Consider the following 57671-nt stretch of genomic DNA (forward strand, 5'->3'; position numbering starts at 1 on the left):
TGTACCGCGCGATTGCTACACAGAACCGAATCGGGCGTATTGGTGAGGAGCTCGCGCTGGATGCGGCGTACAAACTACCCGAGCAAGTGGCAATGGCTTATGGCGTGGTCGTCATCCATCAGTATATGAACCGATATATTGTGGCGGTTAGCGATCCGTTGCCAGAAGAGAGACGCTTGAAGCTGGAGGAAATTCTGGGTATGCCGGTAGAGCAGGTGCTTGCTACGAAGGAAGAGATGGAGCAGCTCTGGGGTAAAATCTACGGTGAAGAAATGATGCAGGAGAGCACGACCGGGCTGTTGGAAAAAGAACCGCACAATTCGGCGCGGACGACTTTTACAAAGGGACAACTTTGGGTGTTCGCAGCTATGGGTATGATTACACTGCTCGGTCTCTTGTGGAACAGTTGGAAAACGGTGTTGATCATCAATATGATGATTCAGCTGTTTTATTTTGTGATGACGCTATTTAAATTTGGCATTATTTACCTCGGTTCCCGGCGTGGGGCGCAGCTTCGTTTTACGAAGGAAGAGGTTGACGCCATGGATGAAAAGAAACTGCCGATCTATACCATTCTTGTACCTATGTATAAGGAGGCGGGCGTGCTTCCGATGTTGTTGCGGAATTTGGAGCAGCTGGATTATCCAAAGTCCAAGCTGGATGTGCGGCTGCTGATTGAAGAGGATGACATTGAGACGATCGAGCTACTTCGGGAAATGAAGCTGCCAGCCTATTACACGACATTGGTCGTTCCAGACGGTTTGCCGAAAACCAAGCCGAAGGCATGTAATTATGGACTTATTCGGGCACGTGGCGAGTTTGTCGTGATTTACGATGCTGAGGATCGTCCCGACGCTGATCAGCTTAAAAAGGTCATTGCAGCGTTCGATTCACTCCCTGAGCATTATGCATGTATTCAAGCGAAGCTCAACTACTTTAATAGTACACAAAATTTGCTGACCCGCTGGTTCACTCAAGAATACAGTATGTGGTTCGAGCTGCTGCTGCCGGGTATTATGCAGTTAGATACCCCAATTCCTTTAGGCGGCACATCCAATCATTTTCGGGTATCTGTATTGAAAGATATTAATGCGTGGGACCCCTACAATGTAACCGAGGATGCCGATCTGGGCATACGTCTGTATAAAGGCGGCTACAAAACGGCTATTGTCGATTCCCGCACATGGGAGGAAGCTAACAGCCGCGTGGGCAACTGGATTCGTCAGCGGTCACGCTGGATCAAGGGGTATATGCAGACATGGCTGGTTCATATGCGCAATCCGGTTAAGCTGGTGCGCGAAGTGGGCTGGAAGGGCTTTTTCGGCTTTCAGGTGATGATTTTGGCAACTCCGATGTTGCCGTTGCTGAATCCGATTTTTTGGGGTTTGCTTATTTTATGGTTTGGCTGGGAATTGTCCTTTATTCCCAAGCTGTTCCCGGGGTATGTGTATTACCTGGCCAGCGCGGAATTTTATATCGGTAACTTTCTGTTCGTATTCAGTAACGTGGCCGGAATGTACTGGGTCATCGGGGAACTGGAAGAGCGCGGTGAACGAACATTTTCATACGCGATGGTCAAATATGGGCTACTCTCGCCGTTATATTGGGTACTTATGAGTATAGCTGCGGTGAAAGCCGCTTGGCAGCTCATTACCAAGCCGTTCTATTGGGAGAAGACGACACATGGTCTGACCGATATGCACGATTTGGATGATACCCCGGCACAGTCCTCCTGAATATGAAGAAAGAAGGAGCAAGAATGGAGACAAAAACACCTTTTTTATCCGTCGTCATTCCCATGTACAATGAAAGCTCGCATCTCGAGCGTTCACTTAAGGTAATTGATGGGGTATTGTCTGTTGTCACCTCACGCTATGAGCTCATCATAGTAGATGATGGTTCCAAAGACGATACGTGGCTCAAGCTGTCCGAATTGTCCCGTCGTATGCCCTCTTTGCTCGCGCTCCGGCTGAGTCGGAATTTCGGCAAGGAGCTGGCGTTGTGCGCAGGTCTGGAAAATGCCTCTGGCGATGCGATTATTGTCATGGACGGCGATTTGCAGCATCCTCCTGAGATGATTGGGGAAATGGTACGTTTATGGCAAAATGAAGGTTATGATTTGGTCGAATGTGTGAAAGAATTTCGGGGAGAAGAGTCGGTGGGCAAAAAGCTCGGAGCTTCTTTGTTCTACGCGACCTTGAACCGCTTGACGGGCTTTAATCTCAAGGATGCCTCCGATTATAAGCTACTGGATCGACGAGTGGTGGATGCCTGGATGGCGATGCCAGAGCGTATGCCGTTTTTCCGCGGGATGACGGCCTGGCTAGGTTTCCGCAAAACCCAGATTTCATTCCGGGTGGCTCCACGCGAAGAGGGACCAAGCCGCTGGAGTCCGTTAGGGCTGACTCGACTGGCAGCAGAAGCGATCGTTTCGTTTTCGACAGTACCATTGCGGGTAGTGAGTCTGATGGGCCTCATTTTTATGCTGATTTCAGTCGTATTGGGGATTCAGACCTTAATGCGCAAATTAACGGGTGATGCTGTGACCGGTTTTACCACTGTCATTTTGCTGCTCTTGATTATTGGCAGTGTACTCATGCTGTCAATTGGTGTGGTAGGAGAATATATTGCCGCCATATATCACGAAGTCAAAGCTAGGCCTCGCTATCTGATAGCAGATAAACGGGCGAATGCTGACCGATTGTGGGTGGACAGGGAGTTTAATCAACATGATCAGACGTTCATATCTAAAGTATCCAATCATTAAATACGGTATTGTGGGGCTGCTGGGCACAGGTATCCATGTTGGTGTGCTTGTGCTGCTGGTGGAGTTGTTTACGGTACCAGCAGTAATGGCTACTACAATCGGATTTGTGGTTACATTGCTCGTTTCGTATGTGCTGAACCGAAACTGGACGTTCGAGCCTACCGGCGAGGGAAGCCGCACCCAGTTTCTTAAATATTTGTTGGTCTGCACCTGTGGCTTGCTCTTAAATGCCGCTCTGATGTACGTGACCATTCATTGGATCGGTTGGTCGTATCTGATCGGTGAAGTACTAACTACCATCATCGTGCCTGTTCATAATTATATTTGGAACCGCTACTGGATCTTCTCCGTTCCGCAACAGCGTCAGAAAGAGGCTTCATGATTTTAAGAAAACACGGAAAATTGCTATCATTGTTTGCTTGTATTACTGCTCTTGAACTGGCCGTGGGTGTGTATTTTGCATGGCATCTTGGCTATATGCATACCGATGCGCTCAGTCGAGTGGCTAATGCATTTTATGTGCTATACAGTCGTGACCCACACTTGGGTGCTATCGGGTTTGTATGGAATCCGCTGCCCAGTTTGATGGAACTGATAGTGCTGTTGTTTTATCCTTTATTTCCGGTACTCGCTTCCCACGGGCTGGCGGCAGTGATTGTGAGCAGCCTGTTTGCAGGGGCGAGCGCGGCATTATTGTATGCGACGGGCAAACAGTTGGGGCTTCACGGTGCAACCAGTTTGCTCATTGCGCTATTATTTTCACTGAATCCATTTATGTTTCTGTTTGGCTTCAACGGCTTAAGTGACTCGCCATATATCTTTTTCATCTTGTTGACAGTGAGTCGATTTTGTATGTGGTTGAAGGATCGCAAGGCGGCGAATTTGATCGTATCCGGTTTTGCGCTTGCATTGGCATTTTGGGTACGCTATGAAGCGGTCCCGCTTGGCGTTGCGATGGCTTTGGGTGTATTGCTGACGATCTTTTTTCTGCATCGGTGGCGTACAAACAGAGAGAGGGTTAGAACGGAATTGTCTTTAAAAGAGCGCCTGTACAAGGTGGAAGCGACATGGCTTCTATTGTTGTTGCCACTTGTCTTTTCCGGTCTGCTGTGGCTCTTTTTTAACTGGATTATCATGGGCGATCCGCTTTACTTTTTACGCTCGCAATATTCCAATTCCACACAATCAGCAGCTTTGTTGGAGGATCAACGGTTCGTGGCCATGTTTGCCCACCCTGTGCTGATGCTAAAGTTTATCGGGCAACGAACCTTATGGTATGCTGCTCCGTTGATTGCCATTTTGCTCATACGACTATTGGACAAACGTCTGTTGAGTTGGAGCACGTTAACGCTACTGGCCATTTTTTTATCGGTGCCAGGACTTCAGCTTTTGCTGATGCTCAAGCAGTCTTCTTTTGGTTGGTTCCGATATTTTATGTATGTATTCCCGATTACGGTTGCCTGGTTGCCGTATGAGCTAAGTTTATTGAAGGGGAAAATGAGGGGGATCGGAATTTCACTAGTAACAGCAGGAATGTTGGTAACAGCAGGCTTGTTATCCTACGCACTGACGAACCCCGCGATTGCGGCAGATGAACACAGCTATTTGACGCATAGTGGTAATGAAAGCTACGAACGTCAAATTATTGAGCGGAAAATAGCGCCGTGGCTGGATGAGCATTATGGTTCATCTCTCATTTTGACAGATTCTTATGCCGCCTATCCGATCATTTTGAGCAGCAAAATCCCGAAGAAGTTTATGATTACGAGTGATTTTGACTTTGGGGAATCTTTAATGGATCTGCCTGCTTCCAAGGTGGATTATGTCTTGGTTACGCGCTTGGTGGATGGGGTACCGCTGGATCAGGTGAACCGGAACTATCCTGATTTGTTCGAAAAGGGAGCGCAGTGGGCCTCGTTGGTACATGACTTTGACGGGCAGTGGCGACTGTACAAAATAGAGCATGGAGAATCAAAATAATTATGATATTTTAGTGCATCGTAGCGGAGGGAAGCATACAGCTGTAGGGTGTGAGTAGGGTACAGCTGTATCACCGCAAGAAGTTTGAGGGGGAACGAGAGGAATGTCCTTTCGCAAATGGTCTGCAAGCAGATGGATGGCTATAGGTCTGTTTGTATTTATACTTGCATTGGAACTGTCTGCGGGCATCTATTTCAGCTATGTTCTGGGATATATGCACACAGACGCGCTCAGTCGCGTAGCTAATGCATTTTATGTGTTGTACAGCCGTGACCCGCATCTGGGCGCAATCGGATTTATCTGGAATCCACTACCCAGTCTTCTGGAAATGGTGATTCTACTGCTGTATCCAATCTTTCCGGCATTAGCCACCTATGGATTGGCTGCTGTCATTCTTAGTGCTACCTTTGCCGCTTTGACCGCTATGTTGCTGTATCGGGCGGGGGTCAGAACAGGGCTTAGCTCAGGGATGAGCATCATGCTGGCACTGTTGTATGCACTGAATCCATTTATTTTACTGTTTGGTGCCAATGGGCTGAGCGATTCGCTATACATATACTTCATTATGATGACGGTGATTGAGTTTGCATTGTGGCTCAAGGATCGCATGACGGCAAGTCTGATTGTTTCTGGATTAGCGCTTGCCATGGCGTTCTGGACTCGCTATGAAGCGGTTCCTCTGGGCGTAGCAATGGCGGGTGGAGTGGTATTGGCGATCATGTTTCTTCATCGAAACATGGGCAGACGTGAACTGGCCTTGCGAGAAAAACTGTACAAGGTCGAGGCAACTTGGTTACTGCTTCTGCTCCCCGTGGTCTTTTCCGGACTGTTGTGGATTTTCTTTAACTATCTCATTATGGGGAATGCTTTTTATTTCCTGAATTCGGAGTATTCGAACACGGCCCAATCGGCAGAGCTGCTGAATGATGATAAGTTTGTAGAGATTTTCTCCAATCCGCTGGTGGCCTTGAAATTTATTGCTTCCAAAACACTCTGGTATTCGGTACCGTTGTTTGCTATTCTGTTCATTCGTCTGTTGAGTGGACGCTTGTTCCGATGGGGAACATTGATTATTTTGCTGTTGTTCCTGTCAGTGCCAGGGTTGCAGTTTTTACTCATGATGAAGCAATCTTCGTACGGATGGTTTCGTTATTTTATGTACGTGTTCCCAATTACCGTAGCCTGGTTGCCCTATGAGCTGAGCCAGCTTCAGGGACGATGGCGGAGGGCAGCCTTTGGCCTGGTGTCCGTCAGTCTGTTGCTTACCGCTGGATTACTTTCCTATGCGTTGACTCGCCCGGATATTGCACCGGATGAGAACAGCTTTCTCACACGAACGGGTAATGTGAACTACGTGAGACAGGAGTCAGATCGTAAGATTGCCGTCTGGTTGGATGAGCATCTGCCGAAGTCTACCATTATGACCGATTCGGCTTCAGCCTACACCATGATTGTCTACAGCGAATATCCCAAACGCTTCCTGATTACCAGTGATTATTCGTTCAATAAGGCATTAAGTTATCCGCAGGATAGCCATGTGGATTATATCCTTGTACCTAAGATCATGTCAGGCATGCCACTGAGTAAAATCAATATGGTATATCCGAATTTATATGAGAAAGGCGCTCCTTGGGTCCAGCTTGAACGTGAGTTTAACGGTGAGTGGCGCTTGTACAAGGTGCTACCCAAGTCACTAACTAAAGGATCTCCATCGACGGAGACCACGACAAATCCCTAATGTGCATAATAAAATCCCCAAGCCAATCCCTTCGCCATAGTGCGATGAGGGAAGCTGCGGGGATTTTTTTAACCAGTTTAGTGCTCCTTAAGCGGCAGCCACGCCAGTACATCCTGAATTTTCGCGTCCCAGTATCCCCATTCATGAGCTCCAGGACCTTCTTCGTAGGTCAGCGGAACTCCGGTAGTATTACATGTTTCACGAAAAGCCTGATTTCCCTTATATAGGAAATCCTCCGTGCCGCAGCATTGGTAGAGCCGGGGAAACGAGGTCCCCAAGGTAGCATGACGTTGTAACAGCTCCAGCAAGTCGTGATCCGTTCCACGTATTTCATCTGGACCAAAAATGTTAAGCCATTCGGCTGGACTCATCGCATTTTGCATAGGATCGGTGCGTGATGCGTGTAAATCCATGACTCCCGAAAGGCTGGCAGCGGCTGCAAAACGCTCTGGATGCTGGAGTGCCAGTTTGAAAGCACCATATCCACCCATAGAAAGCCCGGCTACAAAATTATCTTCACGCTTGTCGGACAGAGGAAAGAATGAACGTGCCAAAGCCGGCAATTCTTCACTGATAAAGGTCCAATAAGCCGCGCCTTGCTCCATATTCGTATAGAAACTCCGATGTACTTGGGGCATGACGACAGCTAGGCCCAATGAGGCGACATAGCGTTCAATGGAGGTTCGACGCAACCAGATTGAATCATCGTCCGATAAGCCATGCAGCAAATACAGCGTCGGATGTGGCCCGGTTCCTTGCTTGCCTTCCAGTCCAATTTGCGAACGGGTTGCCTGAGGAAGAATAACATTCATGGATGTGCTCAGACCAAGAACTTCCGAATAAAACTGACATTGAATAAGAGCCATAAGAAGACCTCTTTTCCTAGGGTTTTGTGACCTCATTGCAGTGTTCCAGCATATGACCGAGTACTCATTCAGTATACCTTAGCCTGTCTAAATATACATATCCAAGTGAATAACTAGGCATTAAGTCCCGTTTCTTATTTATCCTACATAAGGAGGGGGTATGGTTATATGGGACGATTTTTTTAATTTGGGGGTTATTTGGGTTTGATTTCTGGTAAAGTGTTTAAAAAAGAATGATGAATCCAATCAGAGGAGGAATTTATAGCATGGGAAAAAAGTTAAGAAACACAGTTACAGGTGTATTGAGTACAGGTCTTATTCTTAGCGCATTCAGCGCAGCGGCAGCTGCTCCCCAAACTACAAGTGGTCATTGGGCAGGAGATCAGGTGCAACGCTGGTCAGCCACAGGACAATTGGACGGCGCGGTGAAACCAGATGCGGCAATCACACGTGCAGAGTTTATTGTTCTCCTGAATCGCAGCTTGGGTACGTTCACGCAGGATACTCCAGCTGTGACAGACGTAACGTATGCGGACAGTGTAAAAGTAAATGGTAATGGAAGTAGAACGTTTACAGATGTACCAGCTTCGCACTGGGCATACAACGAGCTGACAAGTGCCGTGAATGCAGGTTACATAAGCGGCTATGCAGATAACAAGCTCAAACCAAATGGTAAGGTAACACGTCAAGAGGCTGCGGCTATCGTAGGCAAAGCTATTGGACTCACTGCAGGTAACGCAGCAGATGTTACTAAATTCATTGACTCCGACAAAATTGGAGTTTGGGCGAAGAAAAGCGTAGCGGCAGCTGCGGAGCAAAAAATCATCAACGGGTATCCAGATGGTAAATTCCAGCCACTGAAGTCGCTGACTCGTGCAGAGGCAATTGCTATTCTGGACGCTGCTTCCGGTTACAACCTGAGCCCTGTTGATAATCTGACGACGACTCCTGGTGGAACGGTGACGGATTCCACATACAGCAACGTGACAGATTCCACTTATGGTAACACGTCGACTACTTCTGGCAGCGAAACAGAAGATAGCACAAGTACCAGCACAGATAGCACGACTACGGACAACTCTACAACAATAGATACCAACACAACTACGGATACGACTACAGATAGCACTACAGACACAGCTGCAACTACGGAAGCACTGAAAGTCAACAATGTGTATGATGGAGAAGGTACAATTACGGGAACAGCTAAAGCCGGTTCCACAGTAACGGCCTATTCCAACGAACTGCCTATCGGTAGTGCAGTAGCCAAAGATGATGGCACATTTAGTATCAGTGTGCTTACTCAAAAAGCAACGGTTAGGCTGGTAATCAAAGCTAAAGATGCAGACGGTAACGAAAGTGAGCCTGTAGAAATTTCTGTTTTGGGTAAACGCAGCGAGTAATTTATAGCTAAAATCCCCCTTTCACTCTGTCTGGAACAAGTCCAGCTGACAGTGGAAGGGGGATTTTTCGTTTATTCGCTTATACCGTCCTCGACAATAGACTTCTCGGGTTCACGTGTTTGTGGCTCAGACGATGTGCCACCGCCATAACTAGCTATAATGCGTTGCTGCGCTCGGTACGTATCGCGGCTGATTCGGGTGCGATCTACGGTTTTTCCGTCTACCTTTTTTACCCGGAATGTTTCTACCACATACCCTTCCTTGCCCTGCCGAAGTACTTGATAGAAGCCGGGGGAAAGTGAGTCATTACGGAGTCTCTTCTCCGGTATGGGAAGTACGCGAACCGTATGGGATTCCAGTTCATACGAAACATTGGACGGAAATGTACCAAAAAATTTAACAGTAAGCGTTCGGTTTTGGACAGCCGCACGAAGTAGTAAATGCTTGCCTGTATTGTTTCTAAAACGAAAATTAATGGACCCTGTAGCAAAAGTTGCATCCTGACCTTTGGGCAGGTAGCTGACTGGCAAAGAATGGTTGCGGCGCTCAACAATGTCCAAACCGACTCGCAGTGCTGCATTATACACCGTGCTGGATACCTGACAAATCCCGCCGCCTATGCCGGACTCCAACCGACCGTTCACGATCACTGGAGCTTCACGAAAGCCATGAGTGCGCTCAGCCTTGGCAATCAATTGACCGTAGTCGAATATGTCGCCCGGCTTGAGAATTAAACCATCAACGGTGCTTGCCGCTGAATTGACGTTATACACACGTCCTTCCGAGCTGCTGCCAAGACTGGTGGAGAACTGGACGATTTTACGCTCAATCCCTTCGTTACGTAGACTGTCCACCGAAATTTTCGGCTCCAGCTGGCGGAACGGTAATTCCACTCGTATCGGCTCCTCAGAAACGGTAAAATCCTTGGGCAGCGCCTTATCCAGTGCGGCGTCCAGCTTGGGCCAATCCAGACGTCGCGCAGAGCGCCCCGGAATATAACGAACCTGATCATTCCCGTCAATCTGACGCACAGCATTGATAGGCATGCCATATCGTTGCTCCTCCCAATCGGCTCCGAATTGGGCTTTCAATATCTCCTTCTGTCGGAAAGATGCGATAGACCATTCCTTTTCGAAGCTAAAACGTGTCTGCACACGAGTCCATAGATGCTCCGAGCTGAGCGCCTTCACGGCATTCCGAAATGCCTCCGCTTTATAACGAATCCCTGCTTCCCCAAGTGTAATTTTTATATCCTGTGCACTGCTGTCATTGTCCGTCAGAAGCAGTGGGCGTTGCTTCAATGCATCCAGCTTTTTATCCACCAGCCGAAGAGCAGCTGTGTGATCCATGCTTCCTACGTTGACTCCTCCGACCCTAACTCCCTCCGGCAGCGTTTGTCTGTCGGCGTACAGATGAAGTCCCCCCCACAACATGGCCAGCGCCAGAACACTAGACCATATCCAAATGACAGATAAATGAATTTTTTTCATAATGCAGATGTCTCCTGTCTGATAAGCTTGATAGCGTACTCGTGTGCCATAATATTCATATATATGTGCCAAAAGCAGAAAACTTTCGGTACTATTTAGGTAACAAATTTGTTACAATGATAAACGGTATGATGAAATAGAGAAGTTTTTAAAGGAAATGCATGGAATATGTCGAATGGATATTAGGTTATGCGTAATATGATTAAGCAGCGGGAAGTGATCGAGTGATTGAAATGCAGGATGTGTGGAAGACCTATACTAACGGAACCCACGCACTTCAAGGAGTATCGGTCAGAATTGACCGTAATGAATTTGTATACGTAGTCGGCCCGTCTGGAGCGGGGAAATCGACTTTTATGAAGCTTATTTATAGAGAAGAAGTACCTACCAAGGGGCAAATTTCAGTCAATGGTTTTAATATCGGGAAGCTCAAGCAGCGTAAAATTCCCTACGTTCGTCGTAACATCGGAGTCATTTTTCAGGATTTCCGGCTTTTGCCGCGTTTGACGGCTTATGAGAATGTGGCTTTTGCTATGGAAGTTATTGAAGCTCCCAAGAAGCTGATTCGCAAACGGGTACCAGAAGTGCTTGAACTGGTTGGCTTGAAAACAAAAATGAACCGTGAGCCTGCCCAGCTTTCCGGTGGGGAGCAACAGCGTGTAGCGATTGCACGGGCCATCGTAAACAATCCTTCCGTGATCATTGCCGATGAACCTACGGGAAATCTGGACCCCGAGACATCGTGGGAGATCATGCAGTTGCTGGACGAAATTAATTTTCGGGGTACGACCATTGTGATGGCGACACACAATAAGGACATCGTGAACTCCATGCGTAAACGCGTAATTGCCATTGAGAATGGCAACATCGTAAGGGATCAGGTAAGAGGGGAGTACGGATATGACTTTTAATACCTTCTTACGTCATGTGCGGGAAGGTTTCAAAAACATATTCCGCAATGGCTGGATGTCCGTGGCATCCGTCACCTCGATTATTGTGTCATTACTTATATTGGGCGTATTTATCATGCTGGTGCTCAACGTCAATTCCCTGGCTGATCAGGCAGATAGTCAGGTAGAGGTTAACGTATTTCTGGAGCTAAATGTAGAGCAAAACATGCGTGAAACGCTGCAAAAGGAAATCGCGGCGATGCCGGAAATCAGCAAAACGACCTTTGTGACTAAAGCTCAGGGTTTGGAGGAGCTGCGCAAAGATTTGGGAGACAGCGGCAAGGAGCTGCTGGAGGGTTTTGACAAGGACAGCAATCCACTCCCAGACAAAATTGTGGTAGAGGTTATTGAACCAACAACGGTTCCATTTGTAGCCGAAAAGATTGAGAAGCTGAATACGTTGCATCCAGAGAAACCGATTTTAAAGGTTCGTTATGGAAAAGGCACCGTAGAGACACTCTTTACGATTACGAAGCTCATTCGTAATGTAGGCTTTATATTCGTCGCCGGACTGGCGATCATGTCCATGTTCCTCATCTCGAATACGATTCGCGTGACCATATTGGCACGACGCAGAGAGATTGGCATTATGAAGCTGGTCGGTGCGACCAACTTTTTTATACGCTGGCCGTTTTTTATTGAAGGCGCGCTTATTGGTCTTATTGGTTCCCTTATTACCGTAGGTATTTTATTTACTGGCTATCAGCGTTTGCTGACCGCCGTTCAGGGCGATATAGCTCTGAATATGTTGAAGCTTATGCCACTTGAAGGCATTTGGATTCAGTTGAGTGCATTGCTGATTATTTTGGGTATGCTGGTCGGAATTGTTGGCAGTACCCTGTCCATGCGCAAGTTCTTAAAAGTATAAAGAAGCGTTGGCTGGACGTCGTGGTCGATATCAATTAGAACGGGGAAGCCCGGTGTTATTTTGCGATAAAGGATGGGGAGTGCAAGTTGAAAAAAACAGGATCTGTGTTGGCCGCTACCTTGGTAGCCGCATTGCTAATCCAGCCTTCTGACGGATATGCCAAAAGCATGAGTGAAATCAATTCGCAGCTGAACCAATTGGAAAAGCAGGCCCAATCTGCCAAGCAACAACAGGAAAAGGCTGCTCAAGATAAACAGTATGCTCAACATTACAAAAATAAAACCGTGCAAAACCTGAAAATTGTGCTTGCTCAGATTAACAGCGTCAGTGATCAGCTGACTCGTGTTGCGGTTCAGATTGATCAAACGGAAGATAATCTGCGTGCGACCAAAAAAGATTTAGCTGAGGCCATTGATCGTATCCAGTCACGGGAAAAAATGCTGGAAACTCGTGTGCGCTTGATGTATACGGATGGAACCGTCTCATATATGGACGTGCTTATGTCTTCGTCCAGTTTTAGTGACTTTCTCAGCCGGGTAGATTCCCTGAAAACGATCGTGGAGCAGGATCAAATCCTGTTGGACGAGCATAAAAAGGACAAGGCATTGGTCGTAAGCAAGAAGAAACAGCTGGACACGGAATATAAAAATGCCAAGAAGCTCTATGCGCTCAAGCAGGACGCCAAAGCAGAACTGAATTCGAAGGAAAAAGAGAAACAAAGACTGATTTCCAATTACGATCATGATATTGCTGAGTCAGATGAAATTAGTGAAGAGCAAAATGACATGCTGGTAGCACTCGCTAACAAGCGTGTGGGTCTGGTGCAGGAGAAGAACAAGCTTAGAGCGGAGCAGGCTGCCAAAGCAGCACGCGCTAGAGCGGCTGCACGTGCGGCTGAAGCCAAACGATATGCATCTTCATCCTCAGGTGCCGCCTCGAATTCCAGCCATGCGGCAGCCAGTACGTATACAGGCGGAACGGGCACTTTGGCTTCGCCTGTATCCCATTACCGACTTTCATCTACTTTTGGCATGCGGGTACATCCGATTACCGGCAAGCTTAAAGGCCACACAGGTGTTGATATGGCGGCTCCTCAGGGAACCGATATTCATGCAGCCGAAGATGGTGTTGTCATTGTTGCCGAATGGTGGAGTGGCTATGGAAATACGGTTGTGATTGACCATGGAGACGGGCTATGGACCCTATACGGACACATTCGCAATGGCGGTACGGTGGTTCATACCGGGCAGACTGTGAAACGGGGTCAAAAAATTGCAGAAGTTGGTTCGACGGGCAATTCCACAGGACCTCACTGTCATTTTGAGGTGCGCGAAAATAACAAACCTGTAAATCCGATGAACTATTTATAGTAGATAAGGTAAGCCCTATTTATAGCCATTAAGGTTGTAGATAGGGCTTTGCTGTAATGGTTAATATCCGATGAAGAACATGTGCATTGAGACACGGAGTAGGATACAATTAACATATTCCGTACAAGCTAGACGTATACTTCGTGGATGGACATGCGTTGTAAGGCAATAGGATACAAGATAATGAGAAGGCGGTGGACGATTAGATGTTGAAAAAAAGTACAGCGATACTCTTGATGGTGATCGGGCTGCTTGGCGGCAGTCTGCTCACTTTTGCCTATACTGGAACGACTACAGTAGGGAACAGCGCTCTGGGCGAAGGACTGCTGGCGAGTGTGACAGGTAGCAGTTCTACCTCCAGAAGTGATATCCGCAAAATCGAGACGGCGATGGACCTGATTCAGGGACAATATTATCAGGATGTGGACCGTACCAAGCTGGTGGATGGCGCCATCAATGGTATGATGGAGTCGCTTGGCGACCCGTACTCCTCTTATATGGGTAAAGAAACTGCACAACAGTTCGAGCAATCCATTGAAGGTTCTTTTACCGGGATCGGAGCCGAAGTAGCGGCCGAAAACGGGAAAGTAGTTGTAGTCACGCCAATTAAAGGCTCCCCGGCTGAAAAGGCAGGGTTACGCTCTAAGGATATTATTTTGTCTGTTAATGGTGAAACACTGGACGGATTGGATCTAAACAAGGCCGTTTCCAAAATCCGTGGACCTAAAGGCAGTCAGGCAAAAGTCAAAATTCAGCGCAGTGGCTCTCCTGATCCGCTCGAATACACGATTACCCGTGACAACATTGATATGGAAACTGTAACGGCTCATATGGAAAGCGACGGTGTAGGCGTCATCACGATCACCCAGTTCTCTTTGAATACAGCAGAACGTTTCAAGGAAGAGTTGGCGAAGCTCGAAAAGCAAGGGTTAAAAGGGCTCGTCATTGACGTGCGTAATAACCCGGGCGGCGTGCTTTCCGTCGTCATTGATATTGCACAGCAATTTGTACCTTCCGGCAAAACGATTGTACAAGTGGAAGACAAGAATCAGAAGCGTGAAGAAGAGAAATCCAAAGGATCACGTAAGAACTATCCAGTGACTTTGCTAATGAATAAAGGTAGCGCAAGTGCGTCCGAAATTCTGGCAGGTGCTCTCCAGCAATCAGCAGGTGCTGTGTTGATCGGGGAAAATTCCTTTGGTAAAGGTACTGTACAAACCAGCTATGACAAGCAAATGGGTGACGGTAGCCTGCTCAAAATCACGATTGCCAAATGGTTAACGCCAAATGGAACGTGGATTCATAAAAAAGGGATTAAGCCGAATATCGCGGTGGAACAGCCTGAATACTTCACAGCAGCACCGCTGAATAAGGAAAAGTCCTTGAAATACAATATGAATAGCAGTGATGTGAAAAATGCACAAATCATTCTGCAAGGCTTGGGTTACAAACCAGGTCGCGAGGATGGCTATTTTGACAAAGTAACGGAAAGCTCTGTTATTGATTTCCAAAAACAAGCGAAGCTGACGGCTAGCGGCATCATTGATGCGAAGACAGCAGCAGCGATGGAAGCCAAGTTGATTGAGAAAATTCGTGATCCGAAAAATGATAATCAGCTCAAGCAGGGGATTGAAGAGATTCGGAAGGAAATGAAGACAAGCGTAGCGAAATAATAGTGAGGCTACAACAAGGGGGCTGGAAACAGCCTCCTTTTATATTGGGATTTATTTGCAGTCTGTCGGTTTGTCTTCCCTACGTTGGCAATTTCATATAGAATAAATGGATATGAAATGTACGTGATCCGCTATACAGCGGGCCAGGGGCATAAGGAGTGTGAATGGACTTGGAATGGGCATTACAATGGGGATGGAGCGTCTTGAATGCTTGCGTGTACCTGCTTTTGCAGCCTTTTTATTATATCTCGATACTCATTGTCGCACTTGGTTATCGTCGGCAAATGCTGCTGGAGCGCAAGCTATTTCATACCAAAATGCATAGCTGGGCTGCAGAGACCTGGCGTGTCGTATGGAGTGGTTTGCTTGCTGGAATGGCGCTATCTGCTCTGGGAATGTTCGTCAGTGTGCATCTGAACTCGGCTTCCATCGTGTGCCTGTGGGTAGCGACATTACTGCTCATGCTGGTACGCGTCCGTTACCTGTGTCTCGCTTATTCGGTAGGTCTGCTAGGAGTGGTTCAATTTTTCTTAAACGTGGCCAGTGGCTGGCAACCTGAGGGAGCGCTCGGAACATCAGTAGCAGCCATACGCGGATTGGATATTCCAGCACTGTTGGTGTTGGTCGCCGTGCTGCATGTGGCTGAGGCGCTGTTGGTTCGCTGGCAAGGGGGAAAGGCGGCCACTCCGCTGTTTGTCGAGGGCAAACGGGGAAGATTGGTTGGCGGTTATCGTATGGAAGACCTCTGGCCCATTCCGTTGTTGTTGTTGGTACCGACTCAGGGAGGATTCACGCTTCCTTGGACACCTTTGTTCGGTGGCGATGCCGGAACCGGGTATATGCTGGCAGCCTTGCCAGTCCTGATGGGCTTCAGCAGCGTGACGCTAGGCCAGCTACCACGACAGAAGGCGGTACTTACTTCGAACCGTTTGCTCCTGTACAGTGTGGCTTTGCTTCTGCTGAGCTTGCTGGCTGCATGGTGGAGTCCGCTGATATTGTTAGCAGCGTTATTCTCCTTTCTGGCTCATGAGGCGCTGATCTGGTATGGTAATATAGAGGAAAGTCGTCTTAGCCCGATGTTTGTCCATCCTGAGCAAGGGATGCGTGTTCTCGCTGTGCTGCCAGACAGTCCAGCGACAGCCATGGGCATACTGCCGGGCGAGGCCATTTACCGCGTGAATGGGGTTGTTGTGAATACCCGTGCCGAGTTACACCAGGCCTTGCGGATCAACTCTGCTTTTTGCAAGCTGGAGGTACGCAATCTGCAAGGCGAGAGCAAGTTTGTGCAGCGAGGCATGTACGATGGTGATCATCACCAGCTAGGGGTCGTGCTTGCACCGGATGCAGACGCGAGCTGGGCCGTATCCATACAGCCGGCCTCCATCTATCGGATTGTTGCCATGCATATAGGTGCACGACGACGTAAAGCTGGACAGGCATCGCAGGCAGAGGGTGCACATTTGGATACCATGGACAAATAGATGTTACAACAAGAGGGTAGTCATTATTTGATTAGAGTCGAATAAGGCTACGCTCTTTTTATATGCCGACAGTAGCCTGCTTGAAATCAATATTCTGATCGGTATACAATGAATATGTAATAAGAAGCGTTGATGAACCGAATGCCTATCATGTGTGTCAAGCAGGGAGAGGAAAAGATGAACGCTATTCACTTTATTCGAGAGTACATCAGGCATCCACGTAGCGTAGGCGCTGTTATACCCAGCTCAAGACAGTTGGCCAAACAAATTGCCACACCGATTTATTTTGACAAAGCATCGTGCATTATTGAATATGGTGCAGGGACCGGTGTGTTTACGCAAGAGCTGATTTTGAACAAGCGTCCAGAAACGCTACTTTTAGTGATTGAAGCTAATGAATCGTTTTATAAAACATTACAAAGCAAGTATGGACACCTGGAGAAGGTACACATCATTCATGGATCGGCTGAGCATGTAGCTCAGTATATACGACAGTATGAGGTCCCAAAAGTGGATTATGTCGTGTCAGGGCTCCCTTTCACCAGCTTACCCGCTGCGTTATCCAGCCTCATTTTGGGACAAACGGCTGAGGTTTTGGGCCAGGAAGGCAAATTTATTACGTTCCAGTACAGCAAGGTCAAACACAATTTTTTCCGCACCTTTTTTGCTGACATTCAGATTAAAAAGGTAAACTACAATGTCCCTCCCGCTTATGTGTTCACTTGCAGCCTGTAACCTTGCAGCTATGTAGAGGACTAGAATAAATACGAATGTGAATATACGGATAATTATGAGAAGACTTGGTCAGTGTCATTAAAATGCTGAAACAGTCTTTTTTTGTTGTACGCTTTCATGGGTATAGAAGATAAGGGGATATGTTAAAAAGCAAAATTCATTTAAGGAATCATATTTTAAAATGGGGCTTAACCTATATATTACATAAGATGGAACCCGCTAGATTTTTGTAGGATTCATGATAAATCTGAACTTTTGTTAAAGGAGATTTATATATGGTAAAACCGCTGATATTCATGCGTTGGTGTGAGTACTATAAGTTAAGTGACCGTGAGACGGATTTTGTATCTTTTTTTATGATGAATTTCTCGGCTGCCCGCTCAGGTAATCAACCGAAGCTTAGGGAGCAGTTTGTTGAAATTCAGAAAAAAACTTTTCCTGAGTACCCGTTTGATATTACCCCGGAAGAACTGGATTATTCCAAATTCGAAGGCTTGATGAAGCAAGTGCTGAAAATTCATTTTGACACGGCCGAGCTGTTATACTCCTTCTATCTCCAAAAGCTGTGCGCACCTTTGGCAGAATATATTTTATCCACTGGAGAATCAGAGCCTGCACGCATCTATTATAAGCTTATTCAAAAGGATAAAGTGCGGTAGGAGAAATGGATGTGGATGTATCGTAAAAGCATTGGAAGGCAATACAGCATTCTTACACCACTATGATTTAAATGCCGGGGACTCTTCATTCTGTAATTTTACTAGAAATAGTTTGATATGAATCCCCGTTCTCCATACCCTTCGTTTCATTTCTCTCCAGTAAATAGCTGCTACTGATAAAGGAAAATAGGATCCTTCTACACCAATATCGCAATCCATAGATAAATACCGGTTTGTTTTTCCACAGGTAATTCAGATGTGTGGGTTTATTTCTGTTAAACATATATAAATACATAACCTATCGAAGTTTGTCCAGTTTCAAAGAAAGACGATGACATAGCTAGAAATTTTGCGGCGAGTTCATGTTCTACTACATGGCTATTTAGAATAATCTTTGGATATGGACCTTCCGTCCAACAAATGGTTCGATATGCAGGCTTGGTCGGTAGAACGTATAGCAGAGCTGTACTATTACACATTTCTCAACAAGAAGCCGATAATGGTACTACCTTGATGCAAACGGCAAACCCATCATGTGCGGTGTGAATACGGCTGTTGCTACACTTGAAGATCCGGGCCAATTCTGGATTTCGGACGGAGAGGAGAGTGTAGTCAACCGGATACTTAGAGCTTCGAATGGCGAAATTCAAGCGTGTATTAACAAAAACGAGTGGACGAGCTACAATGTGGCAGATGAATACTCCTACGATCCTACAAAAAATTTAATTGGCAGATTAGAGTAAGGTGACGCTGTACCAGAACGATAAACTCGTTTGGAGTCAGGAGCCTTAAAGCCTGACGGAGCGGCACTCGTATGGGTGCCGCTCTTTTCAAACTTAAAGGAGGAAAGCGGCATGAAGGCGAAAAATAGTAGTAGTGTTTGGTCCAAACGTTCCAAATGGCTGCCTGTCGTCATGGCATGCACGATTATAGTAGGGGGTGCTCTACCGGCTCCAACTGTAGTTCACAGTCAAACGGCAAAAACCGTTACCATTAAAGTCGATACATCCAAGGATCGTAAGCCTATTAGCCCTTATATTTACGGTACGAATCAGGAGTTGGCAGGCGATGAGAATCTGACTGCCAGACGACTTGGTGGCAATCGAATGACCGGATATAACTGGGAAAACAATATGTCCAATGCAGGAAGCGATTGGGAGCAATCCAGCGATAACTATTTATGCAACAATGGCGGTCTGACAAAAGCTGAATGTGAAAAGCCGGGGGCGGTGACGACTTCGTTTCATGATCAATCGCTGAAGCTGGGCACTTATTCTTTAGTTACGCTGCCGATGGCCGGTTATGTGGCCAAAGATGGAAATGGAAGTGTGCAGGAAAGTGAAAAAGCCCCTTCTGCTCGTTGGAATCAGGTCGTAAACGCTAAAAATGCGCCGTTCCAACTACAGCCTGATCTGAATGACAATCAGGTTTATGCGGATGAATTCGTCAACTTTTTAGTGAAAAAGTACGGCGTTGCTTCAACAAAAACAGGTGTGAAAGGATACTCGCTCGACAATGAACCCGCTCTCTGGTCGCATACGCATCCGCGCATTCATGGTGAAAAGGTCGGTGCGAAAGAGTTGGTAGAGCGGTCGGTAAGTTTATCCAAAGCCGTTAAGGCGGTTGACGCCGGTGCGGAAATTTTCGGACCCGTTCTTTACGGTTTTGGCGCCTATAAAGATCTTCAAACTGCACCTGATTGGAATTCTGTAAAAGGCAACTACAGCTGGTTCGTGGACTATTACCTCGATCAAATGCGCCTCAGCTCGCAAGCTGAAGGCAAGAGATTGCTGGATGTTTTCGATGTGCACTGGTATCCCGAAGCGATGGGTGGAGGCATACGAATTACGAATGAGGTAGGCAATGACGAAACGAAGAAAGCCAGAATGCAGGCGCCTCGTACTTTGTGGGATCCGACCTACAAGGAAGATAGCTGGATCGCTCAATGGAACAGCGAATTCTTGCCTTTACTGCCTCGATTAAAGCAGTCGGTGGATCAGTATTACCCGGGAACCAAGCTGGCTTTGACTGAGTATAGCTATGGCGGCGAAAATGATATTTCCGGCGGTATCGCTATGACCGATGTGTTGGGCATCTTGGGCAAAAACGACGTTTATATGGCAAACTACTGGAAGTTAAAGGAGGGTGCCAACAACTACGTTAGTGCCGCTTACAAGCTTTATCGCAATTATGACGGAAAAAGCTCAACTTTCGGTGATATCAGCGTTAATGCGCAAACGTCGGATATTGTTAATAGCTCGGTGCATGCTTCCGTAACGGATGCATCCTACAAAGAACTGCACCTCGTCGTCATGAATAAAAGCATGGACAGCGCATTCGACGCCCAATTTGATCTTTCCGGTGAGACGACTTACGGTTCCGGTAAAGTATGGGGCTTCGACAAAAATAGCTCGCAAATTAAGGAAGCAGCGCCAATCACGCAAATTTCAGGCAACCGCTTTACCTATACAGTACCGCCTTTGACGGCTTATCACATCGTGTTGACTGCTGGCAATGATACGTCCTTTGCGCTGAGGGCTGAGGCTGGCGATGGGAAAGTCGATTTATCCTGGGACGCTTCCAGCGAAGTTGTAAGTTACAGTGTACAGCGGGCAACATATGAAAACGGACCTTTTGCTGATGTAGCATCCAACTTGGTCGAAACGTCTTATACGGATACGAACGTAACGAACGGCACTTCTTATTATTATAAAATAACCGCAAAAACAAAGGCGGGAACAAGTGAATCCAATATTTTGAAAGCGGTTCCGCGAACGCCTATAGACGGACAAAATCGCTATGAAGCCGAAGATGGTACGCTGAAGGGAACCATTGTGGAGTCCAGCGGGACCGGCTTCTCAGGTACTGGTTATGTAACCAATTTCCACAATGCAGGGGATTCCCTGACGATGACGATTCAGGCAGAGGCGGCAGGCTTGTACAATCTTACAATCGGCTACCGTTCTCCTCATGATGACAAACGCACGAACTTCTCTTTAAACGGCAAAGCGTCTGGCGAGCTGGTACTTTGGAAAACGGCTGATTTTAAAGAAACGTCCGGTGGTAAGGTTCTGTTGAATGCAGGGGCCAATACGATCGGTTTTGAAACAGGCTGGGGCTGGTATGATATCGACTATGTCAAGCTGGAGCCAGCTACTGACCGTCCACCGCATGCGGTAACCAAAACGCTCATTAATCCGAATGCGACGGTAGAAGCAAAAGCATTGATGAACTACCTGGTTGATCAATACGGGAAGAATATGCTCTCTGGTCAGGAGGAAATAAACGAAATTGATTGGCTTCAAGCCAATGTAGGTAAAAAACCGGCAATTGCAGCGCTTGACCTGATCGACTATTCGCCAAGCAGGGCGGAACACGGTCTTAGTTCCACTGAGACGGAAAAGGCGATTGCATGGGATAAGCAAGGGGGCATTGTTACCTTTGCATGGCATTGGAACGCGCCGAAAGGTCTGATCGATACACAGGGAAAAGAATGGTGGAGAGGCTTTTATGCCGATTCGACCACATTTGATATAGAATATGCGATGAATCATCCAGAGTCTGAAGATTATAAATTACTTATTCGCGATATCGATGTGATTGCAGGGCAATTGAAGAAGTTGCAGGATGCGAAAGTTCCTGTCCTGTTCCGTCCTTTGCACGAAGCGGAAGGCAAATGGTTCTGGTGGGGCGCTAAAGGTCCTGAGCCTGTTAAAAAATTGTATATTTTGATGCACGACCGTTTGACTAATGTGCACAAATTGAACAATCTGATCTGGGTCTGGAACTCTGTTGCTCCCGACTGGTATCCGGGAGATGAGTATGTGGATATTTTGAGCTTCGACTCTTATCCGCAAGCAGGCGACTACAGCCCGCAAATTGCAAAATATGAAGACCTTGTTACATTGGGCAAGGACAAAAAGCTAGTTGCTATGAGCGAAAACGGACCTATCCCGGACCCTGATCTGATGAAAGCGTATCAAGCCCATTGGAGCTGGTTCGCTACATGGTATGGGGATTTCTTGAGAGACGGCAAACAAAACAGTCTTGAGCATCTGAAAAAAGTGTATAATCATCCGAACGTCATTACGCTTGAAAAGCTCCCGACTAACTTGAAAACGTATGGCATTACCGAGCAACCGTCAGTACCGGGCAGCTTCACGCTGAACGCGGCGGGCGAAACGGCGAAAGTAGCGCTGAGCTGGACAGCATCGGCGAATGCGGCAAGCTATGAAGTGAAGCGTTCGACGGCTGAAAACGGCGCGTTCGCCACAGTAGCGAGCGATGTATACGGAAGCAGCTACACCGACACAGCCGTAACAGCAGACACGACGTACTATTACCAAGTCGTAGCGAAGAATGATGCAGGACAAACGGTTTCCAACACGGCTAGCGCAGCGCCGAAAGCGGATACTCAGCAGCCGACAAAGGGACTGTTGGTCCAGTATCGCGTAGCGGATACAAATGTGAATGACAATAACTTGAGGCCGCATTTCCAAATCTTAAATAAAGGTACAACCTCCGTACCGATCAACGAGTTGAAACTTCGCTACTACTACACGATCGACGGTGACCGTGACCAGACATTTAACTGCGACTATGCGGTGGTGAGCTGCTCGAAGCTGAATGGTAAGCTGGTTAAAATGGATAAAGCTGCAACCGGTGCTGATTATTATTTGGAAGTCAGCTTCAACTCGAACGCAGGCGTGTTAGCACCTGGAGGAAGCACGGGCGAAATTCAAACCCGCATTCATAAAACAGACTGGTCGAACTATAATGAAAGTGACGATTACTCGTATAAAGGCACGCAAACTTCATATGCCGATCATACGAAAGCTACGTTGTATCATAATGGCGTACTTGTTTGGGGAACCGAACCGACAGCTAATTAAGATAGACGTCCATCGTTGAAATGAGCAGGGGATTTAGTATCCCACCTGCTCATTTTTTTGTACAAAAACCCTCCAAGAGATATGTTTGATTATTATATCCAGGTTTAAGAAATCACGAACTAAAATTACCTTATAATGTTAGAATATACGAAAAATATAATTCTTCAAGCTAAAGAGGGGGATTAGCATGGAACATACACCTACGATCCGCTCGAAGATAGAGACAGAACTAAAGCAAAGAGGGTATACATTTAGCAGCTTCAGTAAAGTATCTGGAATTAACCGTGGTATATTTAGCACCATGCTTAACAGCAACCCACCCAAGCCGATCTCGGTTCGGCAGATGGACTTGATTACCAAGGCATTGGGATATCCCGAAGGCTGGCTGTATGAGTTATACATAGATGAATGCTTTTACGAGGGAAAAGGACACTGGAAACGGATTAAGCCTTTTTTATTACGTTGTGTAGAGTTAGGGAGGAAAGACTGTATTCAAAAGGTACTGTCAAGACTAACCGAGGACTTGTCCTATGTACCGACGATATTTGAGCTTGCAGAAGAGCTGCATGAGGCAGGCAAGGAAAGGGAGTCTGTCCCCTTTTATGAGTGTGTAATTGAAAATGAAAAATATTACCACTCGGAGCGGTTGGCAATCTGCCAGTATCGTTTATTTTGTTATTCTCTGAATACTGACTTGGATAATAATCGGCAAGCAACTATAAAGTTTGCACCGTTTCAGAGGAATCTTCCCGAGAATTACCAACTAGACGCGTTGTTAAAATTGACTAATGCATAATTTTACGATTATGAGGCGGCTATACACTATGCGAAGGAACTTGAGGTACTAGTCACAAGCATTTATTGGCATCAAGCTCAAGCGAGGGCGAGGAATCGTGAAGTTATACGTTTAAATACAGAAAGACATCTAATCGTTTATTATGGTCAAGCCTATTTAATGCAGGGAAATTCCTTAGAAAAACAAGGACTATATGAAGCAGCTATGAAGTTCATACCTTATTATGAAAATCTAACTGGATTTGAAGGTCTAGATGAGATTGGAATGATAGAGGCACAGAAATTCGAAATATGGGGAATAGCAAACCGTTTGAATTTAGAAATTCTGATGGGGGATAAGGCTAGTTTGCCTGCCTATGTCGAACTTATTAGAAATAATCCTCAGGAAATATTACTCGGGCTATTGACTATTATAGAATCGGCCAATCATTACAGTTACTCAGTAGACGATACTCTGGTTCTTTTTGCTGAGAATATTAATGAATTTAGGGAGCTACGTACAAATATTTCGTATTATCATACAAATAATGATCTGCTGACATATTCTCGTTTTTTTCTTGAGCTTAGTCGATACTATTTCAGTAAAGGAAGCTATACCGAGGCAATAGACAGTATGCTGATTAGTTTAAAGGCCTCCTCAGAGTTAAACGATAAGAATTACTATATCAAGTCCATCACGCTATTGTTTGAGAAATATAAGGATCACTCGACCGAAGAACAACGAACAGAATATAAAAAAGTGATACAAGCAGTGGAAATTAGTATGAGGCAAATGACCTCTTAGAGCAAAAAAAAGGGCTATGTTTCTCTACCTAGAGTAGAAGATCACATAGCTCTTTTAATTTTTCATGCATGTTAATTGAGTGAAATTTACCATTCCTCATGTGTATCAGGGGTGTCGGAGTTACTCTCCAAAAGCTCGCTTTGTGAAGAGGTGAACAGTTCCTTCAATATGCGATAAGCTTTATTTTGCCCTGCTTCATTCTGCTGGGAAAGTATATGAATGCATTCCCAAATCCAGGGCTGGCTTTTGAGTTCTTCATATGGATTATAGTCAAAAAATGCAAATACGTTTGTGTTCAGCGCCTCTGCTATTTTCTCCAGTGTTTTGATCTGCACATTGACCTCACCGCGCTCCAACTTGCCGATATAGGAACCAGTTGAATCGGATGCTTCTGCTAACTGTTCTTGTGTAATACCCCGCAATTTTCGAAATTGACGGATTTTCGTTCCTAATAGTTTCGTTGTTTCCATAGACACCCACACTCCTATAGTATGAGTGTAGACAAAGCTAGATTAAGCGTGGAGGTAATTAAATTGCCTTAATTATTCAATATTTAGTTCTCCTAAGAACTATTTTAATAAACATCAAATTCCATAATATAATAAATCAGTGTAGAAAAGGGGTTGACCGTCATCCAATTTATTCATATAATTTCTAGTATATTGTAATTGATTGTCGAGGAGGGTGATTTTTAAAATCATCTGAATACGCCGGGGGTGTTTTTATTGGAAAATGCAACCACGATTCGTTCGGAAATTGAGAAAGAATTAAAACTTGGTGGCTATACTTTTAATAGCTTTGGACAAGCTACGGGGCTTAACCGGGGCATATTTAGTGCTATGCTTAACGGCAATCCGCCTAAACCTATCTCGGTAAGACAAATGGACCTGATTACCAAAGCGTTTAATTATCCAGAAGGCTGGTTGTATGACCTGTATGTGGATGAATGTTTTTATGATGGAAGACCACATTGGAAAAGAGTCAAGCCGTTCCTGATTCGTTGTGTTGAAGTGGGAAACCTGCGATGTGTTGAGAAAGTGCTCTCACGCTTAATGGAAGATCTTAACCACATTCCGACAATCTTTACTTTGGCAGAGGAGTTATACGAAGGGGGGAAGCTGCAAGAGGCAATTTCATTCTATGAATGTGTCATTGAAAATGAAAAGTATCAGCATTCTGAGAGATTGGCGATAAGCCATTATAAATTGTTTGTTGCTTCTGTGGGTCAAGATCTGGAGAAAAATTTGGAATCTGTTCTGAGATTTATTCCTTATCGCAATCGCCTACCAGAGAGTTATCAGCTAGATGGGCTTTTAAAAATTATCAATATATATTTTTATCTACATAAATGGGACAGCGTAGAGAAGTATGGAGATGAGTTGTGTACTCTCGCCAAAACTGTTTATTTAAATCGATATGAAAATAATAATACTAAAAGACGTGTTAAGGACGAATTTAAAACAGAGAAAAATCTTGTTTTTTATTACGGATACGGATATTTATCTAAATCTACAGCTCTCCAAAAAATGGAGAAATTTGAGGAAGCACAATCTTATATTAAATATTACGCGGATTTAAGTTGGTTCAAAGGACTTAACTCAGAAGGCGAGCAATATGTAAAGATGTTCAGTCTTTGGGCAAAGGCAAATTCTTATACACTTGATATGCTTCTAGGAAAAAGAGATGTTTTAGTAGAATATATTTCTTTTCTCAATCAACATCCGGAAGAGAAATTATCTGGTCTTTTAACTATCTTGGAATCAGCTAACAAATATAACTTCTCGGTAGATTATGTACTTGAAAGTTTTTCAGCAGAGATTGATCAGTTCAAGTTTCTTGATGATGTAAAGAATAGAAACTATTATTGTTGTTTTTTATACCAAAGGGCAATTTATGAGTATAAAAGTAATAGTTTGGAGAAAGGAACAAACTATGTTCTGGACTGTCTTGCACTTTCATTGATTAGTCGGAATGATAGTGACTTTAAACAGTGTGTTGCGTTGTTTGAGGTTTACAGAGAATTTGCTACTTATGAACAAACAAAGAGATACGAAAATATAATTAAGGAGGTGAATATCTATGAAAAAAGGTTATTTGGTGGTACTAGCCTTAGGTATTCTATTTTTTAGTATATTCCCTTTCTATAATCCAAGCAGTGTAGAAAGTTCTAATGAAATTATATTATTTAATCATGGCATGGGTTGAATTTGTATAGATGGTGTAATTCATAGAACAGAATCACCGTTCTCGAAGCCAATTCCTTTGAATTGGCTTTTTTGATTCATCCCGTTAAAGGGATGAATTGGGTTTTATTATATTTTTAACCTGTAGGGAAGGTATCAGCTTGTAAACTAATGTAAATACCACACCGAACAGGAGGTTTATTGATGTGAAATGGAAACAATTGGAGGAATGCATCGAAGAAAAGCGGAAGGAACTAAATGATTTGGCGAATGAGGTGGGATTGAAGGATCGGCGGGTGTTAATCAAGTCCATGGAGTTGGATCGACTCCTTAATAAATACAGCGACTGGAAATATAGCTATCGTAGACAACAGAGCAGACCCCAAAGTTCACAAATACAAGAGAAGCAACACGAGCTTGTCCTATCTTATTAATCTTCAAGAATCATGACAAGATAAAACCTAACTTCACCAGGGCTTCTAATACATAGTGGGATATAGAATAAACAAAATAATCTCTATTGCATCTCGTACGCCGCTCTTATACACGTTGTTCGTACGGTTTATTGTTCTGCGTCTACATCAGAGCGGAAGCCATGTATTAATGATGAATATGTATCAAAAAAACCTCCCGATTCACGTTATTGCGTGACTCAGGAGGTTTTTGGGTTTTACTGTTGAAGCTGGCGTAGTACGGTGATTTCGACACGGCGGTTTTTTTGTCGTCCAGCTTCGGTGCTATTGTCACCAACCGGCCGGGTATCTGCATAACCCGCATACTGAAATCCTGAGGGTGAAAGTTGCTCTCTGTCGAGAAAGAATCGGAGTACGGACAGTGCCCGTGCGCCGGAAAGCTCCCAGTTGTCCTTATACGTCGATGAGTTCGAGGAGCGCGTGAACGGAATGTTGTCCGTATGGCCCTCAATGCTAATCGGTGTTTTCAAATCTCGAAACAGACTGGCCAACTTGGATAGCGTGTTGGCAGAGCCTTGCTTGAGTGCAGCTCTACCTTGATCGAATAAAAAGCGGTCATTCAGCGTAATGACAATACCACGCGGCTGATCTGACACAAAAATCTGGTTTTCCAGTTTGTTGTCCGTAATATATTCTTGAATGACACCCATTAGATTTTGCAGCTCTTTTTCCTGCGTGCGGAATGCTTGTTCACGTTCGGTGAGCTTTGTCGATCCAGCTTCCTTTTTATCGGCTGCCGGTTGTTTGGTCGCGGGTGGATTCTTGCTGGTGTAACGATCGGCAGTACCTGTAATGCCCGAGCCTTGTTCCAAAATGGAATCTCCTTTGTGGAACGTATCCTGGAGGGATTGAACAACGACATCGTATTTTTTAGCATCCAGACTACTCATGGCATACATCACAACGAAAAATATGAGCAGCAGGGTGATCAGATCGGCATAGGTAATCATCCAGCGGTCACGATGGTCTCCGCCGCCTCCTTGACCTCCACGGCGCTTACCGCGCGCTCTCATGGAAGTCCTCCTTTGGAGAAGCTTCCTCTGTGCGCGAGCGACGAGGCGGTTTGCGATCTATATTTTGCTCTGAGCGGATAAAGAACTCCAACTTTTTGCGTACAAGCTTTGGATTCTCTCCGTTTTGAATAGCCAGAATACCTTGTAGCAGCAAATCCATAGTGATAATTTCAATCTCACTGGCTGCTCTTATTTTGGATGCGATGGGCAGGAAAATCAGATTGGCGCTAGCAACGCCGTATAGTGTTGCGATAAAAGCAACAGCAATGGACGGACCAAGCGCAGTAGGCTCGGTCAGGCTGCCCAGTACATGGATCAGGCCCATGACAGTACCGATAATTCCCATCGTAGGGGCATAACCGCCTGCGGATTCAAATATTTTGGCGTACCCTTCATGTTTGTGTTCAATGGCATCTAACTCAAGCTCTAAAATCTGTTTGATCTGCTCCTGCTCGGTGCCGTCGATGACCAACTGAAGACCTTCACGCAAAAATGCATTCGGATGCTCTGATGAAGTACGCTCTAGCGCAAGCACACCGGATCGGCGTGAGGTGGCCGCCATGGAAACCAAATCTTCTATATATTGCTTCGTAGGATTGTCCTCACGGCTAAATGCCATCCGTAGAGCGGTGGGGATCGTCTTCAGCTTGGAAGCTGGGTAGCTGATCACAACTGCGGCGAAAGTTCCCCCAAATACAATTAGAGCCGATGTACCTTGAAGCAGCCCTGTAAATTCGCCGCCTTCCCATAAGAAGCCACCGATTAATGCAATGATTCCTGCGATGATGCCCAATACGATGGTGATATCCAAAATTTAATTCACTCCTATTCAAGACTTATCGTTTGCATCCACGGTAAGAAAGAGGTATAATACGGGAACAAACATTCTTATCCAACCATATTTCCCAAGTATCATTGCTCGGGAAATATCGACATAGAGTTACAGGTAAAGACGTTAAAGCTCGACTGGTGTAAAATCATGATGTTTCCATTTTAGACGATAAGGGTGATGCAGGGCAATGAGTGATATCGTTGTTAGCGATAAGACTTTTGAAATTCAGTCGGAATTCCAACCTCAAGGCGATCAGCCTCAGGCCATTTTTGAATTGGTAGAGGGAATTGCAGAAGGAAAGAAGCATCAAACGCTATTGGGTGCTACGGGAACAGGTAAGACGTTTACCATCGCACAGACCATTGCCAAGTTGAATCGGCCTACGCTGGTTATTGCACATAATAAGACTTTGGCTGCTCAACTGGCGAGTGAGTTTAAAGAGTTTTTTCCGAATAACTCAGTCGATTATTTTGTCAGCTACTATGATTACTATCAACCGGAAGCATACATCCCGTCTTCCGATACGTATATTGAGAAGGATTCCAGCATCAATGAGGAGATTGATAAACTTCGCCACTCAGCGACAAGCTCTCTGTTTGAGCGTCGTGACGTTATTATTGTAGCGAGTGTCTCCTGCATTTATGGTTTGGGTTCCCCGAAAGAATATTCAAGCTTGCTGCTTTCGCTTAGAGTCGGCATGGAGAAACCCCGCAATCAGATTTTGTCCCGCTTGGTCGATATTCAATATCAGCGGAACGATATCAACTTCGTGCGGGGTACTTTCCGTGTACGGGGGGATGTTGTTGAAATATTCCCGGCTTCCCACGGGGAACACGCTATACGTGTAGAACTGTTCGGGGATGAAATTGAACGAATTACCGAGATTAATGTGCTTACGGGTGAATTGATCGGTGAACGTGATCATATTGCCATTTTCCCGGCATCTCACTTCGTTACTCATGAGGATACGATGAAGGTAGCATTGGTCAACATTGAACGTGAGCTTGAAGAGCGGTTAGCGGAGTTGAAGGAGCAAGGGAAGCTGTTAGAGGCGCAACGTTTGGAACAACGTACCCGCTATGATATCGAGATGATGAAAGAGGTTGGCTTTTGTTCCGGTGTCGAGAATTATTCAGGTCCACTGACATTCCGCGAGCGAGGAGCAACACCATATACGCTGATGGATTATTTCCCGGATGATATGCTGATCGTCATTGACGAGTCCCATGTTACGTTGCCGCAGATTCGTGCCATGTATAACGGTGACCAAGCACGTAAGAATGTACTGGTAGAACATGGATTTCGTTTGCCATCTGCATTGGATAATCGTCCGTTGAAGTTTGAAGAGTTCGAGGACAAGGTAAGTCAAATCGTCTATGTATCGGCTACTCCAGGACCCTATGAGATGGAGAAATGCGAAACGATGGTACAGCAGATTATTCGTCCTACCGGACTCCTTGATCCGATTATTGAGGTGCGTCCGAGCAAGGGACAGATTGACGATCTCATTAATGAAATACGGCTTCGCATGGAACGTGAGGAACGGGTACTGGTGACCACACTTACGAAGAAGATGTCTGAAGATTTGACTGACTATTTAAAAGAAGTGGGCATCAAGGTTCGGTATATGCACTCCGAGATTAAGACGTTGGAGCGGATGGCTATTTTGCGGGATCTTCGTCTGGGGACCTTCGACGTGCTAATCGGGATCAATCTGTTGCGGGAAGGTCTTGATTTGCCGGAAGTATCGCTGGTTGCAATTTTGGATGCGGACAAAGAAGGCTTCCTGCGTTCTGAGCGCTCTCTGATTCAGACGATCGGACGGGCAGCACGGAACAGTGACGGTCGTGTTATTATGTACGGCGATAAGATTACCGATTCTATGGATAAAGCGCTAAAGGAAACGGAACGTCGTCGTGCGATTCAAATTCAGTATAATGAAGAACATGGGATTACCCCGCAAACCATCCGTAAAAAGATTCGTGATGTTATTGAAGCAACTAAGGTGGCAGAGTCAAAGAATGATTACCTTCCTAATGAGACGGGTAAACTTTCCAAGAAGGAGCGTCAATCACTCATTCAGCGTCTGGAAGCAGAGATGAAAGACGCCGCCAAGAACCTACAGTTCGAGCGGGCAGCCGAGCTGCGTGATGCTTTGCTGGAGTTGCGAGCTGATTAAACATTGAGAATAAGCTAGAAGCAAAACATATGAAAATAAAATGTTTGATTGCTTTGCTTTTAAAAATAGTGAGGGCGGCCTATGTGGTCGTTCTCTTTGCGATATATCACTTCCATGGGATAATCCAATGCGATATAGCATGACGTGAACTACGGCTAAGGAGATGAAACATTTGGCGAATGAAAGCATCATCATCAAAGGCGCACGCGCGCATAATCTCAAAAATATTGACGTGACGATTCCACGGGACAAGTTCGTCGTCCTGACAGGGCTTAGCGGCTCAGGTAAATCGTCACTGGCTTTCGATACGATCTATGCGGAAGGGCAACGGCGGTATGTGGAATCTTTATCTGCGTATGCCCGTCAATTCCTCGGGCAAATGGAGAAACCGGACGTTGATTCGATTGACGGTCTGTCTCCTGCCATTTCCATTGACCAAAAAACGACAAGTCGGAATCCGCGTTCTACCGTCGGAACGGTTACCGAAATCTATGACTACCTGCGGTTGTTGTTTGCCCGGGTGGGTCATCCTCATTGTCCTGAACATGGCATTGAAATCACTTCACAGACCGTTGAACAGATGGTAGACCGCATTTTGCAATATCCTGAAAAGACAAGATTGCAGATTCTGGCTCCATTGGTATCCGGCCGCAAAGGTGAGCATAAAACACTGTTCACTGATATAGCCAAGCAGGGCTTTGTACGGGTACGTGTGAATGGAGAACTACGTGAATTGTCTGAGAAGATTGAGCTGGAAAAGAACAAGAAGCACTCGATTGAAGTGGTCGTAGACCGCATCGTAGTCAAGGAAGATGTGCGTGCGCGTCTGTCTGACTCTATTGAGACGGCACTGAATCTTTCAGGTGGGCAGTTGCTTGTAGACATTATGGGGCAAGAGGAGTTGCGGTTCAGTTCCAACTTTGCATGCCCGATTTGTGGATTCAGCATAGATGAGCTGTCTCCAAGAATGTTTTCCTTTAATAGTCCGTTCGGCGCTTGTCCGGATTGCGATGGGTTAGGAGTTAAAATGGTGGTTGACCCTGATTTGCTCATTCCCGATCCTGAAAAAAGTGTCGAGGATGGGGCTTTTCAGGCTTGGAGTGGTGGAACTTCCACTTATTATCCTCAATTTTTACAGTCAGTATGCGAGCACTACGGTATTCCGCAGGACATTCCTGTTAGTCAATTGACGACAGAGCAAATGAACCTCATTTTACATGGAACGGGTGAGCAGAAAATCCGTTTCCGCTATGAGAATGATTTTGGTCAACGTAAGGAAGCCTATGTGACCTTTGAGGGGATTATCCCTAATCTGGAGCGTCGTTATCGTGATACGGCTTCTGAGGGTATACGTGAATTTATTGAAGGCTTTATGAGTGCAAAGCCATGTAACACTTGTAAGGGACACCGACTGAAAAAAGAAAGTCTGTCGGTAACCATTCAAGAGCGTAATATAGCTTTTGTGACAGCTTTGTCTATCGGTGAAGCCTCAAACTTTTTCCATACACTGGAGCTGAGTGAGAAGGAGAAATCGATTGCCAATCTCATTTTAAAAGAAATTAACAGCCGCCTGGGATTCCTCGTTAACGTTGGTCTGGAATACCTGACTTTAAGCCGTGCGGCAGGCACGTTGTCAGGCGGTGAGGCACAGCGTATCCGACTGGCGACACAGATCGGGTCCAGTCTGATGGGCGTGCTTTATATTTTGGACGAGCCTAGTATCGGGCTGCATCAGCGAGATAATGACCGTCTGATTAGTGCTTTGGAGCATATGCGGAATCTTGGCAATACGTTGATCGTGGTGGAGCATGACGAAGATACGATGATGGCGGCGGACTATATCATTGATATTGGGCCAGGAGCTGGAATCCATGGTGGGATGATCATGTCGCAGGGGACCCCACAGGAAGTCATGGAAGACCCGAATTCCTTAACCGGGCAGTATTTGAGCGGACGCAAGTTCATTCCGGTCAATACCGAGCGGCGCAAGCCTGCTGATAAATGGCTGGAGATTCGCGGAGCCAAGGAGAACAATCTCAAAAATGTGAATGTCAAAATTCCGTTGGGTGTTTTCTCAGCTGTTACTGGTGTATCCGGCTCTGGAAAATCGACGCTGGTCAATGAAATTTTGTACAAAACGTTAGCGCGTGATCTGAACCGGGCGAGAGTACGTCCAGGGCAGCATAAAGAAATTCGCGGACTAGAACATATCGAAAAGGTTGTTGAGATCGATCAATCGCCAATTGGCCGTACACCGCGTTCCAATCCTGCAACATATACTGGTGTATTTGATGATATCCGTGACTTATTCTCGCAGACGAACGAGGCCAAAGTACGAGGCTACAAGAAAGGCCGCTTTAGCTTTAACGTTAAGGGAGGTCGTTGTGAAGCTTGTAGAGGCGACGGCATCATCAAGATTGAGATGCATTTTCTGCCGGATGTGTATGTTCCATGCGAAGTGTGTAAAGGCAAGCGTTATAACCGGGAGACCCTAGAGGTTAAATACAAAGGGAAAAGTATTGCCGATGTGCTGGAGATGACGGTAGAGGATGCAACGGAGTTTTTTGTAAATATTCCGAAGATTCATCGCAAGATCCAGACACTGATGGATGTAGGTTTGGGGTATATCAAGCTGGGTCAGCCTGCGACTACCTTGTCTGGCGGTGAAGCACAGCGTGTGAAGCTGGCCTCCGAATTGTATCGTCGCAGTACGGGCAAAACCATTTATATTTTGGACGAGCCGACAACCGGCCTGCATGTTCACGATATTGACCGATTATTGACGGTGCTGCATCGTTTGGTTGATTCAGGAGAGACGGTGCTGGTCATTGAGCATAATCTGGATGTGATTAAAACAGCCGATTATCTGATTGATTTAGGACCGGAAGGCGGAAGTGGCGGTGGAACGATCTTGGCTACCGGGACACCAGAGCAACTCGTGAAAGTCGAAGAATCCTATACAGGTCGATACTTAAAGCCGATCCTTGAACGGGATACAGAGCGTAGTCAAGCGCTTCAGACAGTCGATCTATAGATACCGTTTAGCATAGTTTTAAAAACCCTGCACAGGCAGGAAGGCAGAATACGAACTAGTGTATTGATGTCTTCGCCTTGGCAGGGTTTTATTTTTTTTGTAAAAAAAGAAAACTTTTATCAAATTCCTGCGTTAAAGCATGTGACACATACTTTACCAAGCGCTGGAATAATAAGTCTATACGTATATTCAATCGACAGAAAGTCTCTGAGTAGTCTCTGGAGTTTTGGTGTTTAGGCTCGGGCTTGAAGAGGTAAATATATAACTCATGATTATATAGCATCATACGAAGTTCCGTGCCCGCGTGACAACCATTACAAGTTGAAGCGAAACCGTCTGAAGTTTTATCACATCTAAGGTTCATACCACATCTCTGAGGAAGTCATGAAGGGAGCTGGAACGCTTGAAGATTAAGCAAAGTAGAGTTTTACGTACACGTGTATATTCATGGGCAGCTGGAGCTGCTTTGGCGGCATGTTTGATGGGATTTAGTGCTGCACCGTCCTATGCCTCCGAGGTGTCCGAGGCGTTTGCGCCCAAACAAGCCGAAATCGAAACAAGTGCGGCAATTGGCAGCATTAAGGATTTAGGAAACGCTCACAATTACATTCAACCCGCAGCGAATGGTGGGTTCTTTATGCTGAATGTCGAGGACGATACAGAAGCAGGTGTAGTACACGTCACATATGGCAAGCTGGATAGTTCTGTGGAGGCTGTATGGAAACATCAGCAGGATCTGGACGTACAACCCGGAACAAGCAGCAGTGGAGTCCAGCGGGAGACGTCGGATGGGGGCTTGCTGTTTCTGGTTGATTATACAAAACCGAACGGAACACGAGATGTGCAGGCTTCACGATTGGACGAGGATGGAAACACCTTGTGGTCCAAAACATTACCCACAGATGGCTTGATATCTCATGGACAGGATTCGCAGGTTGGTTTAGAGCCACTGGAGGATGGCAGTTTCCTGGTCTCCTATCTGAACCTTGCGGAACAGTCCCTCACTGTACTCAAATACACTGAAACTGGCGATATACAATGGAATCGAACGACGGCCGGAGTGACCTCGGGTTGGCTGGTCGGCAGTCACAATGGATATTATGCGCTTTTGAACAGTTCAGATGGTCCCGTTGGGGTACAAGCAGATGTATATGGTCGCGATATCCGTGACATCCATCTGGACTTAGGATCAGGTAAAGAAATTGCCGCAGTACGTGAGTTGCCGAGTGGTCATATTGCTGTAACAGGGCTTAAAGGAAACAGCAAGCGTACACAGGTGCTAAGTAATGGTCTGCAATTATTTAGTAATACAGAGGACTATGCGGCTGACCGGGTGTATCTGCCTGAGGAGCAGTTGTATGTCCAGTTCAGTGATCAATATGATCCACTGGGTAAAACCACGAAGATGCATGGCATCACCATTACAGGCTTGAAAGGAAACGGTACGAAGGTGTGGGAAACGAGGACTCATTATAAGGAGGATAATTCCTTCGGCATCCGGTATGATACGGGATTGATATATAAGATACCTTCAGGCTACGCAGTGGTGACATCTACAACAGGTGCTCATAAGCCAACAGTACTCGATTTTGCGAAAATATTGATACCGGAGTAATCCGGTGTCTTTTTTTTGTGAAAGTGAGGAAAACGATATTGAGGGGTTGTATGGCGATAAGAAACAGCCTGCTTGTATATGTCATACAAGCAGGCTGTTAATAGACTCTATATTTAGGATGCAACGTGGCTGGACTGTAAAATAGCAGACAGCTTTTCCTGAAAAGTCGGAATCCCTACACGCTGTACATATGTGTAAAAGCTTTCGCCAGCGTTCCTGTTTTCTTTGTAGAACAGAATGAGCTCTGCCAGTACAGGTCCAACCTGATCCCCGCGTACGCGACCTTTGAGCGCCTTGTTAAATTGGGCGCCTGCTCCAAGCGCTCCGCCGACAGCGATGTCGAACGCGTCGACCAAGCCTTCCGGTGTCTTTATGAGCGAGCCTTGCAGACCAATGTCCGCAATATGCTTTTGACCGCAGGAATTCGGGCAACCGATAAAATGAATGCGCACCTTTTCATCCAATTGTACGTGCTGATCCAAATACTCGGCAACGTCAACCGCCCGTTTTTTGGTTTCCACAATTGCCAGATTGCAAAACTCATTTCCTGTGCACGATACCGTACGGCTCATAAAATGCTTGGGCTGTGGTGTCAGGCGTTGCAGCACGGGGGCTTCCAGTAGTTCATCCACTTGCTCATTCGGCACGCCGCTCAGCAAAATATTTTGCGACATCGTGGTACGAATCTGACCATCGCCATAGCGGTCAGCCAGGTCGGCCAGTTCATGCAACTCGTCAGCACTAAGGCGACCAACAGGCACGTTCAGACCGACATAGTTCAGGCCTTTTTGGGCTTGAGGATGCACACCGTCAAAATAGGCGGCTTGCCAGCCAATTGTTTTGTCCTCACCGCGTCCGGGCATTTCACCGATGTACTCGGTGAGCTTAGCCAGAAATTTGTCCGGGCCCCAATCGGCAACGAGGAATTTTAGGCGGGCATGGTGCCTCTTTTCCCGATAGCCGTAATCACGGAAAATGGTGGTGACAGCAATAGCAACCTTCAGTACTTCCTCAGGACGAACAAACAAATCCAGAGACTGTGCCATATGCGGCTTGGCGGACAAACCTCCACCAACCATCACATGGAAGCCGACCACTTCTTTTCCGTCGAGGATCTTGGTGGCCGGAGTGAAGGACAGGTCGTTAATTTCAGCCTGTGCATTGTTGTACGTATTACCGGAGATAGACATTTTGTACTTACGCGGCAGATTGGAGAAGTCTCGATTTAATAAGAAAAAACGATTTACTTCATCTACAATCTCCTGGGTATCCACCAATTCATTAGGATCGATGCCAGCCAGCGGATTACCAACAATGGTACGCGGGCAGTCTCCACAGGCTTCAAAGGAATACAAATTGACTTTTTCCAGTCTTTCGAAAATATCGGGCAAGCTTTCGACCGTCAACCAGTGAAATTGAATCGCCTGGCGAGTGGTGACATCCACAAGTCCGCGTCCGTATAGCGCGGATATGTCCGCCAATGCATGTGCCTGTGCTGAAGTCATGATCCCTGTGTTGATGCGGACCCGCATCATGAAATGACCATCTTTGGGCTTTTGCTGATATACCCCAGCCCATTTGAAACGGTCCATATCGTCCGCAGAGATCGAATCATAGCCATCGTTGGCATAGTTTTCGATAATGGTACGGATAACGTCGAGACCGTCCTTTTCCAGCTTGACCAACTCGAATTTGTTAAGCTTATCGGGATGAGCGTTCCAGATTGGTTCGTAGGCCATTCTTTTAACCTCCTTTAAGTGCTTATTTATACTTTAGTGTTTTGGATAGAGGACTCACGATTTCATTCTTTATTTCCGACAATAAAACTAAGATATAATGTGATGGTATCATAGTTGGTTATGCCCGTAAACGAAGGAATGACCTAATTGGTATAACGATTATTTATCGTTTTTGCTTATTTTTTTGATATAAGGATTTGGAAAATTTATAATATAAATAGCATGAGAGGACAGGGATGTGGCAAACGACGCTTTTTTAGAAAAAGATAGGGCTTAAAGCGATTGTATGCGTGTCCCCTCTATGGTAGATTTGGACTAACTGATAGAACAGGGTCATGTAAGAGAGGAAATGGTGAGGTATATGCGTAAGATGGGGAAAAGGGCAGTTGTTCTGGCTTTGGGCAGCGCTCTATGTGTTTCTGGAACGGCAGGTGCAGCTAGCAGTGGAACTGCGTTAAAGGCCAAAGTCATTAATGGTGGGGTCTATGTTAACGTAAGCGATATGAATAAAGCATTAGGAACCAGCGGCGCATATAACAGCGCAAATGGTACATATACGTTATCGGCCGACCGTGTGCCGCAGGTTGTTAAAAATGTATCTCCTTCTGTGGTCGGTATCATTGGCCGTTCAGCCACGGGAGAGACCGTAGCGGGAGGAGATCGCTACAATCTGGCTCACGGGACGGGTGTCATCATTCGTACAGATGGATGGATTGTGACGAATGCGCATGTTATCGAAGGATTAGGTGATGCCGTGGTCGTAACCTCGGACGGAAAATCTTACGGAATCACCGACAGCTACAGCGATCCGATCAGTGATTTGGCATTAGTCAAAATCAAGGCAAGCGGCCTCAAACCCGCTACCTTGGCAGCTTCAACGAACAGTCTACAGGTAGGTGAGCAGGTAGTGGCTATTGGTACGCCTATATCCTTTTCACTTCGCAATTCGGCAACCTCGGGTGTCGTTAGCGGGCTGAATCGTGGTGTCAACGCTGCTTATCGTTTGATCCAAAGCGATACCGCGATTAATCCTGGTAACAGCGGCGGTCCGCTGGTCAATCTCAAGGGTGAGGTCATCGGGATCAATACGATGAAATTCTCGGCGGTCGGTATTGAAAATATGGGCTTTTCGATTCCGTCGGATACAGTGAAATATGTCATCGGCCAATTTTTCAAATACGGAGAGGTTCGGCGCGCCAGTCTTGGTCTAGGGCTGGAAGAGAGCTGGTCAGCTATCGTCGGATTACCTACCGAGGATCCTTTGAAAGTTACGAAAATTACTTCAGCCAATGCCGTTCAGGCCAAAATCAAGGAAGGCGATGAGCTGTATAGTATTAACGGTAAGCGTGTAGCTTCGGCCATTGACGTCAATGAGCTACTTAAAAACTATCAACCGGGTCAAACGGTGAATGTGCTTATGCAGTCGGACGGTGATATTGTGAAGCGCAAGCTGGTACTGACACAGGATAATGGTGAAATCTATGAGTCCATTCAGTCTGCAGAAGATGGTGAAGATTCGAACGGTTCGGAAGCCGCTGAAGATGGTGGCATAGCGCTTTCTAAGGAAACATCGGAGCCAGCTCAAGGGGCAACTACTGGAAAGTGAACAATAACGGCTCTTGAATCTATAAAATAAAGCTAAAGGGAGATTTACTGTGAAGCATATTCAAAGAAAAATGATGCGTAAGCTGGGGGTCGGCGCTGTCGCATTGTCCCTTCTGCTTTCCGCTTTGCCAGCAGTTGCAGCAGATCAAGATAAAAACATGCTGGAATTGCGTCTGCAAAGCGGCAGCAATACAGCCGTCGTAAACGGCCAAAATGCAAATATCACGAAGCCCTATTCCAAAAGTGGTGCACTGATGGTTCCGGCTGGTGTGTTTAAAAAGGCATTTAATAGCAAAATTCGATTGGCTGAAGATAATGTGGTTAAAATCACCAGCGGAACTCATGTTGTATCGCTGACCATTGGTAGCCGTACAGCATGGGTGAGAGGTCACAAGGTAACACTTCCAGCTCCACCGGAAATGTCAGCAGGTATCCTCATGGTGCCTCTGCGTCAAGTAGCAGAAGGGCTTGGCGGTAAGTTGGAGAAGAATGGTGCCGGAATCATTATTCGGATGGAAGCACAAGAAGAGGCGGGCACGGTAGCTGAAGAGACACCGAACATTGATAATGATGAGGGCAAGACGCAGATCGGGAACAGTTACTATGACTGGTCTATGAACTATCCAACAGGGCTCGTCATCGGTCAGGGAGGTGGAGATGAGAGTATCTCCACTTTTATGGATGAGAACAGTGCCTACTATATGGAAGTGCACACAGCGTCACAGCCGGTTCCACTGAATGCGGACGATCTGTTGCAACAATTAGTGCAGGCAGCCAAGGAAACGGGAGAAACTGTGATCGATCGAAAATCCTTCCCGAAAGCGAAGGTACCTTATGCTCGTGTCATTACGAAGGATGGGGACGGCGTATTGTGGGAAAATCGTCAGTACTATGACAATGGACGATTGTATGTAGTTTATTTTTCCGATGCTAAAGCAACGAATTATAAAGATCTGGCCCAGTATGCAGGACTTTTAAATTCCTTCAAGACCTCCTTTAATGCGCAGGATAAAAGTATTAAAGACTTGTCTACTGTTGTAGGAGGCACACGCGAGGCCGGGAATCCAGACTACGGTGTGTCACTCAGCATACCCGCAGGCTGGAAAATGGACGATCAACGAATGCAATATGAAAGTAATGATGGATCGAGCTTCCGCATGAAAATAACCTCGGCTCCAGCGGATGGAAAGTTGGAGAACTGGGGCCAGCAGCTGCAAAAATGGCTGGGCGATTCCTTTGTGTCCACGGCTTATGAGGCACAGAAGACGTATCCGTTGGAGGTTGCAGGCGTTCAAGGGTTAGTACAGGAGTACCGTTATAATTTTGGCGATGGTTGGGTCAAGGAGTACAATGTGCTGATTCAGCAAAATGGATACCGCTATTTGGCTGAATACGCAGTTCCTGAAAAAGTAAGCAAAGGAAATGATCAGTTCAACGCGCTCATTTCCTCGCTTCAAATCGATTTTCAAACCGTAGCGAGTAACTTTGGACAGTTGGAAGAAGACGACTATTTGACAGATAAAACGAAAACGGTCAAAAAGACGTCAAAAGCCTATGAATATACGGTGAATATCCCACGATATTGGACCGCGATTAGCGATCAATTTGAATTGGGCGATGTAGAGTACCAGTTTACTGGAGGACGTTTTTCCGTCAAAATCGACAACGACCAGTCATTTGAACTAACGGTATCCCAGCTCAAGGACTTCTACGATAAGCAAGCAAAGAATTACAAAAACCTCAAAGTTGAGGAGGTTAAGGACGTAACGTTTGCTGGTGTTCCGGCAGTGTCCTTTACATTCCATCGTATAGAGGAAGGCATTGGCTACACAGGCCACCAATTGGTTTTGGAACGTGACGGAAAAACGTATACTGTGACAACGACATTGAATGATGCGAACAACACGGCTGTACAGTCTAATGCACTGGATTCGACGTTAAATTCGTTTAATTTTGTGAAGTAGAAGGTGTGGGTAAAAGATTCGCGAGGTATGGTGGGAAGAGGCTACGCGTGCCATTTGATCCTACGATCGCTGTTGACCCGGGATTCTTGGATTGTATAAGTGATTTAATATGTAAGAATCCCAGGTCAAAGGCGAACGCTGACGCTTCTTCGGATTGAAATGACCCGCTTCGCTGGCACCCGCCATAAGATTTCCAATCTTTTTAAAGAGTGAGGTAAGCAGGGAAGAGCGAAGGCAGCTATTTACGGTACTTAGACCTGCGAACGCCTTTTCTCCGATTCATGTCTAGTACGCTGGTATCACCACAAGGATGCCTTTTTCTAAAAGGCTTAGGCCTACTAGCGCGTCTAAGTTGCCTAGTCTCCATCTCCATTTGGCTTCTTGCTGGATAGCACTGTTTACTTCGTTGTTCCTCTTGTTTTATATGATTCTTCACCTCCAAAGTACCGTTTGACGGGAATGGGGGTGTTTTTTATGTTTTAGTAAGAGATTTTTACGAGGAATCGCTTGGAAAGTGTAGAAGCTTGGGGCGCAGTCTGGTACACTAGATTAGTTACAAGATAAGAATGATTATGCCGCAAATGTTCGTGATGCGGATTTTTTGAGTTGGATGCCATTTATCCCTCGAGCCAGTGGTTCAGAGTGGGGATGATCGGATAGGATGATAATTCATAGGGCTATAAAATAAGCAGCATCGCTGCTCTGGAAAATAACGTTTAGCTCAAGGTTAATCAGTTATTTCTCCATATAGGGAGGACAAAGATGAAATCAGTAGTACGAAGAGAAGATGTTGAGCTTCTGGCACCAGCCGGTGACTGGGATTGTATGCGTGCGGCGGTGGCAAACGGGGCTGATGCGATCTTTTTCGGGGTGGAAAAGTTCAACGCACGGGCACGGGCGAATAATTTCCGCATGGAGGAACTGCCTGAAATTATGGCGTTTTTGCATAGCTATGGGGTTAAAGGTTTTTTAACATTCAATATATTGGTATTTGAAAACGAGTTGGAGGACGCTAAGGAGCTGGTCGATGCCTGTATTGATGCTGGAGTCGATGCCTTAATTGTCCAGGATATGGGCTTGGTGAAAATGATCCGCGACATTTCACCGGATTTTCCGATCCATGGTTCTACCCAAATGACGATCACCTCGCCGGAAGCGGTAGAGTTTACAAAGCCGTACAATATGGAACGGGTCGTGCTTGGACGCGAAAACAACTTGAAACAGATCCAAAAAATAGGCGATCAGGCGAGACTTCCAATGGAGGTATTCGTACATGGAGCGTTATGCGTATCTTATTCTGGCCAATGCCTGACTTCAGAAATGTGGGGCGGCCGCTCTGCTAACCGTGGTGAGTGTGCACAGGCATGTCGTTTGCCTTACGATCTGATGGTGGATGGGGAGCAGAAATCAATGGCAGATGTGACGTATCTGCTGTCACCTAAGGATCTGGCAGCGATTGACTTGATGCCTGAACTGATCGACGCGGGTGTTGTTTCTTTTAAAATTGAAGGGCGACTGAAAACACCTGAATATGTGGCGAATGTGGTCAGCAAGTACCGCAAGGCCATTGATAAGTATTTTGATGGCGATACGTCCAAGACGAGCAAAGAAGATATCCGCGAGCTGCAGCAGAGCTTTTCACGCGGCTTTACGCACGGTTTTCTCGAAGGAACCAATAACAAGAAGCTGGTTGACGGTACGTTCCCGAAAAGCCGGGGGGTGTATCTGGGTCGAGTGGAACAAATCCTTCGTGATGGCGTGGTGTGCCGTATTGATGCACCGCTCAAGCGTGGCGATGGGATTGTATTCGATGCGGGAGATCCCACGCAAAAAGAAGAAGGCGGACGCGTATACGATATCCGTCGCAAGGGCGTGAAGATTGAAGGCGAAGCCGGAGAAGGCTGGATCATCGACATCGTAGCGGGACGCAACGATGTGGATCTGCGCCGTGTACACGTGGGCGACCGCATTTGGAAGACCAACGACCCGGCGCTGGACAAACGTCTGCGCCAGTCGTACGACACCGACAAGCCGTACCGGGTCTTCCCGGTACATGTGCGAGTCAGCGGCTCCCCAGGGCAGCCGCTGTCGACATGGTGGACCGACGTGCAGAAGGGCACAACGGTCCGCGTGGACTCCGAGCTGGAACTGGAGATTGCCCAGAAGCGTCCGATGACGCACGAACTGCTCGAAGAGCAGTTCGGACGACTGGGCGGAACGGTGTTCCAGCTGGAAGAGCTGGACGTCCATCTGCATGGGGACGTCATCGTGCCGATGCGCGAGCTGAACGGTATCCGCCGTCAGGCGGTGGAACTGCTCGCGGGCGAGCGTCCCAAACCGCCCGTGTACACGAAGCGGACGGTCGAGGTGTATGACGATGCATCGACTCCGGCATCGTCTGTGGCACGCGGTCAGGCAGAGCTGACCGCGTTGTGCCGCAGCCTCCCTCAGGTGGAGGCTGCGCTCGAGGCCGGCGTGGAATTCATTTACGCCGACTTCGAATTCATCAAGCAATTCCCGGCAGCTGTAGAGGCTGTGCATGCTGTAGGCCGCCGAATTGCGCTAGCGACCCCGCGTATTCACATGCCGGGTGAAAATGGCTACCACAACAACATCCTGCGCCTGAAGCCGGATGCTGTGTTGGTACGCAATCCAGGGGCACTGTATTTCTACTTGCGACACCGGTTGGAGAACCCGGACGCACATCACCCGCAATTGATTGGTGACTTCTCGCTGAATATAGCCAATCATAAAGCGGCTGATCTGTTCCTGGATTCCGGCTGCGACTTGGTTACGCCTTCGTACGATCTGAACATTCAGCAAATGGTCGATATGCTCAGACGTACGCGTACCGATAAGCTGGAGATTGTGATCCAGCAGCATATGCCAATGTTCCATACTGAACATTGCGTATACTGTACCTTTATGAGTGAAGGCACCGACTACACTAACTGTGGACGTCCGTGTGAGGACCATCGCGCATCCCTGCGTGATCGAATTGGTATGTCTCATCCGGTCCGTGTGGACGAAGGCTGCCGCAACACGGTATACAACGCGATTGAGCAATCCGGCGCGGAATACCTGTCCAATTTCCTGGAGCTAGGCGTGTCCCGTTACCGCGTGGAATTTTTGGAGGAGACACCGGAGCAAGTGCATGAGGTTATTGATCTCTATAACCGTGCCCTGCGCGGAGAAATCAGCGGAACACAAGTATGGAAGACGCTTAAAGCAACGAATCAGTTGGGTGTTACACGTGGGCAGCTGGTGAAGTAAAAGGATGCTATAGGTTATCACAGTTATTTATTTTGATATTTGAACGTAGTAAAAGAAAAAATAGGGTATGTGCGTTGAGAGCACATACCCTGTTTTTATTAATAAGTTCATTTGAACTACTGTGAATCTCGTATCGTTATACTTTCTGAACTTTCGTTTTTTTCGAAAAAACAATGAACTTTTGTCCGATATAATTAATTAAAGTATAAAAGATATTCCCGATTAGGATGGACAGGTTGCCTAAAATAGCATTGTTTTTAATACTCAGACTTGAGATCAGGAAGTGGCTGATTAAATAGCTGAGACAATACGATAATAAATAGCATATCAATATGATAAAGACAAACTTCCAAATGGTCTGTCCATGGCTTGCATTGTTTTTGAAAGTAAATCTTTTGTTTAAGAAATAGCTTACAGTGGCACCTACAGAATTACCAATGAAGGTCGATATCCAGTAGTTAGTCCCTAAAGTATTAAAGAGCAGGAACATGACGGACATGCCGCATATTGTATTTAGGACACCTACGACAAGAAAACGGAAAAAGCTATTCTGAAATAAAGTCAAATTAGTCACCTGTTCGCATCTGTTTATTGGACAGCCACAGCTTCCCTTTCACTATTTTTCACTTTTTTTGTGTTTTCAGTATCTAGGGTGCTTTGGGAATCTAATAGGGTCTCAATAATATATTTGGGTCTTTGTTTTACCTCTTTATATATTTTACCGATATATTCGCCAATGAGCCCCAGTGCTACAAGTTGCAGACCACCTATAAACCAGATGGACAACATTAAAGAAGACCAGCCCCAGACAGTGGTTCCAAGGAGCTTACTAATAATGGTATACACAGCTATTAATAAGCTTATGCCAAACATTGCAAAACCTACAGCTGAGATAAGCCGGATTGGGGTTATACTAAATGAAGTGATTCCATCGAAAGCAAAAGCGAGCATTTTCTTTAAAGGATATTTGGATTCTCCTGCAAAGCGTTCATGTCGATCGTAATAAACTTCAGTAGACTTATAACCTATTAACGGAACTAGACCACGTAAAAAAAGATTGACCTCTTTAAAGTTGCTTAATTCCTGAAGAACTCTTTTGCTCATTAAACGGTAATCCGCATGATTGTATACAATATTGACTCCCATCTTACTCATAACACGATAAAAACCTTGGGCTGTTGAACGCTTGAAGAATGTGTCGGTGGTTCTACTTTTTCGAACCCCATATACGATGTCATAACCTTCTTTGAATTTTATTATAAATTCTCGGATGGCATTGAGATCATCCTGCAGGTCAGCGTCAACGGATATCACACAATCAGATGTCTCTTTAGCTTCCATTAACCCAGATAATAGGGCGTTTTGATGGCCGGCATTTTTCGCCAATTTGAGACCACTGACAAAAGGATTTTTTAGATTATATGATGCTATGATGTCCCATGTTTTATCACGGCTACCATCATCAACAAACAACATTTTACTATGTTTAGAAATGAGCTGACTCTCTGCCAACTCCTCAAGAATGACCGTAAGTCTGCTTATAGTTTCAGGCAGTACTTCTTCTTCGTTATAACAGGGAATAACTAACGTTAAAACAGGGTTACTGATTATTGAATCCAAAGAACTCTCTCCTCAAATTTTGGCATATCTGGTACTCAAATTTCTATCTTTTTTAGTTTATAATATGGTTTACTTAAAGTATATAACATTGCAATGACTAAGTGCTATAATAAACTATTAGCAATTTACAAACGTTACTCGAATTATTGAATAATTTAGTAAGTTTTGTTGAAAAGGAGTTTAACCTATGAAAATCCGTAAAGCGATTATTCCTGCTGCGGGATTAGGAACCCGGTTCCTTCCTGCTACAAAAGCGATGCCTAAAGAGATGCTTCCCATTGTAGACAAACCAACAATTCAATATATTATTGAAGAAGCTGTTGCATCTGGTATTGAGGATATCATTATCGTTACTGGTAAAGGCAAAAGGGCGATTGAGGATCATTTTGACTACTCTTTTGAGCTGGAGCATAATTTGACTGCGAAGGAAAAATGGAACCTGCTAAATGAAGTGCGTAAACCATCGGAAATGGCAGATATCCACTATATTCGTCAAAAGGAACCTAAAGGGTTGGGACATGCGATTTGGTGTGCACGTAAGTTTATCGGTGACGAACCTTTTGCCGTCCTTTTAGGGGATGACATCGTTGAGTCTGAGAATCCATGCCTCAAACAGATGATTGACGTGTTCGATGAGTATCAGCGTTCTGTTGTAGGTGTAAAACAAGTGGATTGGAACGAGGTACATCGTTACGGCATAGTTGAAGGTCATGCACTGACTTCCAAAATCTCTGAGGCGGAACGATTGGTAGAAAAGCCAAAGAAGGAAGAAGCAACCTCCAACTTGGCGATTATGGGACGTTATATCTTGACGCCTGATATTTTTGATATCCTGGGTCAGCAATCTGCGGGAGTAGGCGGGGAGATTCAATTGACGGACGCATTGTCCAAGCTGGGAGAAAAGAGTCCGATCCTGGCTTACGAGTTTGACGGGAATCGCCATGATGTTGGCGAGAAATTGGGATTCATTGAAACTACTATTCATTATGCTCTGCAGCATAACGAAATCAAGGATGAAGTACTGGCTTATATGAGACAGGTTATTGAAAAGATTGATCAACAAAAATAGACATCTCACCCAACCTCACTTTATTAAAATAAGAAAGAGACTACCGGATGATATAATATCATCTGATAGTCTCTTTTTTTCTACTATTTCTCCGATTTTAACTGAGCAATTTGCTCTTTTTCCGTCGGATCAGCTTTTATTAGCTTATCGTACAATGCTTTGTCATCCTGCCCCTGTTGCTGCAGAGCGACAATATAATAGCGAGCAACCTCACGATTTGTAGCGTCGCTCAGGTCGTCTTTCAAGCCGTTTTTGAGGATGATTGCAGCCTCAGCAGGCTTACCTAACATGAACTCAATTTTTCCAGTACTGAGCGCAATACCTGGAGTTACTTCAAAAGTACGTGTCAACTCAATTTCAGGTGGAACCGTCTTAATATGAGCTACCCCATCCAGAACCTTCTGATAAGCAGCGAGACCTGCTTGGAAATATTTCTGTTCCTTGGCTGTGTCCTTCTGCTCATATGCCTTATTACCAATAGTGTAAGCTTGGGTAATCAACATATTGTACCAGTCATTGTCCCAGACAAAGTTGGAAATGTTATTTTCCAAAATACTGAAGGCTTGCTCATGTTCACCTTTTGCTTTTAAAAGGTTAACTTTGGAGTTATACATGATTTTATTATACGGTTCTGCCTTCAGGCCCGTATTAAGTACCTCTATTGCAGCGTTATAAAATTCCTCTTTTTTCGTTTGATCATACACATTCTTGTACAGTGCAGCCAATCTTATAACCGAATCTGGGTGCGTAGGACGAAGTTCAAGATCCTTATTAATGGCACTTTGGATTTCCTCAAAAGATGAGCTGACCGCCATGATCTGTTTGGCAGATGTGGCAGCATTGGCCGATTGCACGAAGCGGAGACCTGCAAAAAGCACCACAATGCTTAGAATGCCGATGACTGCACTATACATGATTCGGAATCCGGAAGCACTCATGGACAGGCGTTTAAGCGGCTTGCTGTCCATAGCAGCGGCCATACCACCGAGACTCACAAATACCAGTATGCCCATGAACACGTAACTCAGATTAAAGTCTAGCAAGCTATGAAGTAAGATTGAGAGTGCCAAAATGAGATACAGGAAGTGAGAATCCCGTTCTTCATCATCTTGTCTCATATAGCTACGGATATATTTATAGAAAATATATAAGATAAATGACATAAAAATTACGAAGCCGAGAATACCAACTTCAACTAGATACTGCATGAAGAAATTATGGGCCTGACGGCTTGTGTAAGGATAATCTTGGTATTTCTCGTATAAAGTAGCCCAACCGCCGCCGCCGGTGCCAATAACAGGATGATCTTTAATCAATTTGGCAGCATCCTGATAGAACACAAGTCGTTCCAGTACACTATGCTGCCGGAAATTGATATTTTCAAACCGGACCTGGACGTTTTCTGGTAGTACGCTGCGCAGGCCAGTTCCAATAAACAGAAAAGCCATCAAGCCAATCACCACAACAGATCCGACAGGTAGCCACAGGTTGGATAACTTGCGGGAGGCCCATCCTTTGAGGGCATTTTCCAACTTCGGTGCCAGATAACGTTCAACAAGCCACAGTACGACAGCTACAGCCAGGGAGACCCCAATAAGTAACCCCCAAGCCTTCGCAGCCTCTCCGCCGTTGTAGGTCTTGTTGAGTTGTAAACCCATATTTGTAATTGGCGCCAAGATAGATATTGACGCTACACCAGCAATGGCACAATGCAAAATCCATATAATCTGACGTGCTGGTTTAAAGAAGAGCAAGAGCAGTACGAAAACGACTGGCAACATAACCAGACCGCCCCGTGACAAGGTCAGGAATAACGAGACCAGAATAGGTACCAACATGAAGCTGTGAATAGCCTTGCCATACCATAGTTTTGATTTCATCAGACAGAAAACGGCAGCGAATAGGAAAGCCATTAGAAAGGCCGCATATGTATTCGCATATTGAAACACTGATGTCAGCCGGAGACCATTTGTATCTGTCATAACTGCATTGGTATAACGATATTGATACACATATTGGGTAAACCAGCCTACCATCTTGCCGGCAAGTACCCACTGTCCAAACCAGTTAATAAAGCCAAAGCCTACAATGACATAAGCAACAGTCATAATCAGGTTGTGAATAATCTTATTGCCTAAGCGATCTTGTAGTAGATAGATTGAGATGATAAACAGAGCGGCATATATGCACTGTACCACCACCATATTCATGGCCAGGTAATGTGAAGCTGCTGAAGTCAGTGAAAGCACATAAGAAAGGGGAAGCAGCAGTACTAATACAGCCAGCCAATCCCTTTGCTCTTCCAGCTTGAATTTCTTATAATAAGATACGATTGCCAGGATCAACAGAATCGAGGCGATGATAACAGCCCAATAGAGAGGCTTTTCAAAATCGAGCATCTGCCCATTAAAAAGTGCAGCCTGGAAGGGAGCCCAAGCTAAAAACAGAATCATGCCAACAATTAACACCCAAAACATAGCCGGCCTTTTATCGTCACGGGTCGACGTTTTGGCCTGTTTCCCGTATACTGGATTCGACAAGGTTTACAATCTCCTTTTCTTGTAGATACGTCAACATTTTAGCATATCGTAGCTGTTAGAGCCATATCGCAAGAATAACACTGTCAAATTTTTACATTATTGTATTGTAAGAGACTTACCAAACCATGTTTAAGGTCGTGACACACTCGTATGAATTTAACTCAAAACTTTTCGAAGAATTTAAAGTTACTCTGGGAATTGTCTAAAAAAGATATTAAATCTAGATACCTTGGTTCATTTATGGGGGTACTCTGGGCTTTTATACATCCTATGGTATCTATACTTGTTTATTGGGTCGTATTTCAGGTTGGTTTTAAAAATGTACCTATTGGAGATACTCCCTTTATACTTTGGTTATTAACAGGAATGGTGCCTTGGTTATTCTTTTCTGAAAGCTTAGCAACTGCAACCAATAGTATTATAGAAAACAATTATTTGGTAAAGAAGATTGTTTTCCGAGTTGGTTTGCTACCGATGGTGAAAATTTTGTCTGCTCTTTTTGTACATGTATTTTTTATCATTGTTCTTTTCATTATGTTTAAAATATACAATGTTGAATTTACGATTTATAACATTCAAATCCTTTATTATTTATTAGCCACGATTTTTCTTTCCTTGTCCATTTCTTACATAACAGCGACATTAGTTGTTTTTGTAAAGGATGTTGGTCAAGTTGTTGCGGTATTTATTCAGCTATTCTTTTGGCTTACGCCGATCTTTTGGAATTTAAATATTGTTGAGGATAAGTATCAATTTTTCTTTAAACTAAATCCTGTTTTTTATATTGTCGAGGGATATCGGGATACTTTTATTGATCACAAATGGTTCTGGGAGCACCCATCAATGACGATCTACTTTTGGGCTATTGTGATTATCGCAGGTACTATAGGAATCAAAATTTTCAAGAAAATGAAATCTCATTTTGCAGATGTATTGTGAGGAGAAAATGATGAATCAAACAGAATCAGTTGCTGTGGAAGTTAATAACGTCACTAAAATATATAAAATATATGATAATCCCAATGAGCGATTAAAAGAGGCTGTTCATCCCTTTAAAAAAAAGTATCATTCTGAATTTAAGGCCATCAGTGACCTGTCCTTTTCCATAAATAAAGGACAAGCGATTGGTATTATTGGTAAAAATGGTTCTGGAAAATCGACTCTTTTAAAGATGATCACAGGCGTGATTACTCCCACCAACGGAAGCATTAAAGTGAATGGGAAAGTTGCTGCTCTTTTGGAATTGGGCGCGGGTTTTAATCCGGATTTAACAGGAATGGAAAACATATATTTGAACGGTACCCTTATGGGGTATAGCAAAATAGAGATGGATGGTAAACTTGAATCTATTGTATCCTTTGCGGATATCGGGGACTTCATTAATCAACCAGTCAAAATGTACTCCAGTGGTATGTTTGCCCGTTTAGCCTTTGCAGTAGCTATCAATGTTGATCCAGATATTTTGATTGTGGATGAGGCCTTGTCTGTTGGAGATATTTATTTTCAGGCAAAATGTATTACCAAAATGAAGGAGCTCTCCAAAAAAAGTACGGTTTTATTTGTCTCACATTCCATGGATACCATTAAAAGTTTTTGTGATACAGCGCTGCTGATTGATAAAGGACACATGGTCGAAATTGGTCCAGTGAAACGTGTAGCACAAATTTATGAAAACATTGTTAACCAGGAAATTGCAGATATGAAACGTGTTCAATCTTTGGATGTATTTGTTAATTCTGAAACAGATAAGAAGAGCTCGCTGTTGCTATTAGAAGAGGACCCTGCTTTTGCAAAACGTGCCAATGAGTTTCGTTCTGGAACGGGAGATGCGCGCTTTATAAGAGCGGACTTGTTAGTCAATGGAGAAGTTGTTAACCAGGTCCCTTTTGGCGAAATGGTTACTTTGCGTTTATTGGCACAATATTATAAAGATATAGATTCTGAGGGAACCATTGGCTACATGGTTAGAAACCATACTGGTGTCGATGTGTTTGGCATGAATATCTATAATAAAGCAAAATTAGTTCCGAAAATGCAAGCGGGGGGCATTCTAGAGGTTAACTTTAATTTCCGTAATCTATTATCTGAAAGTGGTAAATACACCATTTCTATTGGTTTGAAGCCTAAGCCTTTTGAGCCTCTTTATCTGGATAGCGTAAGTATAGCAGCTGTTTTTGAGGTTCCTAAGCCAGAGAATAATTACGTACCAGGATTAATATTTGTAGATAACACAATAGATTTGCAAGTCATTAATTAAGGCTGGTGATAAAATGTGTGGGATTTTGTTTTCTAATGTAGCCATAAATAAAGAAGTATTTCTTAATTCTTTAAATATAATGAAACACCGGGGGCCTACGGCCCCACTTTGTGTATATCAGAGTGAAAACTTTATGCTGGGGCATAACAGATTGAGTATCTTAGATTTGGATCGGAGAAGTGATCAGCCTTTTTTCTCTGATGACGGAAGATATGTGATTATATTTAACGGAGAGATTTATAATTATAAAGAATTAGCCTCCAATTATTCAATTCAAATGAGAACAAACTCAGATACTGAACTTTTATTGAAGCTTTATATTCAATATGGTCCCCAAATGTTGAATTGGCTTAATGGAATGTTCAGTTTTATTGTTTTAGACGTCCAGCAGAAATCATTTTTTGTAGCACGAGATCGTATGGGAGTAAAACCGCTTTATTACAGCAGATATGGGGAAGAGTTCATTTTCAGTTCTGAAATTGCTCCATTGCTCCCATTAGTCCACAACATTTCTATTGATCAAGAAGCCGTAAGACAATATAAAAAGATGAGATGCTTTTTTAATGATCGTACTATCTATAATGAAATAAAAGAGTTTCCACCAGGATATTATTACGAGAATGGCGAATTTATTAAATATTGGGAAATTGATTACTCTGAAAAAGAACCTCCTTCCGATGAGGAACTTGAGTTTCTAATTCGCTCTGCAGTAGAGTACCGTAAGATCGCAGATGTTGAAATTGGAAGTTACCTAAGCGGGGGATTGGACAGTACGATTATTACTGCACTTGCCAGAGTAGAGCATACTTGGACTGTTGGTTTTGAAGATTATAATGAGTTTCAGTGGTCTGAAATCGCAGCAACAAGATACAATACCATTCATCATCCGATATTGTTTGAACCTGATTACTTTTTATCATTAGCTCGAGAGCTTATAACTGTAAAAAAAGAGCCTCTGTCTGTGCCCAACGAAGTGTTACTGTATCATATGACTCAGCAAGCATCTGCCAAAAATACAGTCATATTAAGCGGAGAAGGCGCTGATGAGCTTTTCTTTGGGTATGACCGTATTTTCAGATGGGCTAGTAGCGCTACAGACTTTGATATCCGAGCCTTTAGTGAACTCTACACCTACGGATCTGAAGATGATATAGAGATTGTAGAAGACGCTTTGGCACCTTTCATGAAGTTAAAGTCACCTCAAAAAATCGTAGCTGCATTCTTCCAGCAAGCCCATTTGAGAGGGTTACTTAAAAGGCTGGATAGTGCCTCAATGTTAAATTCCGTAGAAGCAAGATCTCCTTTCTTGGACTATAGATTAATTGAACGGCTTGCAGGTGTAGACTCTCTGTACAAAATGAAGGATGGGGTTGTTAAGGCTCCTCTCAAGAGAATTTTTAAAGATATTGTCCCTGCAGAGATTGTAAACAGAAAAAAGGTGGGTTTTCCTGTTCAACTTGAAAGAGTCCTATCTTCTGAGAAAATTGAAGGGAAGACGACGTTCGACAAATGGTTTAACTTCAATTTAACTACGTTAGGAGAAATCTTATGATTATCGGCTATACTTCCGGAGTCTTCGATTTATTTCATATTGGGCATTTGAATTTGTTGAGAAATGCTAAATCACTCTGTGATAAACTCATTGTTGGTGTGACAACAGATGAGTTAGTTTCATATAAGTACAAAAAAGCAGTAATTCCTTTTGAGGAAAGAATTGAGATTGTCAGGAACATCAGCTTTGTTGATACTGTAATTCCTCAGGACTCCATGGATAAATTTGAGGTTTGGCAAAAATTAAAATATGACGTAATGTTCGTTGGTGATGATTGGTTTCAAAATGAACGTTGGGACCAGTATGAGTTGCAATTTAAGGAAGTTGGAGTGAAAATTATATATTTTCCCTATACGAAGAGTACATCATCGACTTTACTGAATGAGACATTACTGAAATTAAGAAAATAAGTATAAGATTTTTGCCTGAAAGGAAGAGGTTTTGCAGTGAATATGAACAGATCTATAGCTTTTGTCATTCACAATCTAGTTTTATATGAAACGATAAAGCCTTTAATTGAGGAGTGTGAAAGAAAGCAGATCGTTTGTGATATTTATGTCCCTCACATTGAAGAAGAAGATTGGGGCAACATGTCCTTAGATACCTATCATTATTTGAAGAACAATGGTATAAAAGTGACTCTAACAAGCTCTGTACCTGACAAGACATATAAAATAGCCTTCTATCCTTATCTCCCTTATTATTTAGAAGTTAAGTCCGATTATAAGTTTAGATATCAGTATGGAATGGCTAAACCAAACTGGAATTTAGATACATGGAGTCGGAATTTCGATTTTATCTTTTGTAATGGGCTGTATGATTCCTCGGTTCTGGCAGCGTACACTCAGACTGAAATTGTTGGAATGATTAAATACGCTAAATTTCAAAGGAAGAAGCGCGAAACGGATAAATATAATTTGCTTTATTTGCCTACGTATGGGAATGAGTCGTCTATTGAGCTTGTTATGAACCATATTGAAGAAATGTCAGATAGCTTTAATATGAAGGTGAAATTGCATCATGGCACTTCTTTTTTGGAGCATGATCGGGTTAGTCTAGTTAAGTCTCATATTCCTGATGTGCTTGATCACAAGGCTTCTCTTGTTCATTTAATAGAGGAAGCTGATGTGATATTGTCTGACGGCTCTGGGGCTATATTTGATGCGCTGTTTACGGACACTCCAATTGTAATATTCCAACATCCCCAAACAGAATCTTTCGAGGGGATTTTACCTTTGGAAGAGCAAATAGTTCAGCAAAACATTGTTCCTTTTGTGAGCGATAACGGCAATATTAAACAAACTTTACTTAATGCAATCTTAGATGAACAACTAATACAACAAAGAAGGAAATTTACTTTAGAGATGTTTCCGGTTAAAGGAAGAGAGACGATAGATAAGTGTATGGATGTAATTAACAGATTTCTAAAAGATGACGTGGACCATGCTTATAGAGCAGGGCATACACGCCTGAAAAATGAATTTAATGAATTACAAACTCATAATCAAACTCAAAGCCAAGAAATAGAGCAGCAAAAACAACACATTGTTGAGCATATGGATCAGATTAACACATTGATTCAAACGCGAGATCATCAGGGAAATGTAATAAGCAGCATGTCAGCAGATTTTAAATCTCTGTCTGAAAAGAAAGATGAATTAGAACAGAAATATGTTCAACTTACACAGGATTATAATAATGAAAAAAACAACTTGGATATATTAAATCATCAATATAGGCAACTATTTGGTCAATATAATGAACTGAACACCCAGTTCAGTGAGTTGGAAGAATATAATGGAAGACTGTCTACAGAGATTCATAATATTTATAACTCTAAAAGGTGGAAAATGGCGAATAAACTGAAACATATCTTACACAAGTCCAAAATGATATATGTTCTTAAGGGATATAGAGTATGGAAAAGTTATGGCACCACTATCTTACTGAAAAAGATAAAATCTAAAGTGTCGCATAAGCTTAAAAGAACTAACGCAGGGGATCAGCCGATTGATCTACGCAAAGATGAAGGGAATTACAATCAGTTATTAACCTGGTATGAGTATAAATTTTACAATTATAAAGTATCTAAAGACAACTCATTTTCTCTGGCGCTTGATAAGTTCGAGATTGAATTTGAGAAGGATCTTATATCGGTTGTCCTTCCTGTATATAACGGTGAGGATTATGTTTCAAAAGCTATTGATAGTATTCTGCAGCAATCTTACAAGTATTTTGAACTCATTATTATTAACGATGGTTCAAAAGACTCAACGGCAGAAATTATTGATGAGTATGCTAAAGCAGATCATCGTATCAGAGTAGTTCATCAGGAAAATCGTAAAATACCAAAAACATTATCCAGGGGTTTTAAGCTAGCCAAGGGTGAATATCATACGTGGACAAGTGCAGATAATATCCTCCCTGGAAATTTCCTGGAGAAGATGGTTGCTGATCTTAAACGTGATGAAAATATTGGTATGGTATATGCAAACATGAGGTTAATCGACTCTGCCGGTCAAGTGATTTCCAACCATGGCTGGTATGAAGAACCACAGTTTAGTGGCAATGTTATGCTGCCTAAGTCTGCATTGGAGTTAAACGTATATCCTAACAATACGATTGGTGCAGCTTTTATGTATAGGGCCAAGGTAACCCAGTTATTGGGTGACTATTCTAGTTATAAGCATACCCTTGAAGATTACGATTACTGGATGAGAGTGAACTCTCTATTTGAGCTCAAACATGTGACATTCGATGAGCCTATATATGATTATCGCTGGCACGATAAGTCACTGACCGCTTTAGATCAAGAACTGGGCATCACCTCTAACAGATATAAACTCATGGTACTTGATGATTTTAGAAGAGATTTTTATCTGACCCCATTAGTATGGATCATTGAGGGAGATGCTACTGAAGCTGGTGAGTTTAAGAAATATGTTCTGACTAAAGGACATACTGTGGTTGGAAGAGATGAAGTCAATACGATTATTGGTCTTAATTTGGTAACGCCCATTTGCTATTTATATATAAAAACAGGCGAAGTCCATGATTTTGAGTTTATTGATTCTAGTGCTTTATCGTCTATGTATGCACTGCTTATAGATAAATCAGAGCAGTCAACAGATACATTTGTAGCTGACTATCCTTGGAATCTGAAAATAAAGGATAAAATGAATGGTGAAACGGATAGCAACTATGACTTTTTTGCACAGGATACGGAAGTTCTGTTCTCTCTTATAAATACGAAGGTTAAGAACGATCACTTGTACCGTATTGAGGCGGTAATTGAAAGTGAACCTGTTTATAACAAGGGATTATCAGTTATTATTTGCACGTACCAGCGGAGCGAGAAACTTTCTAATGCGATTAAATCTGTCATAGAACAGTCGTTGGATAAAGCGGACTATGAAATTATTGTTGTAAATAATGATTATCTGAATGATGAGATTCATCATTTGGTTCGTGAGTTCAGAGCAACCTATAATATTGACGAATCCTTCCTACGATATATGGAGGCTCCATTAAAAGGTCTTTCCTTTGCACGTAATGTTGGTTTATTTGGGGCAGAGGGGGAGGTCATACTCTATATTGATGATGACGCTATCGCTAACTCCAACTTGCTTGAGGAAACCATCAGAGGATTCTCAGATCGTCCCGATATCGGGGTCATGGGTGGGAATATCATACTCAATTTACACGAGGAACGGCCTGAAGTGGTTAAACCAGGTACTGAAGCATACTGGAGTCAGCTTATTGTGGAAGGCGACGAAATTATCGATTCTAATTTTCAGTGGGAGTTCCCTTATGGAGCCAACTTTGCGGTTAGACATGCTGCGCTAATGCGAATTGGGGGCTTTAGAAGCGCCTATGGGCGTAAAGGAAACAATTACGCTGGAGGAGAAGAAATTGTTGTATCTTTTGCTATGAGAGAAATCGGCTATAAGGTTGGTCTTAATCCTAAGATGAAGGTCATTCATGATGTGGACACCTCCCGATATACTGTTGAGCATGTTAGAAAGACAATGCGAAACAGTATTTTAACCAATTACCAATTGCAAAAGGATCTGTATGCGCCGATGGAATCGGATATTGAGGCAGATAAGAATCACCTCGAAATTGTTAAAGCTGAATTAGATCATTTGCAGAAGATTCCGACTAAAAATCGAGACGTTGAAATTGATATTTTGTATAAGCAATACACAGTTGAAGCGTATGAAGAGTTAATACAAATGAAGGAAAACGATATGAATTCGCGAAAACAGTTGG

At 44.4% G+C, this 57671-nt stretch carries 39 protein-coding genes and 1 pseudogene (2 of these 40 running past the window's edge); 31 read left to right on the forward strand and 9 right to left on the reverse strand.

All coding sequences use genetic code 11. The features are described 5' to 3' along the window. From ACQW03_RS14045 to ACQW03_RS14065, 5 genes are all read left to right on the forward strand, one after another. Positions 1-1736 carry the 3' portion of a glycosyltransferase family 2 protein gene (locus ACQW03_RS14045; protein WP_441950231.1) on the forward strand. It extends 724 nt beyond the left edge of the window, so only the last 1736 of its 2460 coding nucleotides appear in the window; the start codon falls outside the window, past its left edge; its stop codon occupies positions 1734-1736. Positions 1737-1759: 23 nt separating this feature from the next. Next, positions 1760-2767 carry a glycosyltransferase family 2 protein gene (locus ACQW03_RS14050; RefSeq protein WP_023990627.1) on the forward strand — a complete coding sequence of 336 codons (1008 nt, stop codon included), beginning with the start codon at positions 1760-1762 and terminating at the stop codon, positions 2765-2767. Beyond that, entirely contained in the window at positions 2730-3149 is a 420-nt protein-coding gene (locus ACQW03_RS14055) for a GtrA family protein (protein WP_441950234.1), read from the forward strand. Before ACQW03_RS14050 ends, ACQW03_RS14055 begins: the two co-directional genes overlap by 38 nt. Further along, positions 3146-4747, forward strand: a complete 1602-nt coding sequence (locus ACQW03_RS14060) for an ArnT family glycosyltransferase (RefSeq protein WP_441950236.1) — start codon at positions 3146-3148, stop codon at positions 4745-4747. The genes ACQW03_RS14055 and ACQW03_RS14060 overlap by 4 nt, the downstream gene beginning before the upstream one ends. Before the next feature lie 103 nt (positions 4748-4850). Beyond that, complete coding sequence (locus ACQW03_RS14065) at positions 4851-6485, forward strand: hypothetical protein (protein ID WP_441950238.1); 1635 nt, start codon at positions 4851-4853, stop codon at positions 6483-6485. Between the two features lie 77 nt (positions 6486-6562). On the opposite strand, the gene ACQW03_RS14070 is transcribed toward ACQW03_RS14065, so the two are convergent. Then, on the reverse strand, positions 6563-7351 hold the full coding sequence (locus ACQW03_RS14070) for an alpha/beta hydrolase (RefSeq protein WP_441950240.1): 789 nt from the start codon (positions 7349-7351) through the stop codon (positions 6563-6565). Positions 7352-7617: 266 nt separating this feature from the next. On the opposite strand from ACQW03_RS14070, the gene ACQW03_RS14075 reads away from it, so the two are divergent. Continuing rightward, the gene (locus tag ACQW03_RS14075; RefSeq protein WP_076294064.1) at positions 7618-8754 is read left to right on the forward strand and encodes an S-layer homology domain-containing protein; all 1137 of its coding nucleotides are present in this window, start codon (positions 7618-7620) and stop codon (positions 8752-8754) included. Positions 8755-8825: 71 nt separating this feature from the next. On the opposite strand, the gene ACQW03_RS14080 is transcribed toward ACQW03_RS14075, so the two are convergent. Continuing rightward, on the reverse strand, positions 8826-10244 hold the full coding sequence (locus ACQW03_RS14080) for a VanW family protein (protein ID WP_071643251.1): 1419 nt from the start codon (positions 10242-10244) through the stop codon (positions 8826-8828). Between the two features lie 224 nt (positions 10245-10468). Here ACQW03_RS14080 and ftsE point away from each other — a divergent pair, with 224 nt between their 5' ends. From ftsE to ACQW03_RS14135, 11 genes and pseudogenes are all read left to right on the forward strand, one after another. Further along, a complete protein-coding gene (gene ftsE / locus ACQW03_RS14085) occupies positions 10469-11155 on the forward strand; it encodes a cell division ATP-binding protein FtsE (protein WP_023990620.1) in 687 nt (228 codons plus the stop codon). Then, positions 11145-12062: a permease-like cell division protein FtsX gene (gene ftsX / locus ACQW03_RS14090; protein ID WP_013312238.1), complete on the forward strand. Its 918-nt coding sequence runs from the start codon at positions 11145-11147 to the stop codon at positions 12060-12062. Before ftsE ends, ftsX begins: the two co-directional genes overlap by 11 nt. Before the next feature lie 86 nt (positions 12063-12148). Further along, on the forward strand, positions 12149-13432 hold the full coding sequence (locus ACQW03_RS14095; protein ID WP_023990619.1) for a M23 family metallopeptidase: 1284 nt from the start codon (positions 12149-12151) through the stop codon (positions 13430-13432). A gap of 206 nt (positions 13433-13638) precedes the next feature. Continuing rightward, a complete protein-coding gene (locus ACQW03_RS14100; RefSeq protein ID WP_025721899.1) occupies positions 13639-15105 on the forward strand; it encodes a S41 family peptidase in 1467 nt (488 codons plus the stop codon). A 164-nt stretch (positions 15106-15269) separates the two neighbouring features. Then, positions 15270-16586: a serine protease gene (locus tag ACQW03_RS14105; protein ID WP_441950244.1), complete on the forward strand. Its 1317-nt coding sequence runs from the start codon at positions 15270-15272 to the stop codon at positions 16584-16586. Between the two features lie 177 nt (positions 16587-16763). Beyond that, a complete protein-coding gene (locus ACQW03_RS14110) occupies positions 16764-17321 on the forward strand; it encodes a class I SAM-dependent methyltransferase (RefSeq protein ID WP_025721901.1) in 558 nt (185 codons plus the stop codon). A gap of 275 nt (positions 17322-17596) precedes the next feature. Then, on the forward strand, positions 17597-17980 hold the full coding sequence (locus ACQW03_RS14115; RefSeq protein ID WP_029514546.1) for a hypothetical protein: 384 nt from the start codon (positions 17597-17599) through the stop codon (positions 17978-17980). A 400-nt stretch (positions 17981-18380) separates the two neighbouring features. Further along, a complete protein-coding gene (locus ACQW03_RS14120) occupies positions 18381-18494 on the forward strand; it encodes a glycoside hydrolase family 48 protein (RefSeq protein ID WP_143756805.1) in 114 nt (37 codons plus the stop codon). Positions 18495-18513: 19 nt separating this feature from the next. After that, complete coding sequence (locus ACQW03_RS14125) at positions 18514-18723, forward strand: hypothetical protein (protein ID WP_143756807.1); 210 nt, start codon at positions 18514-18516, stop codon at positions 18721-18723. 111 nt (positions 18724-18834) lie between these two features. Beyond that, complete coding sequence (locus tag ACQW03_RS14130; protein WP_441950247.1) at positions 18835-22872, forward strand: glycosyl hydrolase; 4038 nt, start codon at positions 18835-18837, stop codon at positions 22870-22872. A gap of 187 nt (positions 22873-23059) precedes the next feature. Continuing rightward, positions 23060-24451: pseudogene (locus ACQW03_RS14135) on the forward strand (DNA-binding protein). 86 nt (positions 24452-24537) lie between these two features. On the opposite strand, the gene ACQW03_RS14140 reads toward ACQW03_RS14135, so the two are convergent. Next, entirely contained in the window at positions 24538-24921 is a 384-nt protein-coding gene (locus ACQW03_RS14140) for a helix-turn-helix domain-containing protein (protein ID WP_071643241.1), read from the reverse strand. 255 nt (positions 24922-25176) lie between these two features. On the opposite strand from ACQW03_RS14140, the gene ACQW03_RS14145 reads away from it, so the two are divergent. Both ACQW03_RS14145 and ACQW03_RS14150 read left to right on the forward strand, forming a co-directional pair. Continuing rightward, positions 25177-26580 carry a DNA-binding protein gene (locus ACQW03_RS14145; protein WP_441950250.1) on the forward strand — a complete coding sequence of 468 codons (1404 nt, stop codon included), beginning with the start codon at positions 25177-25179 and terminating at the stop codon, positions 26578-26580. 260 nt (positions 26581-26840) lie between these two features. After that, positions 26841-27068, forward strand: a complete 228-nt coding sequence (locus tag ACQW03_RS14150; protein WP_441950252.1) for a Spo0E family sporulation regulatory protein-aspartic acid phosphatase — start codon at positions 26841-26843, stop codon at positions 27066-27068. Positions 27069-27304: 236 nt separating this feature from the next. Here the strand turns inward: ACQW03_RS14150 and ACQW03_RS14155 are convergent, their stop codons facing one another. Both ACQW03_RS14155 and ACQW03_RS14160 read right to left on the reverse strand, forming a co-directional pair. Beyond that, positions 27305-28120: a flagellar motor protein MotB gene (locus tag ACQW03_RS14155; RefSeq protein WP_441950254.1), complete on the reverse strand. Its 816-nt coding sequence runs from the start codon at positions 28118-28120 to the stop codon at positions 27305-27307. Next, positions 28104-28931, reverse strand: a complete 828-nt coding sequence (locus ACQW03_RS14160) for a flagellar motor protein (RefSeq protein WP_071643237.1) — start codon at positions 28929-28931, stop codon at positions 28104-28106. The genes ACQW03_RS14155 and ACQW03_RS14160 overlap by 17 nt, the downstream gene beginning before the upstream one ends. Positions 28932-29139: 208 nt before the next feature. Between ACQW03_RS14160 and uvrB the strand changes: the two genes are divergently transcribed. The 3 genes from uvrB (at position 29140) to ACQW03_RS14175 (ending at position 35780) form a co-directional block, all read left to right on the forward strand. After that, on the forward strand, positions 29140-31131 hold the full coding sequence (gene uvrB / locus ACQW03_RS14165) for an excinuclease ABC subunit UvrB (protein ID WP_068938857.1): 1992 nt from the start codon (positions 29140-29142) through the stop codon (positions 31129-31131). 172 nt (positions 31132-31303) lie between these two features. Further along, a complete protein-coding gene (uvrA, locus tag ACQW03_RS14170; RefSeq protein ID WP_023990603.1) occupies positions 31304-34165 on the forward strand; it encodes an excinuclease ABC subunit UvrA in 2862 nt (953 codons plus the stop codon). Positions 34166-34568: 403 nt separating this feature from the next. Then, positions 34569-35780 carry a hypothetical protein gene (locus tag ACQW03_RS14175; protein WP_441950257.1) on the forward strand — a complete coding sequence of 404 codons (1212 nt, stop codon included), beginning with the start codon at positions 34569-34571 and terminating at the stop codon, positions 35778-35780. Between the two features lie 113 nt (positions 35781-35893). Here the strand turns inward: ACQW03_RS14175 and ACQW03_RS14180 are convergent, their stop codons facing one another. Next, entirely contained in the window at positions 35894-37519 is a 1626-nt protein-coding gene (locus ACQW03_RS14180) for a nitrite/sulfite reductase (RefSeq protein WP_076294073.1), read from the reverse strand. A 361-nt stretch (positions 37520-37880) separates the two neighbouring features. Between ACQW03_RS14180 and ACQW03_RS14185 the strand changes: the two genes are divergently transcribed. The 3 genes from ACQW03_RS14185 (at position 37881) to ACQW03_RS14195 (ending at position 44361) form a co-directional block, all read left to right on the forward strand. Beyond that, entirely contained in the window at positions 37881-39125 is a 1245-nt protein-coding gene (locus ACQW03_RS14185; protein ID WP_258297608.1) for a S1C family serine protease, read from the forward strand. Between the two features lie 49 nt (positions 39126-39174). After that, positions 39175-41088, forward strand: a complete 1914-nt coding sequence (locus ACQW03_RS14190) for a copper amine oxidase N-terminal domain-containing protein (protein WP_258297609.1) — start codon at positions 39175-39177, stop codon at positions 41086-41088. A gap of 762 nt (positions 41089-41850) precedes the next feature. Then, positions 41851-44361, forward strand: coding sequence for a DUF3656 domain-containing U32 family peptidase (locus tag ACQW03_RS14195; RefSeq protein WP_441950260.1), 2511 nt, complete (start codon positions 41851-41853; stop codon positions 44359-44361). 136 nt (positions 44362-44497) lie between these two features. Here ACQW03_RS14195 and ACQW03_RS14200 read toward each other — a convergent pair whose 3' ends face one another. Together ACQW03_RS14200 and ACQW03_RS14205 are read right to left on the reverse strand one after the other, a co-directional pair. Then, positions 44498-44935 carry a GtrA family protein gene (locus ACQW03_RS14200; RefSeq protein WP_256703361.1) on the reverse strand — a complete coding sequence of 146 codons (438 nt, stop codon included), beginning with the start codon at positions 44933-44935 and terminating at the stop codon, positions 44498-44500. A 14-nt stretch (positions 44936-44949) separates the two neighbouring features. After that, positions 44950-45981, reverse strand: a complete 1032-nt coding sequence (locus tag ACQW03_RS14205) for a glycosyltransferase family 2 protein (protein ID WP_076294076.1) — start codon at positions 45979-45981, stop codon at positions 44950-44952. A gap of 187 nt (positions 45982-46168) precedes the next feature. Between ACQW03_RS14205 and galU the strand changes: the two genes are divergently transcribed. Continuing rightward, positions 46169-47050: a UTP--glucose-1-phosphate uridylyltransferase GalU gene (gene galU / locus ACQW03_RS14210; RefSeq protein ID WP_076294077.1), complete on the forward strand. Its 882-nt coding sequence runs from the start codon at positions 46169-46171 to the stop codon at positions 47048-47050. A gap of 83 nt (positions 47051-47133) precedes the next feature. Here the strand turns inward: galU and ACQW03_RS14215 are convergent, their stop codons facing one another. Next, complete coding sequence (locus tag ACQW03_RS14215) at positions 47134-49590, reverse strand: O-antigen ligase family protein (RefSeq protein ID WP_441950263.1); 2457 nt, start codon at positions 49588-49590, stop codon at positions 47134-47136. A gap of 150 nt (positions 49591-49740) precedes the next feature. Between ACQW03_RS14215 and ACQW03_RS14220 the strand changes: the two genes are divergently transcribed. The 5 genes in view from ACQW03_RS14220 to ACQW03_RS14240 are tightly spaced (at most 42 nt apart) and all read left to right on the forward strand, a layout consistent with a single transcriptional unit that may run on beyond the window. Continuing rightward, positions 49741-50529 (forward strand): ABC transporter permease, encoded by a 789-nt coding sequence (locus tag ACQW03_RS14220; RefSeq protein ID WP_028542104.1) that lies wholly within the window; start codon positions 49741-49743, stop codon positions 50527-50529. Positions 50530-50539: 10 nt separating this feature from the next. Beyond that, positions 50540-51847: an ABC transporter ATP-binding protein gene (locus tag ACQW03_RS14225; protein ID WP_028542103.1), complete on the forward strand. Its 1308-nt coding sequence runs from the start codon at positions 50540-50542 to the stop codon at positions 51845-51847. 13 nt (positions 51848-51860) lie between these two features. After that, positions 51861-53399, forward strand: coding sequence for an asparagine synthase (glutamine-hydrolyzing) (gene asnB / locus ACQW03_RS14230; RefSeq protein WP_441950267.1), 1539 nt, complete (start codon positions 51861-51863; stop codon positions 53397-53399). Beyond that, positions 53396-53809: an adenylyltransferase/cytidyltransferase family protein gene (locus tag ACQW03_RS14235; protein WP_013312205.1), complete on the forward strand. Its 414-nt coding sequence runs from the start codon at positions 53396-53398 to the stop codon at positions 53807-53809. Before asnB ends, ACQW03_RS14235 begins: the two co-directional genes overlap by 4 nt. A 42-nt stretch (positions 53810-53851) precedes the next feature. After that, positions 53852-57671, forward strand: partial view of a glycosyltransferase gene (locus ACQW03_RS14240; protein ID WP_441952401.1) — the 5' portion only. The gene runs 17 nt beyond the window's last position; the window shows 3820 of its 3837 coding nt (coding positions 1-3820); it begins with the start codon at positions 53852-53854; its stop codon lies beyond the right edge, outside the window.

The organism is Paenibacillus sp. DRB1-1 (assembly GCF_052119485.1).
Taxonomy (GTDB): Bacteria; Bacillota; Bacilli; order Paenibacillales; family Paenibacillaceae; genus Paenibacillus; species Paenibacillus polymyxa_B.

Bases quoted from the DNA above. Each gene is read 5' to 3' on its own strand.
- ACQW03_RS14050 (WP_023990627.1), top strand. From the start codon at position 1,760: ATGGAGACAAAAACACCTTTTTTATCCGTCGTCATTCCCATGTACAAT.
- ACQW03_RS14055 (WP_441950234.1), top strand. From the start codon at position 2,730: ATGATCAGACGTTCATATCTAAAGTATCCAATCATTAAATACGGTATT.
- ACQW03_RS14060 (WP_441950236.1), top strand. From the start codon at position 3,146: ATGATTTTAAGAAAACACGGAAAATTGCTATCATTGTTTGCTTGTATT.
- ACQW03_RS14065 (WP_441950238.1), top strand. From the start codon at position 4,851: ATGTCCTTTCGCAAATGGTCTGCAAGCAGATGGATGGCTATAGGTCTG.
- ACQW03_RS14070 (WP_441950240.1), bottom strand. From the start codon at position 7,351: ATGGCTCTTATTCAATGTCAGTTTTATTCGGAAGTTCTTGGTCTGAGC.
- ACQW03_RS14075 (WP_076294064.1), top strand. From the start codon at position 7,618: ATGGGAAAAAAGTTAAGAAACACAGTTACAGGTGTATTGAGTACAGGT.
- ACQW03_RS14080 (WP_071643251.1), bottom strand. From the start codon at position 10,244: ATGAAAAAAATTCATTTATCTGTCATTTGGATATGGTCTAGTGTTCTG.
- ftsX (WP_013312238.1), top strand. From the start codon at position 11,145: ATGACTTTTAATACCTTCTTACGTCATGTGCGGGAAGGTTTCAAAAAC.
- ACQW03_RS14100 (WP_025721899.1), top strand. From the start codon at position 13,639: ATGTTGAAAAAAAGTACAGCGATACTCTTGATGGTGATCGGGCTGCTT.
- ACQW03_RS14105 (WP_441950244.1), top strand. From the start codon at position 15,270: ATGGACTTGGAATGGGCATTACAATGGGGATGGAGCGTCTTGAATGCT.
- ACQW03_RS14110 (WP_025721901.1), top strand. From the start codon at position 16,764: ATGAACGCTATTCACTTTATTCGAGAGTACATCAGGCATCCACGTAGC.
- ACQW03_RS14115 (WP_029514546.1), top strand. From the start codon at position 17,597: ATGGTAAAACCGCTGATATTCATGCGTTGGTGTGAGTACTATAAGTTA.
- ACQW03_RS14120 (WP_143756805.1), top strand. From the start codon at position 18,381: ATGGACCTTCCGTCCAACAAATGGTTCGATATGCAGGCTTGGTCGGTA.
- ACQW03_RS14125 (WP_143756807.1), top strand. From the start codon at position 18,514: ATGTGCGGTGTGAATACGGCTGTTGCTACACTTGAAGATCCGGGCCAA.
- ACQW03_RS14130 (WP_441950247.1), top strand. From the start codon at position 18,835: ATGAAGGCGAAAAATAGTAGTAGTGTTTGGTCCAAACGTTCCAAATGG.
- ACQW03_RS14140 (WP_071643241.1), bottom strand. From the start codon at position 24,921: ATGGAAACAACGAAACTATTAGGAACGAAAATCCGTCAATTTCGAAAA.
- ACQW03_RS14155 (WP_441950254.1), bottom strand. From the start codon at position 28,120: ATGAGAGCGCGCGGTAAGCGCCGTGGAGGTCAAGGAGGCGGCGGAGAC.
- uvrB (WP_068938857.1), top strand. From the start codon at position 29,140: ATGAGTGATATCGTTGTTAGCGATAAGACTTTTGAAATTCAGTCGGAA.
- ACQW03_RS14180 (WP_076294073.1), bottom strand. From the start codon at position 37,519: ATGGCCTACGAACCAATCTGGAACGCTCATCCCGATAAGCTTAACAAA.
- ACQW03_RS14185 (WP_258297608.1), top strand. From the start codon at position 37,881: ATGCGTAAGATGGGGAAAAGGGCAGTTGTTCTGGCTTTGGGCAGCGCT.
- ACQW03_RS14195 (WP_441950260.1), top strand. From the start codon at position 41,851: ATGAAATCAGTAGTACGAAGAGAAGATGTTGAGCTTCTGGCACCAGCC.
- galU (WP_076294077.1), top strand. From the start codon at position 46,169: ATGAAAATCCGTAAAGCGATTATTCCTGCTGCGGGATTAGGAACCCGG.
- ACQW03_RS14220 (WP_028542104.1), top strand. From the start codon at position 49,741: ATGAATTTAACTCAAAACTTTTCGAAGAATTTAAAGTTACTCTGGGAA.
- ACQW03_RS14225 (WP_028542103.1), top strand. From the start codon at position 50,540: ATGAATCAAACAGAATCAGTTGCTGTGGAAGTTAATAACGTCACTAAA.
- asnB (WP_441950267.1), top strand. From the start codon at position 51,861: ATGTGTGGGATTTTGTTTTCTAATGTAGCCATAAATAAAGAAGTATTT.
- ACQW03_RS14235 (WP_013312205.1), top strand. From the start codon at position 53,396: ATGATTATCGGCTATACTTCCGGAGTCTTCGATTTATTTCATATTGGG.